The sequence below is a fragment of the Clostridium sardiniense genome (genome assembly GCF_019753795.1).
In the GTDB taxonomy this organism is placed as follows: domain Bacteria; phylum Bacillota; class Clostridia; order Clostridiales; family Clostridiaceae; genus Clostridium; species Clostridium sardiniense.
Map to the genome: position 1 here is coordinate 1 of NZ_JAIKTU010000020.1, position 46,651 is coordinate 46,651.

At 28.1% G+C, this 46,651-nt stretch carries 45 protein-coding genes, 1 pseudogene and 2 riboswitches; of the genes and pseudogenes, 5 read left to right on the forward strand and 41 right to left on the reverse strand.

Translation table 11 applies throughout. The features are described from left to right. Positions 1-166 precede the first annotated feature (166 nt). Entirely contained in the window at positions 167-811 is a 645-nt protein-coding gene (locus K5V21_RS17620) for an NAD(P)H-dependent oxidoreductase (RefSeq protein ID WP_221862370.1), read from the reverse strand. A 54-nt stretch (positions 812-865) separates the two neighbouring features. Next, the gene (locus K5V21_RS17625) at positions 866-1,591 is read right to left on the reverse strand and encodes a peptidoglycan recognition protein family protein (RefSeq protein ID WP_221862371.1); all 726 of its coding nucleotides are present in this window, start codon (positions 1,589-1,591) and stop codon (positions 866-868) included. 191 nt (positions 1,592-1,782) lie between these two features. Between K5V21_RS17625 and K5V21_RS17630 the strand changes: the two genes are divergently transcribed. Then, positions 1,783-2,046, forward strand: a complete 264-nt coding sequence (locus K5V21_RS17630; RefSeq protein ID WP_245000774.1) for a DUF1294 domain-containing protein — start codon at positions 1,783-1,785, stop codon at positions 2,044-2,046. A gap of 183 nt (positions 2,047-2,229) precedes the next feature. Here K5V21_RS17630 and K5V21_RS17635 read toward each other — a convergent pair whose 3' ends face one another. The 14 genes from K5V21_RS17635 to K5V21_RS17700 all read right to left on the reverse strand — a co-directional run bounded on the left by K5V21_RS17635 (position 2,230) and on the right by K5V21_RS17700 (position 17,250). Beyond that, positions 2,230-3,201 (reverse strand): glycosyltransferase family 2 protein, encoded by a 972-nt coding sequence (locus tag K5V21_RS17635; protein WP_221862372.1) that lies wholly within the window; start codon positions 3,199-3,201, stop codon positions 2,230-2,232. Positions 3,202-3,344: 143 nt separating this feature from the next. Continuing rightward, a complete protein-coding gene (locus K5V21_RS17640; protein WP_221862373.1) occupies positions 3,345-4,019 on the reverse strand; it encodes a TrkA C-terminal domain-containing protein in 675 nt (224 codons plus the stop codon). 145 nt (positions 4,020-4,164) lie between these two features. Beyond that, positions 4,165-5,700 carry a cardiolipin synthase gene (cls, locus tag K5V21_RS17645; RefSeq protein WP_221862374.1) on the reverse strand — a complete coding sequence of 512 codons (1,536 nt, stop codon included), beginning with the start codon at positions 5,698-5,700 and terminating at the stop codon, positions 4,165-4,167. A 176-nt stretch (positions 5,701-5,876) separates the two neighbouring features. Further along, on the reverse strand, positions 5,877-6,728 hold the full coding sequence (locus K5V21_RS17650; protein WP_221862375.1) for a MurR/RpiR family transcriptional regulator: 852 nt from the start codon (positions 6,726-6,728) through the stop codon (positions 5,877-5,879). A gap of 26 nt (positions 6,729-6,754) precedes the next feature. After that, positions 6,755-7,639, reverse strand: a complete 885-nt coding sequence (locus K5V21_RS17655; RefSeq protein ID WP_221862376.1) for an ROK family protein — start codon at positions 7,637-7,639, stop codon at positions 6,755-6,757. A gap of 17 nt (positions 7,640-7,656) precedes the next feature. Beyond that, positions 7,657-8,454, reverse strand: coding sequence for a sialate O-acetylesterase (locus K5V21_RS17660; RefSeq protein WP_221862377.1), 798 nt, complete (start codon positions 8,452-8,454; stop codon positions 7,657-7,659). 64 nt (positions 8,455-8,518) lie between these two features. Continuing rightward, a complete protein-coding gene (locus K5V21_RS17665) occupies positions 8,519-8,968 on the reverse strand; it encodes a YhcH/YjgK/YiaL family protein (RefSeq protein ID WP_221862378.1) in 450 nt (149 codons plus the stop codon). A gap of 27 nt (positions 8,969-8,995) precedes the next feature. Further along, positions 8,996-10,471, reverse strand: a complete 1,476-nt coding sequence (locus tag K5V21_RS17670; protein ID WP_221862379.1) for a sodium:solute symporter — start codon at positions 10,469-10,471, stop codon at positions 8,996-8,998. Between the two features lie 29 nt (positions 10,472-10,500). Further along, positions 10,501-11,370 (reverse strand): N-acetylneuraminate lyase, encoded by an 870-nt coding sequence (locus tag K5V21_RS17675; protein WP_221862380.1) that lies wholly within the window; start codon positions 11,368-11,370, stop codon positions 10,501-10,503. A 380-nt stretch (positions 11,371-11,750) separates the two neighbouring features. Then, positions 11,751-12,551: an SDR family NAD(P)-dependent oxidoreductase gene (locus K5V21_RS17680; RefSeq protein WP_221862381.1), complete on the reverse strand. Its 801-nt coding sequence runs from the start codon at positions 12,549-12,551 to the stop codon at positions 11,751-11,753. 167 nt (positions 12,552-12,718) lie between these two features. Further along, positions 12,719-13,729: a sensor histidine kinase gene (locus K5V21_RS17685; protein ID WP_221862382.1), complete on the reverse strand. Its 1,011-nt coding sequence runs from the start codon at positions 13,727-13,729 to the stop codon at positions 12,719-12,721. Continuing rightward, complete coding sequence (locus tag K5V21_RS17690) at positions 13,726-14,397, reverse strand: response regulator transcription factor (protein ID WP_221862383.1); 672 nt, start codon at positions 14,395-14,397, stop codon at positions 13,726-13,728. The genes K5V21_RS17685 and K5V21_RS17690 overlap by 4 nt, the downstream gene beginning before the upstream one ends. A gap of 104 nt (positions 14,398-14,501) precedes the next feature. Beyond that, positions 14,502-16,496, reverse strand: coding sequence for an FtsX-like permease family protein (locus K5V21_RS17695; protein ID WP_221862384.1), 1,995 nt, complete (start codon positions 16,494-16,496; stop codon positions 14,502-14,504). Further along, positions 16,483-17,250 (reverse strand): ABC transporter ATP-binding protein, encoded by a 768-nt coding sequence (locus K5V21_RS17700; RefSeq protein WP_221862385.1) that lies wholly within the window; start codon positions 17,248-17,250, stop codon positions 16,483-16,485. The genes K5V21_RS17695 and K5V21_RS17700 overlap by 14 nt, the downstream gene beginning before the upstream one ends. A 336-nt stretch (positions 17,251-17,586) precedes the next feature. Here K5V21_RS17700 and pyk point away from each other — a divergent pair, with 336 nt between their 5' ends. Then, a complete protein-coding gene (pyk, locus tag K5V21_RS17705; RefSeq protein WP_221862386.1) occupies positions 17,587-18,999 on the forward strand; it encodes a pyruvate kinase in 1,413 nt (470 codons plus the stop codon). 64 nt (positions 19,000-19,063) lie between these two features. Here pyk and K5V21_RS17710 read toward each other — a convergent pair whose 3' ends face one another. From K5V21_RS17710 to K5V21_RS17720, 3 genes are all read right to left on the reverse strand, one after another. Beyond that, positions 19,064-19,480, reverse strand: a complete 417-nt coding sequence (locus K5V21_RS17710) for an acyl-CoA thioesterase (protein ID WP_221862387.1) — start codon at positions 19,478-19,480, stop codon at positions 19,064-19,066. An 86-nt stretch (positions 19,481-19,566) separates the two neighbouring features. After that, on the reverse strand, positions 19,567-20,253 hold the full coding sequence (locus K5V21_RS17715; RefSeq protein WP_204593930.1) for an ABC transporter ATP-binding protein: 687 nt from the start codon (positions 20,251-20,253) through the stop codon (positions 19,567-19,569). 18 nt (positions 20,254-20,271) lie between these two features. Beyond that, on the reverse strand, positions 20,272-22,785 hold the full coding sequence (locus tag K5V21_RS17720; protein WP_221862388.1) for an ABC transporter permease: 2,514 nt from the start codon (positions 22,783-22,785) through the stop codon (positions 20,272-20,274). Between the two features lie 208 nt (positions 22,786-22,993). On the opposite strand from K5V21_RS17720, the gene K5V21_RS17725 reads away from it, so the two are divergent. Continuing rightward, the gene (locus tag K5V21_RS17725) at positions 22,994-23,644 is read left to right on the forward strand and encodes a dUTP diphosphatase (RefSeq protein WP_204593933.1); all 651 of its coding nucleotides are present in this window, start codon (positions 22,994-22,996) and stop codon (positions 23,642-23,644) included. Positions 23,645-23,906: 262 nt separating this feature from the next. Here the strand turns inward: K5V21_RS17725 and K5V21_RS19600 are convergent, their stop codons facing one another. The 14 genes and pseudogenes from K5V21_RS19600 to K5V21_RS17790 form a co-directional block, all read right to left on the reverse strand. Beyond that, positions 23,907-24,029 (reverse strand): hypothetical protein, encoded by a 123-nt coding sequence (locus tag K5V21_RS19600; RefSeq protein WP_279381498.1) that lies wholly within the window; start codon positions 24,027-24,029, stop codon positions 23,907-23,909. 329 nt (positions 24,030-24,358) lie between these two features. Next, positions 24,359-25,156, reverse strand: a complete 798-nt coding sequence (locus tag K5V21_RS17730) for an endonuclease/exonuclease/phosphatase family protein (RefSeq protein WP_221862389.1) — start codon at positions 25,154-25,156, stop codon at positions 24,359-24,361. 7 nt (positions 25,157-25,163) lie between these two features. Next, positions 25,164-26,825, reverse strand: a complete 1,662-nt coding sequence (locus tag K5V21_RS17735) for a PTS transporter subunit IIBC (protein ID WP_221862390.1) — start codon at positions 26,823-26,825, stop codon at positions 25,164-25,166. A gap of 23 nt (positions 26,826-26,848) precedes the next feature. Further along, on the reverse strand, positions 26,849-28,513 hold the full coding sequence (locus tag K5V21_RS17740; RefSeq protein ID WP_221862391.1) for a glycoside hydrolase family 13 protein: 1,665 nt from the start codon (positions 28,511-28,513) through the stop codon (positions 26,849-26,851). 367 nt (positions 28,514-28,880) lie between these two features. After that, positions 28,881-29,873, reverse strand: a pseudogene (locus tag K5V21_RS17745) (LacI family DNA-binding transcriptional regulator). A 160-nt stretch (positions 29,874-30,033) separates the two neighbouring features. Beyond that, entirely contained in the window at positions 30,034-32,379 is a 2,346-nt protein-coding gene (locus tag K5V21_RS17750) for a hypothetical protein (protein WP_221862392.1), read from the reverse strand. 19 nt (positions 32,380-32,398) lie between these two features. Further along, positions 32,399-33,022 (reverse strand): BsaA family SipW-dependent biofilm matrix protein, encoded by a 624-nt coding sequence (locus K5V21_RS17755; protein ID WP_204593943.1) that lies wholly within the window; start codon positions 33,020-33,022, stop codon positions 32,399-32,401. A gap of 28 nt (positions 33,023-33,050) precedes the next feature. Further along, positions 33,051-33,758 (reverse strand): hypothetical protein, encoded by a 708-nt coding sequence (locus K5V21_RS17760; protein WP_204593945.1) that lies wholly within the window; start codon positions 33,756-33,758, stop codon positions 33,051-33,053. Positions 33,759-33,781: 23 nt separating this feature from the next. Then, positions 33,782-34,492 (reverse strand): BsaA family SipW-dependent biofilm matrix protein, encoded by a 711-nt coding sequence (locus K5V21_RS17765; RefSeq protein ID WP_204593946.1) that lies wholly within the window; start codon positions 34,490-34,492, stop codon positions 33,782-33,784. Between the two features lie 87 nt (positions 34,493-34,579). Beyond that, positions 34,580-34,663, reverse strand: a riboswitch (cyclic di-GMP riboswitch). A gap of 45 nt (positions 34,664-34,708) precedes the next feature. Further along, positions 34,709-34,792, reverse strand: a riboswitch (cyclic di-GMP riboswitch). Positions 34,793-34,979: 187 nt separating this feature from the next. Further along, complete coding sequence (locus K5V21_RS17770) at positions 34,980-35,489, reverse strand: signal peptidase I (RefSeq protein ID WP_221862393.1); 510 nt, start codon at positions 35,487-35,489, stop codon at positions 34,980-34,982. 239 nt (positions 35,490-35,728) lie between these two features. Further along, on the reverse strand, positions 35,729-36,133 hold the full coding sequence (locus K5V21_RS17775; protein ID WP_221862394.1) for a gamma-glutamylcyclotransferase family protein: 405 nt from the start codon (positions 36,131-36,133) through the stop codon (positions 35,729-35,731). Then, on the reverse strand, positions 36,127-36,768 hold the full coding sequence (pcp, locus tag K5V21_RS17780) for a pyroglutamyl-peptidase I (protein ID WP_204593949.1): 642 nt from the start codon (positions 36,766-36,768) through the stop codon (positions 36,127-36,129). Before pcp ends, K5V21_RS17775 begins: the two co-directional genes overlap by 7 nt. A 78-nt stretch (positions 36,769-36,846) precedes the next feature. Continuing rightward, positions 36,847-37,779, reverse strand: a complete 933-nt coding sequence (locus tag K5V21_RS17785; protein WP_221862395.1) for a DUF979 domain-containing protein — start codon at positions 37,777-37,779, stop codon at positions 36,847-36,849. 27 nt (positions 37,780-37,806) lie between these two features. Then, positions 37,807-38,469 (reverse strand): DUF969 domain-containing protein, encoded by a 663-nt coding sequence (locus K5V21_RS17790; RefSeq protein WP_341534795.1) that lies wholly within the window; start codon positions 38,467-38,469, stop codon positions 37,807-37,809. A 272-nt stretch (positions 38,470-38,741) separates the two neighbouring features. Here K5V21_RS17790 and K5V21_RS17795 point away from each other — a divergent pair, with 272 nt between their 5' ends. Beyond that, on the forward strand, positions 38,742-39,173 hold the full coding sequence (locus K5V21_RS17795; RefSeq protein ID WP_221862396.1) for a nucleoside 2-deoxyribosyltransferase: 432 nt from the start codon (positions 38,742-38,744) through the stop codon (positions 39,171-39,173). Positions 39,174-39,219: 46 nt separating this feature from the next. Here K5V21_RS17795 and K5V21_RS17800 read toward each other — a convergent pair whose 3' ends face one another. The 4 genes from K5V21_RS17800 to K5V21_RS17815 all read right to left on the reverse strand — a co-directional run bounded on the left by K5V21_RS17800 (position 39,220) and on the right by K5V21_RS17815 (position 43,336). Further along, positions 39,220-39,531 (reverse strand): hypothetical protein, encoded by a 312-nt coding sequence (locus tag K5V21_RS17800; protein WP_221862397.1) that lies wholly within the window; start codon positions 39,529-39,531, stop codon positions 39,220-39,222. A 195-nt stretch (positions 39,532-39,726) separates the two neighbouring features. After that, positions 39,727-41,112 (reverse strand): radical SAM protein, encoded by a 1,386-nt coding sequence (locus K5V21_RS17805; protein WP_204593954.1) that lies wholly within the window; start codon positions 41,110-41,112, stop codon positions 39,727-39,729. 205 nt (positions 41,113-41,317) lie between these two features. Further along, on the reverse strand, positions 41,318-42,622 hold the full coding sequence (locus tag K5V21_RS17810; protein WP_221862398.1) for a PTS sugar transporter subunit IIC: 1,305 nt from the start codon (positions 42,620-42,622) through the stop codon (positions 41,318-41,320). Positions 42,623-42,721: 99 nt separating this feature from the next. Further along, positions 42,722-43,336, reverse strand: a complete 615-nt coding sequence (locus K5V21_RS17815; protein WP_204593956.1) for an AAA family ATPase — start codon at positions 43,334-43,336, stop codon at positions 42,722-42,724. Positions 43,337-43,411: 75 nt separating this feature from the next. Between K5V21_RS17815 and K5V21_RS17820 the strand changes: the two genes are divergently transcribed. Continuing rightward, positions 43,412-44,119, forward strand: a complete 708-nt coding sequence (locus K5V21_RS17820; protein ID WP_221862399.1) for a MurR/RpiR family transcriptional regulator — start codon at positions 43,412-43,414, stop codon at positions 44,117-44,119. 118 nt (positions 44,120-44,237) lie between these two features. Here the strand turns inward: K5V21_RS17820 and K5V21_RS17825 are convergent, their stop codons facing one another. The 4 genes from K5V21_RS17825 to K5V21_RS17840 form a co-directional block, all read right to left on the reverse strand. Continuing rightward, the gene (locus K5V21_RS17825; RefSeq protein WP_221862400.1) at positions 44,238-44,543 is read right to left on the reverse strand and encodes a rhodanese-like domain-containing protein; all 306 of its coding nucleotides are present in this window, start codon (positions 44,541-44,543) and stop codon (positions 44,238-44,240) included. Positions 44,544-44,660: 117 nt separating this feature from the next. Then, positions 44,661-45,299: a 4Fe-4S binding protein gene (locus K5V21_RS17830; protein WP_221862401.1), complete on the reverse strand. Its 639-nt coding sequence runs from the start codon at positions 45,297-45,299 to the stop codon at positions 44,661-44,663. A gap of 154 nt (positions 45,300-45,453) precedes the next feature. Next, complete coding sequence (locus tag K5V21_RS17835; protein ID WP_245000775.1) at positions 45,454-45,900, reverse strand: ATP-binding cassette domain-containing protein; 447 nt, start codon at positions 45,898-45,900, stop codon at positions 45,454-45,456. Between the two features lie 448 nt (positions 45,901-46,348). Next, positions 46,349-46,651 (reverse strand): LPXTG cell wall anchor domain-containing protein (locus tag K5V21_RS17840; protein WP_221862402.1); only part of this gene is annotated, 303 nt, incomplete at its 5' end.

Below are 46,651 nucleotides of genomic sequence, written 5' to 3' on the forward strand. Positions count from 1 at the left end.
CACCTCCTTGTATTATAGTTCTGGTCGGCAAACCTACTATAATTTTACAATGGAGGTTTTTTATTTTCTACTCACCGCTGAAAGCTTTTTAGAACCACCCGCATAGCAGGTGGTATTCTAAATACAATAATAAAAAAATAGGTTAAATTTAACCTATTTTTTATATCTATCCCTCTAAATCATCTATAAGTGCATCTATATGCTTAATCGCTTTATACTCTGCATCAATTTTTGAGTCCCTCTCAAACCCTGTTTCATCAACAAGTAATTCTTTAAACTTTTTAATCCCCAAAACTTTCATTATATCTTCTACATATTCAACACCTTGACTTATTTTCCCCCTTAAAAGCCAAGGTACTGGGCCTCCTGATGATTGAACATAAATCATTTTTCTTTCTTTATCATCCAATGTTCCTTTTACTTTACCATTGCTTATAATCATAGTCTTATTAACTTGTACTATACAATCTATATATTCTTTTAGTGGTGCTGGAAATGATAAACTCCACATCGGTGCTCCAATTACATAAATATCAGCTGACATAAATTGATCACATAACTGATTAATTCTATCTACTTCTTTTTTATCTTGTTCAGGTAATTTATCATACTCTTCCTTATCCACAACACAATTTCTTTGCTTAAAATACCTATATTCTAATCTTGGAATATGTTCATCATATAAATTCAATTCTTCTAACATACAATCTGGATGCACCTCTAACAGTTTATTTACAAGCTTCCTAGATACCCTTCTACTTGATGATTCAGACTCTGGCTTGGAATTTACAATTATGTATAATAACTTCATAAAAAAACACCTCTTTTAATACTTTTTACTTAGTATTGTTTATTTAAGAGATGTTTATTCTAATAGCCCTTCCATATTAGCTATTACTTTAGTTTTAATTTCTTCTATATTTATATTTTTACCTGGGCATAATGTCTGATTACAATCCCTATGTCCCACTATATCTTCCATATTATATTTTATAATTAAACTTGATCCTAATTTAACTAAACTATCTATTTGATTTTTAGGTGGTGTTTCTTTTTCATAATTTCCTTCTAAACATACCCCTATACTTTTACTATTTTCATTAATAGCGTGAGCACCTTGCATCTTTTCATCTCTTCCTTTATATATTGTTCCATCTTTTTTTATATAATAGTGATATCCTATCCCACCAAATCCTTTATCAAGATGCCACTTATGTATTGCTTCTGGAGATGCCTCCTTAGTAGCAGCATGATGCACAACTAATCTTTTAGGTACATTATACTCCGTTAGCTCTCCAGACCATTTATAATCTATTTCTTTAATATCTATATCTTTATTTAATGTATCCAATTTATCTACTAACAATTTATTATTAACTTTTATATTATCGCTACTCTTGGCGAGAAATAAAGAATATTTTTCAACTGAAATATTACTATATACAACATAACTTCCAATGCTTATTAAAACTATTAATAATATAAGCATAAAAGTTCTTCTTCTTCTTCTCATCATAAGTTTCTCATAATTATTTCTCTTCTTATAAAATTTCTCTATGTCTTTAAGTTTATTATAGCTTGTCTTAGTCATAAGTCCGCCTCCTTAAAAATTTCAAAATTCCTTATTAATCTTATTCTAATAATGATTTAATGCAAATTACTGTAAAATTTGCAACTTATATTATGTATGCATTTTACCATATTTTGTAAAAAGATGCAAACTTTTTTGTTTTGTTTTTCTTTCCTATATATAGTAAAATACTTTAAAGGAGTGGTGAAAGTTTGAATACTATCTTTATAACTTATATTTTAATAGTCAATATATTAGGCTATTTTCTTATGTTTTTAGACAAACAAAAAGCTAAAAAGCATAAATGGAGAATACCTGAAAATACATTAATGCTTGTTGCAATTATTGGAGGTAGTATTGGAAGTATCATCAGTATGCAAACATTTAGACATAAAACAAAGCATATTAAATTTAAATTTGGTATTCCAATAATCTTGATACTTCAAGTTATACTACTATTCTTATTCTTTAAATAAATAGGTGTTACTCTTAATCTATTTTTTTAAATAACAAGTAAGTGCAAATAATTAAGCTGAGTTTAATAGCTATAAGCGTTTATAGCTTTGTATAAGAAAAATATACTAAGATTTAAAATTGGTCTAATATTAATATAATAAAAAGAGGTTAAAGTACATTTTTGTACTTTAACCTCTTTTTTATTACATATTTACATCTATTTCTTCTACTAATACATCTTTTTCTTGTGGTCCTGCATATTCATCAATAAAATATAGTGGTCTACTCTTAACTTCTGTAAATATTCTTCCAAGGTATTCTCCAATAATACCTAAAAATATAAGTTGTATACCACCCATCATAAGCATTACACAAATAAGACTTGAATATCCTGGTACATCAGTTCCTAAAATTAAAGTTCTTATAATTATGTATATCATATAAATAAAAGCTAAAAATGCAATTACAACCCCTACTATGGTTGCAAGTCTAAGTGGTGCTGTTGTAAATGATGTAATTCCTTCAATAGCTAAGTCTATAAGTTTTAAATAGTTCCATTTTGTCTCTCCAGCTACTCTTGGGTCTCTATCAAACTCTATAGCCTTCTTTTTAAATCCAATTAAACTAAACATTCCTTTAGTATATCTTTGTTTTTCTGGAAATGCTCGTAGTGCCTCAATAGCCCTTCTACTTAAAAGTCTAAAATCTCCAGTATCTGTTTGTATTGGAACTTTTGATACAGATTGAAGTATTTGATAAAACTTTCTTGAAGTAAATTTCTTAAGCCACGTTTCACCTTTTCTACTTCTTCTTTTGGCATAAACATCATCATATCCATCTTCATAATATTTAAGCATATCTACTATTAATTCTGGTGGATCTTGAAGATCTGCATCAATAATAGCTACAACATCGCCTGTTACGTAATCAAAGGCAGCACCCATTGCAACTTCTTTACCAAAGTTTCTTGAAAGGTTAACATAACACACCCTAGGATCTGTCCTCCTGTACCCCTTTACAATTTCTAAAGAACTATCTTTACTTCCATCATTAATAAATAAAAATTCTAATTCATAATTAGGTATTTTCTTACCAAGGCCAACAAGTCTTTCGTACAAATATGGAAGTGATTCTTCTTCATTATACATTGGTATTATTATAGATAACTTTTCCATTTTTTATCTCCTTTTCTAAAAATACAAAAAGTATTTATGTAATCATAAATACCTAAATTTAACTTTAATGCTATTTAGTTTCCTAATATAAAATTATATGCTACTTATAAACACATTTCAATACATGTATCAATATATTAATATTAATTAGATACATGCTTGAATTCACTTCTTATATTCTTTAAATTTCCATATACAGTTATATTATCATAAACTTCAAATACATAGTCTGGTGTTGGAAACTTTACAAACACATCACCTTTATCAATATTAAGAACTTCTATCTCTAAATCCTTTAAGCCGCTATCAATTATACTCTTTCCTATTAATTTAGACTCTTTAGGTAAGTATATCTCATATATTCCATATCCTCGTGTATTTGTTATTAAAGTTAAATGTTTCTCATTTAATTTTTCCCATATTTTTGATTTTAAAACCTTACTTTCAATTTTTGATTCTATTTTTTCAAGTAATGATGACTTATGTACTACGAATACTACTATTACAAATGATATCGCCACTGCAAAAAAGCCTATACTTGCTACTTTATCAGAAAGCATTCTTACAAAGAATGATATAAATGTTGCAGTGCTTACATAACTAATTACCATCAGCCAACTTGCAAGCCTTCTTCTCACTGGGTTTTGTACAATCATTTCACTTTCTTTTGTTGTAAAGCCTGTACTTGTTAATAATGATATAACTTGAAATCTAGCCTTCCTTATAGGCATTCCAGTTAATCTGAAAAGAATTGAAAAGAAATCTATAACTAAAAGAAAAATAGTCATAAATAATGTAAATGTTAATATTAAGACCATACTCTATTTGCCTCCACTTATATTTGTTGATTTTATTATATAATATGTCTATTTTTTTTATGTGAACTGCTTGTAAATTAAGGGCTCCAAGTGTTTAAATTAAATTAAAAAAGCCTCCTCATTGTTTAAAATGAGAAGGCTATAATTACATAAGTGGTGCAAATACTCTAAGTATTGCAGTTAATATTCTATCATATAATTTAATATGTCTACAATCCTCAAGTGTTATCCTAGTACAAATATCTATCATCTTTATGTAATCATCTTTTATTTGCATTACAGATTTAGTTTTATATAACCACACTCCACATTCAAAGTGAAGATAAAGGCTTCTATAATCAAAGTTTATTGTTCCAACAGTTCCAACTATATCATCTGATACAACTGTTTTTGAATGTATGAATCCTGGGGTATATTCATATATTTTAACTCCAGCTTTAATAAGCTGTGGATAATAAGCTCTAGTAACTATATGTGCATACCATTTATCTTCAATATGAGGAGTTATGATTCTTACATCAACACCACTTTTAGCAGCTAAAGTAAGTGCTGTTACAAGCTCATTATCAATTATTAAATAAGGAGTACTTATATAAACATAATCTTTTGCCTTATTTATAATATTTAAATATACATTTTCTCCAACTATTTCATCATCTAATGGACTATCTGCGTATGGCTGTACATAGCCATCACTTTTTATATCTAATTTATGATCATCTAATACCCTAAATTCATCATAATTTATTTTTTCTCCACTATTGAAACTCCATACTTGAAGAAACATTACAGTAAGATTCCAAACAGCCTCACCTTTTATCATTATAGATGCATCTTTCCAATGTCCGAATCTAACTATTTCATTTATATATTCATCAGCTAAATTTGTCCCCCCTGTAAATCCAGTATGCCCGTCAATAACAGTTATCTTTCTATGATCCCTATTATTTAATATTATAGATAAAAATGGTACAAAAGGATTAAATACTTGACACTTAATACCTCTCTTTTCAATCTGCTCATTATATTTATATGGAAGAGTTGTAAGGCAGCCCATATCATCATATATCATTCTGACATCTACACCCGCTTTAGCTTTCTCTTCTAAAATATCTAAAATGGTATCCCACATTTTTCCTTCATGTACTATAAAATATTCCATAAATATGTATCTCTTTGCTTTTTTTAATTCTTTTATTAGACAATCAAAAAACTCTTCTCCTGGTGAAAGATATTCTGTTGTTGTATTTTTATAAACTGGTGACATAGCGTATTTGCTAGTATACTTAGCTTGATTTGCTACAGATTTATCTATATTTTCTAATTCATTTATTATACCTTCATCTTGAATGAGGGCATCCTTAGACTCATTATATACTTTCTCTACCTTTCTTTTAAATTTATTATTCATCTTTTTTCCACCAAAGATTAAATAAAATAACCCTCCAAAGATAGGAAATAATAATACCGGTATTGTCCATGCTAATTTATATGATGGATTATCTGTTCTACTTACAATATAAATAACTACTAATACACTTATTATGAAAAAGAAAACATATAAATAAACAAAAGATTCAGTAAGCTTCCATATTCCAAATAATAGAACCACTAATTGAAAAAATATTAAAAATCCTACTATGGCTAACCTACTGAATAAAAAATCAAATATTTTTCTCATCTATTCCTCCTTAAAACATATTTATATATATTTTAATACAACTTGTTTTGTATATTCAACTTTATATTTTTATAACTAATCTTTTTAGAAATTTTAAGATTACCGAAAGATTTATTTATTAATCTATAATTACATAATAAAAAAGATTTAGGTATAAATACCCAAATCTAACTTAACTAATATTCCTCACGAATATCTTCTAATGCCGTTGTAGTTCTCATTTTTTTATCTATAGACTCTTCATAGCTCTCTTTAATGACTTCAGCATAAATAAGCTCTATCAAGAATACCTGCACAAGCTTTGATAGGATTGATCCCGTCTCAAATATAGTTTCCATACTTACATAACTTATATTGATATCTGAAATATCCTTTAATGTATTTCCACGACTTTCAGTTAATGATATTATATTAGCTTTATTCTCTTTAGCAAGCTTAACAGCTTCTATAATCTCTTTAGTCTCCCCTGAATGAGATATTGCAAAAATTAAATCTCCCCTACCTACAATTGCAGAGATCATCCTCATTGTATGTGAATCTGATATAGATACAGTATTCATCCCTATTCTCATAAACTTATAATTAGCTTCCATAGAAACTATTCCTGAATTTCCAATTCCAAAAAAGTATATTTTTTTTGCATTTAAGAACATCTCTCTTGCTTTTATAACTTCGCTAAAATCTAAATTCTTTAATGTTTCTTCAATAACTTTTACATGACTCTCAAATAATTTATTTGCAGTTTCTTTAACGGGTTCATCTAATTTCACCACTGCATTAATAACATTTTTTCCACTTTCCCTTGATAACTTTTTAGCTAAAGTTACTTTAAATTCTGGAAAACCTGAAAACCCTAACTTCTTAGAAAACCTAGTTATAGTTGCTTCTCCTAAAGATACCTCTTCTGCAATTTCTGTTATTGATTTATATATGCATTCAGAAGCATTATTGTTTATATATTCAATAAGAATCTTATCACTTTTGCTTTCTCTAAACTCCTCTTTTGCAATCTGCTTTATAATATCCATAATAACACATCCAATTTCTTAATATATTAGTCTCTTTTGTTTATAAAATTATATAATGCCCCTATCATACCTGCTCTATTTCCTAGCTTTGCAAACTCTATCTTTGTGCTTTCAAAGAAAGCTTTCGGTAACTTTGCCTTTAATGAACTATTTATTTTAGGTTCTAAAAATTCTCTTTGTTCCATTATGCCCCCACCTAAAATTATAACCTCTGGATTTAAAAAGTAAATAACGCTAGAAATAAGTTCAGTTAGATTATCTACTAACTTATCTATTTCTTCATAGCATATAGAATCTCCTCTTTTACCTTCTTCAAACACGATTCTTCCGTTAATATCGCTAACTTTAATATTTTTACGTTTTGCAACATTTTCGACTAATATCTTTGTTGATGCAATCTCTTGAATTGGTTTTCCATTTACATTTATATATCCAACTTCTCCAGCACTTTTTGAAGCACCTCTTACTATATCATTATTAAGAATAATTGCACCACCAATTCCTGTTCCAATAGTCATACAAAATATTGATTTATATCCTTTTCCAGAACCTAAAAAAGCTTCTCCAAGTGCAGCAGAATTAACATCATTTTCAACCTCACACTTTAATAAAAATTTTTCTTCTATAAATCCTTTTATATCCGTTCCTATATAACCTGGAATAGTCTTACCAGCATGAATAATAGTTCCACTTTCATCATCTACTACACCTGCTGTTGAGACTCCTACCCCTTCAACTTGGTATTTATTTATAAGATTACAGATTATATTATCTATATCTCCTAATATATCATTTCCATCTTCATATACTGATGTTTTTCTACTACCATCAAATAATACATTACCCTCTTCATTTAAAACTCCATATTTTATATTTGTTCCACCTATATCTATGCAAATATACTTTCTCATAATCTACTCCCTTAATTTTAGTAATTAATTATTTCTTTTAGTTTAAAATATATCTCTTTTGCCTTATTAAGATTAATTTCATCAGGTATCTCTATAGATTTTTCTTCTTTGCAATAATTATATATAGATTTTTCTATATCTCTTCCTAATTCATTCAATGCATTTTGATTGTAGTGTACTTCATCTATAAGCATTTTTCTTTCTTTAAATGTAGGTCCTTTTTTACTACAGAGAATTAAATTAGAACTTTCTCTGCAAGCCTCTTCTTGGGCTACCATTATTACTTCCATTCTTAAAGGATTCGTTCCATCCCAATATCCAGTTTGAGATACAAATGTTTTCTCTATTCCAATTTTATTTAATTTATCTCCAAGGTCTATTAATGCATTTTTATAATAAATAGGGTCTGTGCCATACTTACCATCACTTTCTCCTTGTATCCATATTGCATAAGCTTTATCCACCTCGTATATCTTATCTAACTTTGATACTGCATTTTCATATTTATAAATAGCATCATCTAAATAATTATATCTATCATGTCCCCAATTTTTTATCATAGACCCATCAACAGCTGATTGAATAAAACATAATTTCTTTCCAGTATCCTCTTTCCATGATTTTGAAAAGCTTTGAGCTATAGTTCCATTTCCTCTCGACAACTCTAAAAATTTTCTCATTGGTATTATGTCATCTGTATCTAAATACTCAAATGCTCCTCTTGGTAATATTGAATCCTCTACATTCCCACAGCCAATTGCATTACTTTGTCCGATTAGCAAAAATACATCTATTTTTTCTTTATTAATACTCATAATAATCCTCCTAACTCTGCAAACAACCCCTATGTGAAAAATAAATCCACATAGGGGAATAAGTTTACAACTTAACTTTAAAAATTGCCTTTTTAACCTTCTCTGATTCATTCACCTTTAATGCAGTCATATGAGCATCTTCTGGGTATAATACCGCAAAATCATCTGTACTAAGTATTAATGATTGTTTAGCTTCTCCCTCTAGTGATACAAAATCATCCTTTTTAACATATTCTTTAAAGTTTAAATCTTTTATAAAGTTATAATCTATTTTTTCATTACCTGTAAATATAACATGTACGTCTATATAATCTCTATGAGCTTCCCAGAATCTTTCTGAAACTTCTTTAGTATCATACTCAACTATATTTACAAATAAATCATCTCCATCAATTTCATATGAGCCAGGAGCATAATTTACTAAATCCTTCTCTTTTGAGAATTCTAGTGCCTTCTTTACTTTATCCTCTAACCCCTTAAAATTCTTTAAATACTCTAAATTTCCGTAGATCATATATATCTCTCCTTCACTTTAAGAATATTAAGCTAATTCCTTTGTTTTTCCTTCACTTGGTTGAGTTAAATAACTTACTATAACTCCAACAATAACTGATGAGCTTATTGAAATTACTGAATAAGACCAAGCTGTTACATCAAATCCACCATATTTAAGAACTACAACTATAATAGCTGAAACTATAAATCCAGCATAAGCACCTTGTTTAGTTGCCTTTTTAAAGAATACTCCAAGTACAAATATTCCAGCTAATACTCCAAGAACTAATCCCATAAATCCATTAAACCATTCATAAGCTGAAGTTATTCCGCCACTAGCAAGCACTATTGAAACTCCTATTGATACAATACCAACACCTAAAGAAATGTATTGAGCAATTCTTGTTTTTTGCTTATCTGATAAATTTTTAGATATATATTGTTGAATATCTAAAGTCCAGCTTGTTGCAACTGAATTTAATCCAGTTGAAAGTGTTGATTGTGCTGCTGCATAAATAGCTGCAAGTAAAATCCCTGTAATTCCTACTGGCAATTGATATGCTATAAATGAAGCGAATATTTGGTCTTGTTGTGCAGTTTGTAATAACGCAGGATTTTGATTGTAAAATACAAATAATCCTGTACCTATTAAATAGAATACTGTTGCAAGTGTTAATGACAGTACTAAGTTTCCATAAGTCATCTTCTTAAGTTGTTTCATATCAGTAGTTGTTGTAAATCTTTGAACTATATCTTGACTTGATACGTATGATGAGAATGTATTAAGTCCAGCACCAACAACTATTATGAAAACACTTGATTGTAATATATTAGGATTAAATATTGCATCTCCTTCTCCTAAGAATTTTCCACCTTCTCCTAAAGAAGACATTATAGATCCAAAACCACCATCAATTGTTGAAACTAAGAAGAATAGTGAGAATATAACCCCAACAATTAATACAGCACCTTGTATAAAGTCTGTCCATAAAACTGATTTAAGTCCGCCTGTATATGAGTAAACTATTGCTATAACTCCCATTACGATTATAAGAACGTTTACACTAATTCCAGTTAAATCTGCTAGTACCATTGATGGAAGATACATAATGATAGACATTCTTCCAATTTGGTAAATTATAAACATTATAGCACCAAGTATTCTAAGTCCTTTGTCTTTATATCTTATTTCTAAATAATGATATGCAGTATCTATATCATATTTACTATAGACAGGTAAGAAATATTTTATAGTTATAGGTACTGCTATTAACATACCTAATTGTGCAAACCATAAAATCCATGTTCCTTTATATGAATTTCCTGCTAATGCTAAAAATGAAATTGGACTTAAAAGCGTTGCAAATATTGAAACTGAAGTAACCCACCATGGGATTTTTCCATCTCCTTTAAAGAATTCTTTTCCCTTCATTTCTTTCTTTGAGAAAGCAAGTCCCGCAAAAAGAACTGCTGCTAAATAGACAACTAACACTCCAAAATCTATCGTAGTAAACCCTTGCATTTTATTACACCTACCCCTTTATTTAATTTTTAAGCAAAATATTTATTATATATTTCTTTAGTTTTAATCTTCATTTCTTCTGTTGATTCTTTCATAGGTTGTCTGCAATATCCTGCATCTACACCTGCTTCTTGAAGAAGTCCTTTTAATGTTTGATATAACCCATTGCCTAAAAGATCAGTTATAAAATCATTAGTTAAGTGCTGAATTTCTCTTGCTTTATCTATTTGGTTATCTTTTGTTAAATTAAATATTTCTTTAGCTCTCTTTCCATTCATGTTAAATGTTGATCCAATTGCTCCATCAACTCCAAGGACTGTAGCTGGTAACATCATTTCATCAAAACCTGCATATATAAGCTTATCTGGGAATGTTTTTCTCATTCTCTCTAATAAATAGAAATCTGCTGCTGTAAATTTAACACCTATTATCTTCTCATTTTCAAATAGCTCTGCAAATTGTTCTAATGACATATTAACTCCAGTTAAGAATGGAATTGAATAAATGATCATCTTATTATCCACTGAATTTATTATTGTTTCGTAATAATGCTTTATTTCATTAAAATCAAACTTATAGTAGAATGGTGTAACTGCTGATAATGAATCATATCCAAGCTCCGTTGCAAACTTTGCAAGTTCTACTGCTTCTTTTAAGTTTACTGAACCTACTTGAGCAATTAATTTAACTTGTCCCTTTGCTTCATCCATTGCAATTTCAAATATTCTTTTCTTCTCATCAGTTGAAAGCATGAAGTTTTCACCAGTACTTCCACCAACATAAAGACCATCTACACCACATACATCGATATTATGTCTTACTATTTCCCTTAAACCTTTTTCATTAATATTTCCTTCTTTATCAAATGAAACTAATAATGCTGAATAAATTCCTTTCATTTCTTTTCCTCCTAAAAATATAAATCTTAATATATAAATTTTAAATAATAAACTTTGAATTTTTAATTTTAATAGGTATTAGCTTAGATTTTTTTCATTGGTAGGTTAATTGTAATCGAAATTTTTTATATCAAATTTTATGAAAATTTAATTCAATGTTAACATTTATTTACTTTTATACTTTTATTATACACATTTAAACCTTTACTTCAATAATTATTTTCAAATTTACGAAAATAATTTTTATTTTTGAAAATATTTTTTATATTAAGTAAAAATATTCTATATTATAGTAAAGATATTCTATATATAAAAAAGATAGTAAAAGATACTTATCCTTTTACTACCTAAATTTTCATTTTACTTAGTATTTTTATTTATCATTTACCAAATATTCTCATACTTTGTATTAAAGCACCTTGATATTTTGGTGCTACATATCTATTTTTAGGTTTAACATCCTCTACAGCTTTTATATATTTTTCTATAATCGAATCATAACTTGAAGCCTCCATTAAATTAAATGCTTTTTCTTCACTTGATTTAATTTCTTTAACTTGATTTTTAAAGTATGACTCTTCTCTCATCCAATCATACTTCTTTTCTATATTCCTTTGATTAAAACCAGTTGCATATGCTCCTGGCTCTATAAGTACTATATCTATATTACAATCTTTAAGAACTTTCATTTCTTCTCTAAATGAGTCCACAATGCCCTCTAGTGCAAATTTAGTAGCTGTATATGGTGATAAAAATGGAAATGATACTCTTCCAAATAATGATGATATAAATATAACTCTTCCTTCTCCTTTCGGAATAACTTTACATAAGAATAATTGTGTCAATTCTATTGTAGAAAATACATTTGTCTCAAAAGTTTTTCTATATCTATCTATATCAATTTCGCATACTGCTCCTGAATCTCCTATAGCCGCATTATTTATTAAAACATCCAAATCATATTCTAATATTGTTTTTCGGTCTTCATCTAATAATATATCTAATTTAAATGCTTTCAAATTAACATCCAATCCATTTTCAATAGCATATTTGTTTATACATTTTGCTTCATCTTCATAATGTGTTGTTGCAAGAACAAAATGTCCTCTCTTAGCAAGTTCTATAGACGCCTCTTTTCCAAGTCCTGTCCCGGCTCCTGTAATTAATATTCTTTTACTCATTAAATCACCTTGAATTCATAAAATTATTTATTATTATTCTTTCATTTATAAAAAATAATAATCATCTTTATCCTTTAAATAATTAATAATAAATATATTTATGCTATAAAAAAGCTAACCTTTAGCTTCCTATAGCTTCAGGTTAGCTCCTTATTAATTAATACAAATTATTTAAAACTAATATTCTCTCCTATTGGAAAAATTATATTTACCTTAGTTCCTTTATCCTTTTCTGATTTTAAGGTTAATCCTAGGCCTAACTTATCACACAGCTTTTGACATAGATACAATCCAATTCCAGTTGATTTACCAAATATCCTTCCGTTTTCTCCTGTAAACCCTTTTAAGAATACCTTACAAAGTTCTGCATCTGGTATACCTACACCACTATCCTCTATAGTTAGTATGACTTTATTTTTATAAGCCTCTGAGTAAACTTTAATCATTCCACCGCTATTAGTATATTTCAATGAATTTCCTATAATCTGATTTATTATAAATTCTACCCATTTAATATCACTAAAAACTAATTCATTTATTTCACCCATATCTACAGCAATTCTTTTTCCTATAAAATCTCTTGAGTTCCTTTTTACTACATTCATAACAGCTTTCTTTAGTGGGAATTCTCTTACTATATAGTCTTCATTAGCATCATCACTTTTAGAATAATATAGAACCTGTTCAACCATCTCATCAACCTTTTTAAGTTCTTTATTTATACTATTAGTTACTTCATTTTTATTATTTTCAATAATAAGCTTTGTTGATGCAATAGGTGTCTTTATTTCATGGACCCACATCTCTATGTAGTCTCTATATTCTTTTTGAGCATACTTATAAGAATTTATATGCTCATACATATCTTTATTAGATTCTCTTAATGCATCATGAATTATTTTTCCCTCAAGAAATTCTGGACTTTTTACTATTTCTGTTAGTAAAAATTTTTTATCAAGTTTCTCTGATATTTCACTTATTTCATTGAAAAATTTCCGCTTCCTTAAAAATTCTATTACTATGTAAAATATAAGTGGCCCAAACCATAAGGTAAATACTATAGTAATTACTGCACCACCTATTTTTATTAAAATCATAAATAACGTAAACAAAAGGAATAAGCCTAAGTTTACTATTAAAAATACACTTTTATCTTTAATATAATCTACAAATCTCATGGCATTATATATCCAAGTCCTCTTCTAGTTTCTATTGCATTTTCTATACCTAGTTCTTGAAGCTTCTTTCTTATCCTAGTTACATTAACTGAAAGAGTATTATCATCAACATAGTAATCTGAATTCCATAAATATTCCATTAAGTCTTCCCTACTTACTATCTCACCTTTTCTCTCTATTAAATAAGAAAGAATTCTCATTTCATTTTTAGTTATCTCTAAGGATTTTCCATCACATATAACTACTCCCTTTGATAAATCTAATTCAAAATTTTTATATGTAAGTTTACTTGTACTTTCTTTATTTCCGTAAGTTCTTCTAAGTAATGCCTCTATACGTGCTAATAGAATCTGAGTATTGTATGGTTTAATTACAAAGTCATCTGCACCAATATTCATACTCATAAGTTCATCCATATCACTATCTCTACTAGTTACAATTATTATAGGTACACTAGATTTTTTTCTAATTTCTCTGCAAATATGATAACCATCAAAATAAGGTAAATTTATATCTAACATTATTAAATCTGGTTTTGAATTTATTATCTCTTCAATTATATTTTCAAAATCTGTAGGTGCCTTAATATTATATCCATACTTAGAAAGAAGCTTAGTTAATTCCTCTCTTATAATTTCACTATCTTCAACAATAGTAATATTAAACATAATACCCCTCCTCTTTATCTTCTTATTTTATATTATATACCATATTGCAATTTATATATAACATAAAATAAGCCTAGGTTATTGAGCCTAGGCTTATTTAAAGATTAAGATTTCTTAACTATATTTTTATATCCAATATAAGTAGCTATGAAATACGCTCCATATATTATAACTATTCCACCCATTGTTATAAGCGCTGATTCTAGAATACTACTCTTACCAAATATTGATACAAAATCATCTGCAACACTAATTCCAACTACTGAATGAACTATTGCTAAAACAAGTGGTAACATGAAATATGCTAGAGTTTGAATAAATATTGATTTATTAATCATACTATTTGGTGCTCCAATTCTTCTTAGAGAATTATATCTATCTACACTGTCACTTGCCTCTGATAATTGTTGAAGTGCTAGTATAGCTGCACTTGATATTAAGAATATAACACCTATATATAAAGCTATATATAAAATCATAGTAGTAGTTGCTTGCATTTCTTCTTGTAATAATGTCTTTGTCATAAACATCATATATCCATTTTCCGTATTTGGATTTTTCATATAATTCTTAGTGAAATCAAAATAATATTTCTCTGATGATTCTTTATTATCTTTTCCGTAATTAATATTTAAAGTATATTCACTAGGATCTAATCCTTTCACAACACTATCTGGAACCACTAGATTAAATATCACTTGTGATACCATTGACGTTGAATTTGCTGTAGTTATTATCTCTTTATTTGCTATATTATAATCTTTCTTACCTAGTTTAATCTTATTACCACTCTTTATTAAATCCTCAATTGCAGGCTTTAATTTATCAAAGTTAGATTGAACTAAAACTTCATTATCATTAAGTTTCATAGCATTCTTTCCACTTAACTCCATAAGTTTATTGAAATCTGATATAGACATTACAGATATAGTACTAGCATCGCTTAGATTATTTTTAAATCTTGAATCCATGTATTTGCCTAATACATTATTAATTGTATATTTTGTATTATATGTTGTTACATATGAATACTTATCTCCACTTTGTATCTTAAATCCAACTTTATCTAACATTTGTTCTAAGCTAAGTTTTGAATCTTTATCTACATATGTGCTTACTGATGCATCATATGGTGATAATGAATCCATATTATTTCTTTTAAAACTTACACCAACTGAAAGCATACTTATAGTTAAAAATAGCATTAGACATATAACTGTCATTGATATAAAGTTAGTATTTATCTTACTATTCATTTGTCTTAATGTAAATATATTTAACTTTCTTAAGTATAAATTCTTATTTCTTTGTATTACTATTATTAAGAAACTTGTAAGTCCATAGAAAAATAATGCCGTTCCAATTATTCCAAGTGCAATTGATAACTTAAATTCAATTCTTAGAATATCTAATCCAACTTTCTTTACTAAGTAATATGCAATACCTAATGAAATTAATGATGCTATGAAAATCATTCCTGAAATCACAGGATTTTTTATTTTTATTTCTTGATTTTTCTTGTGTGCATTTAATAAATCTATTAGCTTATATTTTGATATAGCAAATGTATTAAATATCATGACAAGAACAAATATGATTCCAAAGTATATTATAGTTTTAATCATAGCTTCTGATGAGAATACAAATTTATACTTAGATAATCCTATTGAAAATAGCTTTGCTGTTATTATTGATAATCCTTGTGAAGCTACAACTCCAACAACTAACCCTGCAATAAGTGAAAATATCCCAATAATTAATTCTTCACAAACTAATAATTTTGATATTCTCCCTTTTCCCATACCTAGGGACATATATAACCCAAGTTCTTTCTTTCTTCTTTTAATCAAGAAGTTGTTTGCATATATAATAAGTCCACCTAAAATAAATGAAACAAATACTGATATATAGGATATTACTTGTGATATCATTTGTAACGAGTCTTTTTTACTTGAATTAATCTCCATCATTGCACTCTGTGATCCTATGGAGTTAAAAGCATAGAATATGCATACAGCAAATGTTAAAGTTAAAAAGTATATTGTATAATCTTTAAAACTCTTCCTAACATTATTAATTGCTAATTTAGTTTGATTCATTTGCTTCACCTCCAAGAAGCGTAACAACTTCAATTATTCTATCAAAGAATTCTTTTCTAGACATTTTGCCTTTTATTAATTCGTTGAATATCTTACCATCTTTTATAAATAATATTCTCTCAGCATAACTTGCTGTAAATGGATCATGAGTTACCATAAGTATTGTAGCTTGTAGCTCTTTATTCATGTTTTCAAAACTTTCTAGAAGCTGTCTAGCTGACTTTGAATCTAATGCTCCTGTTGGTTCATCAGCTAGAATTATTGAAGGGTCAGTTACTATTGCTCTTGCAGATGCAACTCTTTGTTTTTGTCCACCAGATACTTGATATGGGTACTTATTTAAAAGTTCATCTATCCCTAGTCTTTTAGATATATCTTTAACTAAAGTATCTATTTCTTTTGGTTTTCTATTTTGAATTGTAAGTGCTAATGCTATATTTTCATAAATAGTTAATGTATCTAGAAGATTATAATCCTGGAATATAAACCCTAATTCATCTCTTCTAAACTTCTCTAAACTTTTCCCTTTAAGCTTTGTTATATCTTTTCCTTTTAATAATATCTTTCCTGTTGTTACATTATCTATTGTTGAAATACAATTTAAAAGTGTTGATTTACCACTTCCTGATGCTCCCATTATTCCAACAAATTCACCTTTTTCAACATCAAAGCTTATTCCATCTATAGCTTTTGTTACATTATCTTTATTTCCATAATATTTTTCTATATTTTTAACTTCTAATATATTACTCATTTCATTTCCTCCTCGTTTCCCTACACTATGTCTTTATTTTATAATTTAATTTCTAATATTCATATTGAATTATATTTCAGTAGTCTTTCAATTTTGTAAGATAAAAACATAGGGTATTATAATTTAAAATTTACAATACCCTATAAAACAATATTATTGAGTATATTTTGTTCAAATAGTTAAAATTTACTCTATCTTACAATATTCATTAATATATATAGAGTATTTTACTTGTAAACTTTTAGAAAATAAGTTATTTAATTTATCATTTTATATCTTTACATATGTATAATTTTACTATACATATATAAACATATCTTTAATGAGGTGATAATAATGCAAAAGACAAAAATGATTGTTACTCTTGGATTATCTAGTAACAATAAAGATACTCTACGAGAACTTATTAAGAATGGAATGAATGTAGCTAGAATAAACTTCTTTCATAGCTCATATGAGGAAATAAAATCTCTAGTTAGAATTTTACATGAATTAGATGAAGAGTTAGGTACAACAACAGCAATACTTGGAGATATAAGAGATTCTAAGATAAGAACTAATAAATTTTTAAATAAAAATACAAAACTTAATACCAATGATTATTTTTCATTTCTTTGTGGCAGTGAAATCTTAGGTGATAATACTAGATGTTCAATAAGCAGCTCATATCTTCATGAAAATTTAAATATAGGGGATAAATTATATATAGATAACGGACTTATTTCTTTTGAAGTTGTAGAAATCTTAGGAAGAGAGATCAAATGTTTAATAACAGATGGTGGAGTAATATCAGAAAATAAACAAATAAATATACCTACATTAAAAAATCCTTCAATAATAACAGAGTTGATGGAAAAAGATATTGAATTTGCTTGTAATATTGGAATGAACTTTATATCATGTTCTGCTGTTAGAACAGGTGCTGATTGTTTAAAATATCGTGATATGGTTATTGAATATGGTGGACCAAATATAAAGCTTATTTGCGAAATCGAAAATAGTGATGCTGTAGATAATATAGATGATATTTTAAATTCATGTTATGGAATTATAATATCAAGAGGTGAACTTGGAATAGATATTCCTGTGGAGAAAATTCCATTCATCCAAAAAGACTTAATAAAAAGGTGTAATAAATTAAATAAAATAGTCATTGTATCCACCCAGGTTTTAAGTTCAATGGATACTTTTCCAAGACCTACAAGAGCAGAATCTAGTGATGTTTTCAATGCCGTGTTAGATGGTACTACTGCGTTAATGCTTACACGTACTACAGCTATCGGTAACTATCCATTGGAGACATTAAAAACATTAAAAAGGCTTCTAAAAGATAGTGAAAAACACTTAGATTATAAGAAATATTTCAAAATATTTTCTAATGATATAATACTAGATTATGACAGCTTAATGGCATCTTCAGTTGCTGAGGTATCAAATAAATTTCCAACAAAAGCTATAATAGTTGGAACTTCTAATGGTGTGCTTCCAAGAAGTATATCTAAATATAGGCCTGATGCACCAATTATAGCTATTACAGATAGCCAAGATGTAGCAAAGAGCCTTTCTCTTAACTTTGGGGTAACTCCTTTTATTTATGATAAGTTTGATAGCCCTGAAGAATTCATGGAAGAGGCAAGAAACATAGCTTTAAATAATGGTCTTGCTAAGAAATATGATACTATATTAGTTCTTACAGCTAATAAAACTTTTTCTTGGAAAAATGATAATTTTAAGATTGTAAATCTCTAAAATGTATATAAATATAATTATAACAAACAAAAAGAATCCTAAATTTAGGATTCTTTTTTATTTATTATGCTTTAAATATTTCAGCAAACTTATTCCATATATCTTCATTATTTCTTTTTAAATTTACTATTTTGAATTCATTACTATCTACAAATGTTTGAAGTGTATTACCTGTAGCTAAAATAGTGTTATCATTTTTTCTTCTAACAACATACTCTATTCTAACCTTTACTGGCGTTAACTGACTAATAGAAGATTCAACAACTAAGTCATCATCATATTTAGCAGCTTCTATATACTTGCAGTGAGTTTCTATAAGAGGCATCATAATCCCCTTATCTTCTAAATCTTTATAAGAAATCCCCGATTCTCTTATTAAATCCTCTCTTGCTACTTCAAAATATATATAATAATTAGCATGATGGACTATCGCCATTGCATCTGTCTCGGCATATCTAACTTTAATATCAGTAAAACTCATTCACTATACCTCTTTTCTTAAATGTACTAGATTATGCTTTATTTTAACATAAAATTGACCACTTAAACTTATAATATTATTAATATCTATATAGAGTCCTTAGATATAATTTCTCCATCTTTTAATAATACTATGTGAGTTCCATACTCTGCTGACTCTTTTGAATGAGTAACATTAACTATAGACATTCCTCTTTCTCTATTTATTCTTTGAAATAATTTCATTATTTCTGTTCCAGTCTTTGAATCTAAATTTCCTATCGGTTCATCTGCTAGAATTATTTCTGGCTTGTTTATTAGTGCTCTCGCTATAGCAACCCTTTGTTGCTGCCCTCCTGATAGTTCCCTTGGAGTAACTTTTCTCTTGTGTGAAAGTTCTATTATATCTAGTATTTCTTCTAAATCCTTTTTATGATCTTTTAATCTTCCACCATCTAATGTTATTGGTAATAATATATTATCCTCAACAGAAAGATTCTGAACTAAATTATAAAACTGAAATACAAAGCCTAGCTCTCTTCTTCTAAGCTTACTCATATCTTTATCATTAAGTTTATGGATATTTTTATCATTTAGAAGAACTTCTCCTTTAGTTGGAGCATCTAATCCTCCAATTAAGTATAGTAAAGTACTCTTACCACAACCTGATGGTCCCATTATAGATACAAACTCGCCCTTTTTTATATCTAAAGACACATCTTTTAATATATCCACTTTTTCATTTCCTACTTTAAAACTTTTCCACAAATTTTTAACCTCAATTATATTATCCATATCATCCAAACCCTCTTTTTACTCATATTTTATTTCATCAACAACTGATATTTTAGATGCCTTCAATACGGGTGCAAGTGATGCAACTAACATAAGAACTATTCCAAATATAGTTAGTCCTATTAGCCTTTTTTCCGGAATAGTTATCTTTAAATATGCATCTAAAGATAATGATACCTCAGGTATAAATCTACACACTAAAATCCCAGTAAATACTCCTAAAATACTTCCGAATATTCCAATTGTTGCACCTTCTATAAATATCATTCTGCTCCTTTGTCCCTTACTCATTCCAACTGAAGTTAGTACTGCAAGTTCTTTTCTCCTTTGCATGAAGCTTACCATTAAATTATTTACTATCCCTAAAGCTCCAATAATTAATGCCATTATGGAAAAGCTTTCTAATGAACTCATGAGTCCTGCATTATTTGCAAGTTCACTCTCTTTCATCTCTTCTTTTGTTTTTATAGCTACTCCATATTCATCCAAATCATTATTTAAGTCATTTTTAAGTTCATTTTCTGATATATCTTTCCCTTTAACTAAAATGCTACTTGGAATATTTCTATTAAAATCTTCCTTAAAATTCTTTTCACTTATTAAACAGTTTCTCTTATTTGCACTTATTGGTGATGATAAGAAACCTGCTATTTCATATTCATGTAATTTATCATCAATATTTAATTCTATCTTATCACCAGTTTTTAACTTATATTTTTTCTTATATATATCAGCTAATATAATTTTCTTTCCACTATCTAGTTTATCTAATATCTTCTTATTATTTTCTGATGAGTCATTAAGTATTTCCTCACCTCCAAAATACTCTGAGTATTTTGAAGTATTAATTCCTTGAAGTACTCCTATATTCATATCCTTATCTTTTATCTTTACATTATGTTCTACATAACTATTTGAATAATCATCTATATCTTTACCTTTTAGATCCTTTAAATTTGCAAGAACCTCATCATAATTAAGCTTTGTAATATTTGAAATAGATACCTCATAATTTTCTCCATCATATGAGTTTGTAATTAAGTTTTTTACACTATATGAAGCTACATATATAGCAGTAACAGCCGCAAGTGCAGAACATATTAAAACACCATTATTTATTAAGCTTTTTGATGTGGCCATATTTTCTAAGGCTAGAACCCCAATATTTCCAAATATTAATCTATAAATGCCCCTTAATACTTTTGATAAAATTTTAAATATAAGTGGAATCATCATAACAGAACCAATTAATACAAAAAATGCGCAAGCCATACTAAGTATAAAATTACCTGTATCTTCAAACTTGCTTATATATATGAATGGAGCTATTATTAAAACAATTCCTATTATCCAAAATGATGGGTGTATCTTTCCTCCACTTGAATATTCTCCAAGTATAATTTCTTTTACTGAAAATCTTGATACTCCAAGTATAGGTATTATAGAACTTATTAAACAAAGTATAATAGCAATTATATATGCTATTATTAGATTTTTAATGTCAAAATTTACTGTTGTACTTACTCCATAATCTTTAAACTGATTGGAGCCATCACTTAGAAGATATAGCATTGGAAATCCAAGTCCTGTTCCAACTATACAACCAACTATTCCATAAAATAAACTTTCTAAAAGTATGAGTCCGTCTGTCTCCTTTTTAGTAGCACCAATACTTCTAAAAGTCCCTATTACTGCCATTCTTTCAATTATTATAACTTTAAAAGATGAATATATGATAAATGCTGCCATTAACACCACAATTGCAAGCATTATATAAAATGGTACAGTAAATTGACTAACCATACTATCTAAATCCTCTTTATTTAAAGTTTCTTTTATTGAATAATCTTTTAAGTCTGTTTTCTTTAAAGTCTCAACACTTTTATCTGACTTAACTAATGCTGATGTTATTTCTTCTTTTTTCCCTAAAAGCTTTGATAATCCATTATTGCTCATTATTATCGTCATTTCTCCAGGCTTCTCTGTAAAAAAGCCTGATGGAACTGCAACATCAGAAACTTTAAGAGTTATATTCTTTCCTTCACTTTTTATCTTAAAAGAGTCTCCTACTTTTAAATCTAAATCTTTAGAGACCTGCTCTGAGATTATTACTTCATTTCCATTCAATTCCTTAATCTTATCTTCTTTTCCATCTTTAAATACTATCGGATTTATTTTTTGAAGATTTTCTATATTTTCTCCAGCTATTATCTCTGCTCTTAATGATTTATCTCCCTCTTTAAATAATCCACTTCCATTGAATATATATGCTTTCTCTTCGCCCTCTAAATTTTTATTTAAAATATCTTTATCTAAAAATGGATTATTTGAACTCTCCTTTTGAGCTATTATAATATTTGCATCTCCAAATTCAGCCTTATTTTTCTCTGTAACCATATTTTTAAAGTTATCAGATGTACCAAAAGATGCAAAGGTCATCGCAGTTGTAATTCCTACCGCTAAAATTATAAGTAAGCTCCTAAGCTTCTTTTCCCACATATTTTTAAATAAATACGTGAATAATATTCTCATTAGTTCTCACCCCTCATGTACTAAATTTTAATTTTTTACCATTGTCTTTATTATAACATCATATAAATGAAGAATAATTAATACATTTGTTTTTTTATATATAAATTTCTATTATGTTAATAGTTGTTTAATTTTAAGTGCTTATTAACTACTCCATAAATTAAAATATTATAATTTATCTATAGAATTTTATGGGAGTGATTTAATTATGAAAAGAGATAATAATTTAATTGATGTATATATAGAGTATGATAAAGATGCTACAGTTCCTAAGTATGAAACTTCACTAGCTGCAGGTGCTGATCTTTTCGCTGCTACTGATATGGTTATACTACCATTTGAAAGAGTTGCTATTCCTCTAAATATTAAATTTGCTATTCCAGATGATATGGAAATTCAAATAAGAGCTAGAAGTGGACTTTCACTTAGAACAGATCTTAAAATTTCTAACTCTATAGGTACAATTGACGCAGATTCTATAGATAATATTTCAGTTATACTTGAAAATGAATATAATATATCAAGTTTGCCTTATCAAATAGCAAATGATCCATCAATACTTACTGATTTAAAAGAAAACTATACACAAATTAAACTTAAGGATTACTTAATTTCTAAAGGAGAAAGTGTATTTGCCTTTGAGGAATATGATAAATCTTTTAGGAAACTACTAAAGAACTATATTTATATAGATAAAAACGGTAACCCTTATGGAAGCATCTATATAAAAAAAGGAAATAGAATTGCTCAAATGGTTTTAGCTCATTATTATAAAGCTAATTTTATTAAAACGGATGATGTAAGTAAGATAAAAAAAGGTGTAAATAGAGGTGGTGGCTTTGGTCACACTGGCTTCTAATCATAAATCATTTTATTGGTAAGCACTTGTTACTTTTAGAAACTATATAATAAAATTAAGAGTCTAATATCTATATTCACCACTTTCTATTTTTCACTAAAATTTTTATTGGAATCTTGTGTCAATTAAAAATCATTACATTACATGACATAATTTAAATATAAAAAACTCTAATAAAAAAAGAGCATCTGGCTTAATTAAGATATACTTAAGTAGGCAAGATGTTCTTTTTTATTTATATAAATTTTTTGATTAAGCTAATTTATTTGTTTAACTTTTCATTTTCTTTAACTTTGTTTGCCATTTTTTCTTGTTCTTTTCTTACTTCAGCTAGCTTTTCTTCACCAGTTTTTCTAACTACCTCATCATATCTCTTTTGTCCCATAATTCTCATCCCCTTTATAATAACCTGTCCAAATCTTGTCTTAATATTAACATCTATTTCCTAAAGGGTAAAACAACATATTCTTTATATTCATTCAAATTTATACAAATTAATTCATTTTAATTAATTGAAAGGAAATAATATATACCTTACTTCTATTTTCTATAAAATTCTTTTATTTATTAGTAATTTTTATATCTTTAACACATCGTTTAATTTAGTTACAATTTAAATAATTATTGCATTATTTATAATTTATTACATTAAAATATCCTAGCCAAGAGCTGTTATAGACTTCTCAAAACTAGGATATTCTTATATTTATTGTATTAAGGATTGTCAATTAATACTTCTAATCCATAATGATCAGAAATTATCTTCTTATTTATATCATTAAATATAACCTTACTTTCTAAAACATTCATTGATTTATTAGTAAATATTATATCTACTCTTACTTCATCTGTATTATCATCCCATCCATCTATCTTTCCTTTAACAGTTACTCCTGAATCCTTAAATTTAGCTAAATCATACGTATCTACTAATCCCTTGCTTTTAATAAAGTCATACCCTTCATCTCTTATTAAAGCATTGTTATTAAAATCACCCATTAAAATTGAACTATCATTGCCTTCTTTAATCCTATTATATAATTCATTTACTTGATTCTTAAAATCTTCATCTTCATCATTCCACCAACCTATATGACATGAATAAAAATCTATATTTTTATTGTTAAGTCTTATTACAGCCTTAACTATTTTTCTTGACTTCCAAAAATCTATACACGTATTTTTAGTTATATAAAAACTTTCACTTTTAAGAATCTCATGTCTTGTTAAAATTGCTAACCCCTCTTCGTACTTTCCATATCCAATATGTGAAAAATCCCATACTAAATTATAATTATCTCCTCCAAGTTTATTTATCTCACCTATTAGAATCAAAGCATAGTTATCTTCTCGTATATTATCGTATACTATATTTGAATCTATGCTTTGATTCACTTCTTGAAGTGCTATAACATCATATTTTTTATTCTTTATTACTTTAGCTAAATATTTTATTTTTTCAATTTGGTTCTCTTCTTGCCATGAATGGCAATTTAATGTAAGTAATTTCATATTTTATCTAAACTCCTAAAATATCTTGTACATTAGATTTTAATATATCTGCTTTAGGTCCATATATAGCTTGTACCCCTTTATCTTTTAAAATAAGTCCTATTGCACCATTTGATTTCCATGACTTTTCATCACCAACTAAACTTATATCTTTTACTGTAACACGAAGACGAGTCATGCAAGCATCCACATCTACTATATTATCTTTTCCACCAAGTAATGCAATTGCTTCCCTTGCAATATCATCATTTACTACACCTGAATTACTATTACTACTATCTTTTTCACCTTCTGAATCTTCACTGTCAATATAATTTCCTGCACGTCCTGGAGTAGCTATATTAAATTTCTTTATTAATACATTCATTATTCCAAAATTTGCAAAGAAGAATACTACTGCTACTATTAAGAAGTTTAATAAATCCCCAACTAATCCTGCATTTATCATAAGTGGAGTACGAGTTATTAGTTCTATAAATCCAAAAGCATGCACTCTTAAATTTAGTATATCAGCTAATGCAAATCCTATACCTGTAAGAACTGCATAAACTCCATAAAGAATTGGTGATGCAAACATAAACATAAACTCTAAGGGTTCTGTTACACCTGTTAAAAATACTGCTATTGCAGCAGAGAAAAATACTGTCTTATATTTTTTCTTCTTATCCGGATCAACATTTCTATACATTGCAAATGCTACCCCTATTAGTGAAGCACTTGATAATATTACTTGTCCCGCTTTAAAACGTGCTGGTGTGATACTAGTTAAAAGGCTATTATAAGCCGCCATATCCCCAGCTTGTTTAAAATTATTTAAATCAGTTATCCATGCAAGCCATAATGGATCTTGTCCTGCAACTATGGATCCAGCAGTAGGTCCAGTTAACATATGATATACACCGCCAAGTTCTGTATAATTTATAGGAACCGTTAACATATGATGTAATCCAAATGGTAATAGTAAACGTTCTAACATACCATATAAAAATGGTGCAATTACTGGCGCTGTATCTTTTGATGTTGCAAGCCATTGTCCAAATGAATTTAATCCATATTGTATAAATGGCCATACAAAAGATAATATTAATGCAGTAACTATTGAACCTGCTATAACTGCAAAAGGAACAAAACGTTTACCGTTAAAGAACGCTAAAGAGTTAGGTAATTTGTTGTAATTATAATACTTATTATATAAAACTGCCCCTAAGAAACCTGAAATAATACCAATAAATACTCCCATATTTAGAGCTGGTGCTCCAAGTACTGATATAAAATAATCTTTAGCTAATAATTGCTGTCCTGTAAATGACTGTACTACATCTATTGAAGTCTTAGCTAACATCTCTGTTGTAACTCCAAAGATTACTCCTGTTATTCTATTAGTTAATATGAAAGCTAGCGCCCCTGCAAATGCTCCCCCTGCACGTTCCTTAGCCCATGAACCACCAATAGCCACTGCAAATAATAAATTCATGTTATTGATTATTGCCCAACCTATATCCTCCATGACTTTTGCGCAAGTTTTTATGAAATCTACATCTACATATATTCCTATAACTTTACCTATTGAAATCATAAGTCCAGCTGCAGGCATAACCGCAACCACTACTAGCAATGCCTTACCAAACTTTTGCCAAAAATCAAATGAACCTAATTTAAATTTCTTCATCCCCTTATACCTCCTAAAATTACTTAAATATATTTATATACCCTACATTCATAAGGTCTTAATGTAAACTCTGTTAATTTATTATGTTTTTCAACATTATAATTGTTTAAAACTAAATTTTTATATTTCAGACCATATTTTTCATAATTATATTTGCTTTCATATTTAGATAAATTGCCTATAATAATATACTTCTCATTTCCAAGACTTCTTGTATATGCAAAAATTTTCTCATCATCTTCTAATATCAAATCATAAGTACCATATATTAAGGTATCACTAGATTTTCTAAGTTTTATAAGTCTTTTATAGAAAGATAAAATAGAATCCTCATCCTTTTCCTCATCACTTACATTTATATATTTGTAATTTTCATTAACCTTAATCCATGGCATTCCATCAGTAAACCCTGCATTTCTACTTGAATCCCATTGCATTGGCGTACGTGAATTATCTCTTGAAGTTGCAAAGACCTCATTCATTGCTTCACATTCGGAAATACCATTCTCAATCTTCTCATTATAATTATTTATACATTTTACATCCTTATAATCATCTATACTATTAAATTGTACATTAGTCATTCCTATTTCTTGACCTTGATAAATAAATGGTGTTCCTTGTTGAAGGAAATATGTTGCTGCAAAAGATGTTGCACACTCTTTTAAATACTCTTTATCATTTCCCCAAGTTGAAACAACCCTTGGGATGTCATGATTCTCTATAAATAATGCATTCCATCCTTTACCTTCTAATCCTTTTTGCCATCTCGTTAATACATCTTTATATGCTTTAACATTAAATTCTCTATCACTCTCATAGTCCCAAAGATGTAAATGCTCAAACTGGAATACCATATTAAATTTCCCTTTATCTTCTGATACCCAATCTTCTGCTTCTTTTGCACTTACACCATTTGCTTCACCAACAGTCATTATATTGTATTTTGAAAAAGTCTCTTCTTTTAATTCTTGTAAATATTCATGTATTCCATCTACATTCATGTGCTTATCAAAAGATGTTACGTACTTTAACCCCTTCGGGTTGTCCATATTTTCAAAGCCTTCCTCTTTTTTTATGTGACTTATTGCATCAACTCTAAATCCATCAATACCTTTATCAAGCCACCAATTTATCATTTTGTAGACTTCTTTTCTCATATCTTCATTTTCCCAGTTTAAATCTGGTTGTTTTTTAGTAAATAAATGAAGATAATATTGCTCACGCTCTTCGCTATACTCCCAAGCTGAACCTTTAAATATACTTTCCCAGTTATTTGGCTCTTTTCCATTCTTTGAATCCTTCCAAATATACCAATCTCTCTTCGGATTATCTCTAGATGATTTTGATTCTATAAACCATTCATGTTCATCGCTTGTATGATTAATCACTAGATCAATTATAAGCTTCATACCTCTATCATGTACCTCATTAAGTAACATATCAAAATCTTGCATATTCCCAAATTCATCAAGAATATCTTTATAATCGCTTATATCATAACCATTATCATCATTTGGTGATTTGTACATAGGACATATCCATATAACATCTATTCCTAAATCTTTTATATAATCTAACTTTGATATTATTCCTTGAAGATCCCCTATCCCATCTCCATTTGAATCTTTAAAACTTTTAGGATATATCTGATATCCAACTAGTTCTTTCCACCATACTCTATTCATTACATCAATTTCCTCTCACTATAAACTAATATTTTAGGTTTAGGCAAACGTTTGCCTAAATGTCAAAAATATAAGTGATTTATTAGAAATTAAAATTTTGGATTCTTTTATTTATTTACTAAAATCTTATAATTTATTTCTAAATCCTCACTATTGCTTACAATTTAATCTTTATAAATTTTTTTCTTTAAGTTTTCTAAATTTATAATATCAAACTTTGTAAATGTTATCAAAGGTTATAAGAATAGATTTTCCAATTAAATCTCATCTTATCTCTTCTTCTCTAGCTTATCCTTATTTTCTTGCGCAAACGTTTGCCCACTCTTCTAAAAATTCATTTTATTAAAATACAAATACTATATTTTTTCTATCTTTCTATAAAGTTAGTATCAACAATATAGTGATTTACCTTATTATCATTCTTATTATCTAACGAATTTATAAGTAACTTTGTAGCTTGATATCCAAGTTCTGTTGCGTTTATATCTATTGATGATATTGGTGGAATTTAATATTTTGCCATAGGTGTATTATTAAATCCTATAAGTTTTATTCCATTAATATTATTTTCAATTAAAAACTTATTTGCTCCAAAAGCTAAAAGATCTTCAGTTGTTACAACAATATTAGGCTTACTCTTTGATATTATTTTTTGCATAGCTTCATAACCACATGCCTCATTAAAATCTTCAGTTTCAATTACTTTATCTTTATCATAGCTTATACCATTTATCTTTAACGCCTCTTTAAATCCATTTAATCTATATCTAGATACATTCCAATCCTTCTTAGCACCTATAAATGCAATATTATTTTCTCCGTCTGATATGAATCTATTGACTACACTATACATTGCATTAAAGTTATCATTATCTACCCATAATATATCTTTATCATTATCTGGTCTTCCTACAACTACGAATGGAAATTTGATATCTTTTAGATATTTTATACATCTATCATTTTCTCTTGCTGCAAGTAAGCATATACCATCTAATAGATTACTAGATGCAAACTCTTTAATACTCTTTAGTTCATCTTCCTCATTTTTACTAAAGGCATACATTATATAATAACCGTTTTCTTCTGCTCCCATACTCATCCCCTTCATAGCTTCTACAAAGAATGGATTTTTAAATAAATCTGCAGCTTCACTAGGCAATACAACACCTAGTATTCTAGTCTTATTGCTCACAAGTCCTCTTGCCATTACATTTGGCGTATACCCTAATTTTTTTATTGCCTTATTTACTTTTAATTTAGTTTCTTCACTAATCTTATAGCTATTAGCTATAACTCTTGAAACAGTAGATGGAGCTACATTTGCTTCCTTTGCTACATCTTTTATTGTAACTTTCAAAACCTCAACTCCCCTTTAAACTTTTAGTTAAAATATATCATAATTTCTTTAATTATTCTATCTTCACTTTTCTATATTAATTTATTAATAAAAAATAATAAACAGAGAACTATACTTAAATAGAACTCTGTTTATTGTATTTAAATTTAACTTACTAAAGTTAAATATTTAGGGCTGTCTTTAATTTATTAACTATAGTTTGCCCAAACTCAAACCATCCATCATCTGAATAAGCATTATCTATAGTTATATTAGTGTTATCTATATCTGATCCCATTGTAAAAGTATAACCTTTTACTTCATCACCATTTATTGATTCTAATTTATAATTCATAGGCACACTTTCCTTTACGGTATATACTACACCATACTTAATGTCTTGGAATTGTCCTATTTGTCCATTTTTAAGCGCTATACTTTGAGTACTACCATCATTACCAATCAAATTAATTGTAAATATTTGATTATCTACTGACTTTTTTTCATCATTATTTAGTGAATTATAATTATCTACTACTTTTTTTATATTTATTACTCCAGTTCTCTCTTTAATATTAAAATCTACTCTTGATCCATTTATCTCTTTTCCATCATAGATTATACTAGCATAATTAACACCTTTTCCAATTATTCCGCTTGGAACAATCCAATCTGTATAAACATTTAATATTTTCCCTGGATCTATAGATATATTACTTGAATCTATAGTTGAATTTATATTATCTCTATCAGTTCTAAAGCTCCATTTTCCATTACTATAAGTTACTCTTTTTAAATCATAACAATTTAAATTATCTTGTAACTTTAATCCACTAATACTCAAAGGTGTATCTCCATTTAAAGTATCATTTTTTATAGATACTTTAAATGTAACCTTATCTCCTGCCATTAATGTAAATGGCTTTTTTTCGTAATCAAGTTCTTTTCCGTTTCTTTCAACGTTAACTATACTCTTACTAATATTTACTTTAGGATCTAACTCTGTTTTAAATTTTATAGTGTCAGAATCACTAATACTTAATTGATTTGAAAAATATGTTCCTGTAGCTGTTACTTTATTATTGAATGTATTATTTATATCACTAAGTCTAGTTGATTTATTTATATACTTTAATGTACTTTCATCTTCTAATGTTATGCTATTACCAGGTTTTAATAAATCTAAATTTCCAGAGCTACCATCGCTATTTTTTATTATTACTCCAGACTTAATATTAGTAGAATCATAATTAGAATTTATATCTAAAGTTTTATTATTATCAGCTATCTTTATATTATCAATATCAGTATCTCCAATGTTACTTACTATAAATTTAAAATATAATGTCTTATCTGATGGTACTTTAGGAATATTCCCATTATCAGTATTTAAAATTATTTCATCACCCTCTATTGATTTTATATCACTTTTATCTAATATATTTTTATCTACTTCAGATGATTTTAAATAAGCTATTTTCTTTACTTGTATTTTAGGTTTCTTTACTGCATAAAGAGATAATTTTGTTACTCCACCATAATTACACCATTCACTTGTCAATAAGTCTATTGCATGTTTTGAGTTTCCATATCTATTGCTTTGTATAATTTTAGTTACGTCTCCTAAAATAGTATTACCACTTTTATCTTTTATAGCATCATTTAAATCTACATGCCAACCATCAATTATACTATTGTATTTATCTAGATTTTGAGCAACACAAGTATTATGATCTCTTGTTCCCCAGTATTCTCTCTTAAACTCTAATAAATTATTGGCTCCATTTCCATCAATAAAATTAATTTTCTTATTTGGAGTTGATGAATTCCTATACGTTGCAAAATTAATATCTGTTGTCATTTCATCAACTAAAACGGATATCAAATCATTTGCACCTATAAACATTGCGTGTGATTTAGGCGCAGCTAAATAAAACTCATAATCATTGGTATTAATTCCATTTAAATCAGCTATTCCTCTGAATAAGTTCCAATCTTGCGTTGTATAATCTTCTGTAGTTGACTGATTCCACTTCTGTGCTGTTCCATTTACAGAATTCCAATTTAAGACCTGTGGTAAATTATAAGGCTTAGTGTCGCCTTTATTGCTTCCCTCGAACCACCTCTCTAAGTTTCTGTAATCTATAGTGTAATTATTATTATTTTCCATCATAAATTTTGTCCTTAAAGTTGCTCCAGTATTAGCAGGCTCATTAGTGTAGTACCACCCACCCAAATAATGTTTTCGAACCTCTTTAGCATTTTGTGGACTATTTAATATATTTTGATTGTTAAATATATTCTCAAAATAATCTGCTGATATTCCATATCTATTATAATCATTATAATTCGTTGAATTTACTCTACTCATATCATTCTTCGTCCATCTTAGTGGAATCTCTATAATTCCACTTGTATCATTACTGACTAATTTATTTCTATTTGCATTTGCAGCTTGCGGAACAATATAGTTTATAATCATAAAGACAGAAAGCATTACAACTAAAAGTTTATTAATCTTTTTCATATCTACTCCCTCCCCTTACTTACTTTACGTATCCATCAATTATCTCATCTAATTTATCCATCGTCTTATCTGATATTGTGTTATTTATATTCCACTCTTTTCTTAATGCCTCTTTATTTACTTGTATAGCTTCTGAGCTAACATTTACGGAGAAATTCCTATTTTTAAAACTTTCTATATCTTCTTGTGATATATTATTTTTTAATGATATAGACTTTAACAAATCACTAGTACTCTCTCCAGGATTTAATATTTTATTGTAATAATAATAACCATCGTTATCTTTTATCCAATCTTCTTTCCATGTGTTTGAAAAGTTTAATTGCACCTGATTTGATGCTGATGTTGTAAGTTTAGTTACTTTTCCGTTCTCATCTTTTTCTTCGTCCCATTGAGGATTTATTATAACTCTAACTATTACAGGATTTTTTCCTGTATTTTTTATAGATACAACCTTTTTAATCTCCTCATTACGTGATACATCTTTAGCTGAATCTTTATCGAAGTTTTCATTAATTTCTGTGCTTATACTTCCTATTGTAAATTTATTCTTTTTACTTTCTTTACTTGAAAAGTATGCTAATGAAGCAACTGTAGTTGTAAATAAAAGAATTATCCCTAATGTTAATCCTACTTTTTTCATTTTCTACACTCCATTTAATAGTATTTTACTAATAATTTTTATATTTTTTCTTTTTTATAATTAAAAATATTCCTATTCCAATAAGCACACAAGCAAGTCCATATCCGCATATTCCTACATATCCAGTCCTTGGAAGTATATTCTTTACATTGTTTATAGTATTAGAAATATCATTTCCTAGACCACCTTCGTGGCTTTCCTCCTTGGTACTCATCACTTTATCTGGACTATCTGTCCCAATAGCTGTAAAAATCCAATCTATATCTACCTTTTTGTTCTTATACTTATTATCCGTTGCTTTCCCATCTAGAATAACTTTTGCATTTAAAAGTTTTTTCTCTCCTGGTTTGACAGTACCTAAACTTATATTATTTCTTAATCCATTTTCTCCACTTACAGTGCCATGGTATATGTTCTTACTATCATAATTTATTGAAAGATCTAATACTTGACATAAATCTACTTTTTGTTGTGCTCCTACTCTTTCGGCTTTCATAAACACTTCAAAAGGTTCTTTTAAATTATTTTCTACAGTAAGAGTCCCACTTACTGAATCACCAGGTAACATTCCCTTCTTTTCTAGAAATATATCACTGTTGTCTTTTGTATAGATAAAATGAATTCCAGTTTTATCTATTCTAATATTAGAGGGTGGCAACTCTGCTGCCACCCCATTGGTAGTTATTCCTAAAAGAAGTGAAATAAATAGTATGAAAATCTTTAAAGATTTTTTCATAATATCACTCCTTGATTATTCTATTATTTTGCTAACTTTGCTTTTGGTGCTTCTGCTGTATTGGTATCAGTATTAGCTTGTGTTTTACCTTGAATTTGAAGTGATTTTAATTTTTCTGAAACAGCTGATGGTACATCCCCCCATGCTGATGCAAATGCATCATTTGAAGCTTGAACTGATTCTGCTGTTACATCAACTGTAAATCCATTTCCTAAAGCAGATTTTTCTGTGTCACTTGCTAGAGTTACTGAGTCCAATAATCTTGGAGTACTTGATCCTGATTGTCCTTGTGGTGCTAAAACTCCTATATAATAGAAATATCCATCTCCACCATTAAACCATTGGTTTTCTGTAACACTTTTTGTTAAATTTACTTTATTTAATAATATATCATCTAAATCTGTTGAGTTTAATGCTGTATTTACTTCACCAGTAGAGGTTACCCAATTTGGTGATAACTTAACTCTTACGAATTGTCCATAATTTGCTGTACTATCTACTTGTACATCCTTATTTACAGTATCTCCTGGAATCATATTCTTAGCTTGATTTGGATCGAAGTTCTCGTTTATATCTATTCCAGCATCTCCACCCTTATCTTCTGTTCCATTAGCAATTGTGCTAAATGAGTTCTTTACTGTTTCCTTTGATGTAAAGTATGCTAATGATCCTATCGCTAATGATGCTACTACTACAACTGCTGCAATTACACTCAATATTTTCTTCTTTTTCATTTGTTACTTCCCCCTATATTGGATTTTTTTTAAATATTTAAGAATTTTTGTAAGTAAGAGCCTTAAAAAAGGACTAATACAGTATATTTGTGAATTAGCCGGTTGCACTACTAGCTCCATATATTCCAAGTGCCCAAATATAGAACATACTTCAAAGCATCTATATTAAATTAATTTTAAACATAAAAAAAACTAATCTATATTTTATCCTTAATAATATAAATTAGTCGGTTGCACTACTAGCTCCATATACTCCAAGTGCCCACATACAGAATATATTTCAAAGCTCCTATATTTTTTATTTTAATAATCTTTCGTTAATTTCATTATAGATATTATCATTTGATATAAAAGAGAGTCAATATGTTTTACACAACCTTTACTAAGTATACATATCATTAATATTTGTTTTAATTTATATATATTTATCAAAATAAAAAAGAAATATAGTAAATATATCTATACTTCTTTTAATATTTTTATATAATTATTTTTTTCTTCCAACTAAGAATGATAGTCCAAATAAAGCTAATATCACAACTAATATTAGAACTAAGTTCTTTTGAACAAACTGAGAAACTTTTCCGAGATAAGGTATGTGGAACATAACCTTTCCTATAACTTGATTTTTCTGAACACTTATTGGATCCACTACATTATTAGCATCACCTTTTGTTATAAATTCTTCTCCATTATTTATAACCTGATTAACTCTATGAGTAGTAATTGTATTGCTATTTCTTCCTGTAAAAGTTATTACATCCCCTACATTTATTTCTTGATCCGTTCCATCTTTTACAACTACTAAGCTACCTGGATTTATAGTAGGTTCCATACTCCCTGTTAATATGTAATATGAGCTATATCCTAATATACTTGGATGTTTTCCTTCTTTTGATCCTATTATATTTATTCCAGCTAAAAATATAACAGCTATTATAAATAAATAAAATATACAATTTCCTATGACTGCTAAAGAACTCTTTCTCTTCTTCATATCTTTACCCCTTTTATCTTATGATTTTATCTTAATATTCATTTATTAGTCCTTCTTTAGTCTATATACATTACTATTTATTGTCAATTCTCTTTACAAATTGTTAAACAACCATACCTTGATTACAAGTAGAAGTTAATTATATTATTAAATTTATTTTTCTTTGACCCTTATTCATATTTAATTATGAAAAAGCAGTTTAGTACGACCATCATACTAAACTGCTTCATATATTTATATTATCTATTTACCCAGTCCCCACTGCTAACTTTAAGGAGCTTATCTATTCTGTTCCTATCAGCTTCCTTATTATATCTGTAGAAATATGCTTTTTCTTTAGCACCATTCTCTAAAGAAACATCCACTATTTCTCTTATATATTCTGAATTTTTATCCTCTTCATTATAATTCTCTAGCCCATCTAATTCTCTCAATGTCTTCTTAAAATCTTTAAGTTCCATTAATTCTCCAACAACCTTACTGTCCCCACAGATAGCTGCTGGATATCCCTTATTTTCTATATGAAACAATTCCCCACAAACTGTTCCACTTTCTGACCCTTTAACCTTACCCTTAAGTAACTTCTCATAGTTGAACATCCCACTTCTAAGGCTTCCATACACAAACACTTTTTCTGTTAGCATATTTCTCCACCTATCGCTTTTATATCTTCATTGTATATAGTACATGCTTCTATTGATAATTCTATCCCCTTTATTATCTCCTCTAATGACATAAATGGTGTATTCTTTTTGTCTATTACTTGAGATGTTACATAAGGGATGTGAATAAAACCACCCTTAATATTTGGATACTTCTTATCAATCATATATAAAATCCCATACATTACATGATTACATACAAAAGTTCCTGCTGTATTTGAAAGTGTACTTGGTATTCCATTCTCATTTAAGTGCTTAACCATTCCCTTTACTGGTAAGCTTGAGAAATATGCTGCCTTTCCATCTTCTCTTATTGGTTCATCAACTGGTTGATTACCTTCATTGTCTTTAATTCTAAAATCATTAATATTAATTGCCACTCTCTCTGGAGTTATATCAAATCTTCCTCCAGCCTGACCTATTGATATAACAATATCTGGCTTATGCTCTTCTATTGCTTTTTCTATTGCACTTAGTGATTTTTCATAAACAGTTGGTATTATAAGCTTTATTACTTCTGCACCATTTACATTTTCACTAACTCTCATAACTGCTTCTTGCGCTGGATTTATTTTTTCTCCTCCAAAGGGATCAAATCCTGTTAATAATACTTTCATCAATAACTCCTCCTTTGTTTTTCTAAAATTGTACTCTTAAATTGTTTCATAAAAAATTCTTTTTATTAGAACAATTTATTAAAATGCTAAGAAATACATTGCAAATATGTGTAAAACCAATAACACTATTGCTGCTGGTGCTTGATATTTTATTACTTCATACTGATTCTTACATTCTAATAATGCTGATGGTACTATGTTAAAGTTTGCTGCCATTGGTGTTAAAAGTGTTCCGCAATATCCAGCTGTAAGTGCAAGTGCTCCAACTACTGCTGGATTTCCACCTTGTGCAAGTACAAAAGGTACTCCAATTCCAGCTGTAATTACTGAAAAGGCTGCAAATCCATTACCCATAACCATTGTAAATAGTGCCATTCCTAGTACATATGCTACAACTCCAAAGAATCTATTATCTTGAGGTACCACACCTGATATATATTGTGATATAACTTCGCCAACTCCAGCTTGTGTAAATAATGCACCTAACGCAACTAATAATTGTGGTAACATACTTGTTGGACCCATTTGATGAAGAAGTCTAGCTCCATCATTTACAGCTTCTTTAGGCTTAGCCTTAGTTATTGCAAATGCTGCTATCATAGCTGCTATTGCTCCTACCCCTATAGCAAATTGTGATGAATTTTTAAAATCTGTAAGTATCATTGCAACTGCAACTGCTGCAAATGCTAAAACCAATGACGGAATAAATACCTTGCTCTTTACTCTTTCAGAGGCTCTTTGTCCTTCTTCTTCTGTCGCCATATCATACTTTGCAAAAACAACTTGTTTTGAAAGTGTTAAAAGACTTGATAATACTAATATTCCACCAACTACATTTGCAGGCAACATCTTACCAAATATAAATGGTAATGATATCATAGCCCAAAAGGCTGCTGTAAAATATCTTTTATTTGAATCTATTGTTTTAAATGATTTATATGCTATTACTAACATAAGTAAACCCATTAATACATAGAAAATTTCTAACGCTATATCTATAAATCCTTGCATATCTTATCCTCCCATCCTACGTATAAATTACTTACCGTACTTCTTTTTCATCTTCTTATCATATAAATGATTTTGTAATGCTGAAATTAAGAATGCTACTACTGCCATTATTATACTAGCCTTTGCTATACTTAAAGCTGTAACATTGTATCCAAATTCAGTTAATGTACTTGATATTAAAAGCACGCCTGAACTTCCAGCAAAAAGATTTTGTCCAAAGAAGTTTCCATAATTTTCAGATGCTGCTGATAATGCCTTTATCTTTTCTACATCTTTTTCTTCTATTTCCCCATACTTACTATTTGCAGCTGCTTGAGCCATTGGATTAACTATTGGTCTAACAAATTGGGGATGTCCACTTATTCTTATTGAAAGTGCTCCAGTGATTTCTCTAATTAATGTATAAGCACTTAAAACTCCTCCTGTTGTAAGTTTCCCTAACTTTTTCACTAAATAGATTGCTCTTTGTCTTAATCCATATCTTTCTAATACTCCTATAACAGGTAATGTTAATATAAACAATGAAACTGCTCTATTTGCTACAAAGGATTGTCCAAGTACAGTTAAAATTTCATTTAAATCCATTCCTGCAACTAATCCAGTTGCAAGTCCTGCTACTAAAACTGTAAATAAGGTTTCTACCTTAAACGTAAAACCTAATATTACAATTAAAACTCCAATTAACTTAATCATTAGTTACTCTCACTCCCATCTACTGTTCTACTAATCTACTTTTCTGTTTTTTCAAAAAATTTAATTAATTTATATCTTGTTTAAAATAATATATCATTTTATTTACATTTTCAATATATTTTTAATATTCTATTCATATATTGTCATAATTTATTACACTTAGTGTAAAATCAAATCTATAGTAAAGCATATGTTTATAATTCTAGTATTTTTATTTATAATATAAATTGACTAAAATTAATTAAATAATTTGACTTGGAGGAATATTAATGAAAAAAGTATATTTAGCTAGCCCATTCTTTAACGATGCTGAACTTGATAGAATGAAAAGTGTCCTTAAGGTTTTAAGAGAAGAAAAGGGCTTTGATGTTTTTGCGCCATATGAATTAAAAAGTGATTTAGAATTCGGATCATTAGAATGGAGACATGAAACTTTTAAAGCAGATACTGATAATATAAAAGAGGCTGATGTAGTTGTTGCAATTATAAGTAATGGTAACTATTCTGATAGTGGAACTGCATGGGAATGTGGATATTCATACGCAATCGGTAAGCCTGTTATTATTGTTAACTTAACAGAAAATCCAGTAAACTTAATGATAAGCGATAGTCTACATGCTTATATAGATTCTATAGATGCACTTAGAGCTTATGATTTTGAATCACTAGAAACAAGTACTTATATAGGGAAAGTATTCTAAAAAAATACACCACTTAAATTTAAGTGGTGTATTTTTTACATTTCAACTATTCTTCTTTATTTTTATCTATGTTTCTATATCTCCTTAATCTGTTATTACAAATTTCTCTATCTTCATCATCAAATATATTCTTATACTTCTTATCTAATATTAATCTTTCTAAAGATAATTCTTCCTTATTAGAACTAATTAAAATTTCTAGCCCATTATCATCATCATCTCTAATTAATGATTTAGCTGCATAAAGTGCACCTTTAACATTAATTTTTTGAAGCATATTATCCAATTTATAACCACACTGTAAATCTACTTCCTTATATATCTTTAGCATGTCCCCATATAATTCAAAACTGTTCATAGCTTCCTCCATAATTACTTTAATTTACTATAATATTAAGTATACATTATAACTGAACTTCTTAAAATAATAAAAATTAAGAATTATTTAACAAAGTCTAAGAATTATCTACCAAATATAAAAGAATTATCTAAATGCTATCCCTTTATAACCCTTAGATAATTCTTTATTAAAATATAATTTATTTATTGAATTCTAGCCTTTTGAAAATTCGTAGTTTCCTGTTCCATCAAATTCTTCTTGGAATTCCTTTTCTGCATATCCTTCAAAATCCTCTGCAAGTTTATCTAATTTCTCCATAAATTCAGGATCTTTTACCATTAAATCTGCACTAGGGTGTGTAGGTCTAGCTCCTGTAACTTTTACTATTTCTCTAATTTGGTTAGGATTATCAATCATAGGACAAGGCATTAATAAATTCTTATTATACGGTTGTCTCTTTCTTAATTCTTTAAAGTATGGACTTTGGAATGCTTCTACGAGTGGTCTTCCCTTTACATTATCTGTTGAGAAATGTGAGAAAATACAAGGTTCAACATCTTCTTTTGAATTTATATGGCAGTAATATTTTCCTGCAATACATCCTCCAACATATGGTGCATCATTGAAGAAGTCTATAGGGAATATCTTCTTAGTCATTCTAATTTCTCTAGTTCTCTTTCCAAGTTTTAATCTTTGTTCTGGTGTTAACATAAGATCCATATCTTTAACTGGTTCATCTCCAATTGGCATAAACATGAAGTACCATATCATTCTAGCACCTTTTTCTATTAACATATCAATGTACTTATCTGAGGTAACAACATCTACATTGTTCTTAGCAGTAGCTGAAGAAACTCCAAATGGTATTCCTTTTTCTCTTAAAAGATCCATACCTTTCATTACAGCATCAAATACTCCTTCTCCTCTTCTTGCTTCTGTCTCTTCTTTAAATCCTTCTAAAGAGAACATTGGCATAACATTACCTAGTTCAGCAAGTTTTTCTGCTAATTCTTCATCAAATAAAGTTCCATTAGTAAATGGAGTAAAGAATACATCATTGTATTTTTTATATATGTCTAACATATATTCATTGAAGAAAGGTTCTCCACCTAGTATTACTATGTAGTATATACCTAAGTCTCTAGCTTCTTTTATTAATCTATCTACTTCCTCAAATGGAATATCATCTTTTTTACTGTAATTAGCTGCATAACAGCCTGTACATCTTAAGTTGCATCTCATTGATGGACTAATTAATATTGTATAAGGAATTTTTGTATCATATTTTTCTCCTTGCTGTTCTCTCTTTGGTATTCCATACCATGTAGCATTTCCAACAAAATTAGCAAAGAACTTAGATAAACAATTCTTATTTGTGTTCTTAAGTATATCTTGAATATAATCATGAACAGATGGTATTTCTTCATAGTATCTTTGTACTTCATTTATTGAATTTCTAGTCTCATCATCTCTTATACCTTTTCTTATTATATTGAAAATTTTATCGACATTTTTCTCTGGGTTATTTTCTAATACTTGTATTCCTGCTTTTATAATTGCTTCTTTTGTTCCTTTTTTTATGGTATCTTTAATACCCATAAAATCACCTCTCTAATGAAATATTTCTTTAAAATTGGCACTATAACCTATAAATTCGTCCCAATATATTCCATTGTATTCTTACTAGAAAACAATATCAACTCCTCCCACATAATGTTAATATTAATTTCACTTTATTATTCTTTATTAATTTTTTGTTAGTAAAATGAAAAAAACGATAAGTTTTACTTATCGTTTTTTTTAATTAATCTATTATTTCATTTTCTGATTTCATTAGATTCTTCTCAAAAATCTTAAAAAATGGATAATATATTAATGCACTTAATGGAACCATTAAAAGTACAAATATTACATTCTTAAAATCCATTCCTGATAAATATGCCTGAACAAAAAATGGCGTAAATGAAGGGTCTACAATATATCCTGGTGTTACTATTCCTGTAAGTTGTACCAAATATCCTAAAGTACACGTAACTATAGGCGTAATTATAAATGGAATGCCTAAAATCGGATTAAATACTATTGGACATCCAAAAATTATTGGTTCATTTATACCACATATTCCTGGAACTACAGAAAGTTTACTCAATGTCCTTAAATGGGTAGATTTACTTCTCCACATTAATAATATAAGACCTAGTGTATTTCCGGCTCCTCCAGCAATTGCATATCTAAACATTTGCAGATTCATAATCTGAGTTGGCTGCCCTCCTGAAGCAACTAAATCAGCATTAATACCTGTATTTGCAATACCTAGTGCAAATACAATTGGGAATATTATTGATGTTCCATTAACACCAAATACCCAAAGTATATTACCAAAAGTTATTATAAATAAGAATCCCCAAATATTATCAACAGAGGATAATGCAGGTGTTAATATATTCATAATGTTTTGTGGTAAATTAGCTCCTGTATAATTAATTAATACTATGTTTAATCCATATAAAACTACTATATTTATAAGTAAAGGAAATAATGAGTTTACAAAAGAAGTAACTGCTGGTGGCACCGTATCTGGGAATTTAACTTGCCATCCTCTTTTTTCTATAAATCTTGTAATCTCCACAGATAATAAAGAAATAATAATTGCTACAAATAATCCATTAGCACCTAAAAACTCAGTTGATAACTTTCCGTCTACAACAGGTGCTGAAACCATCAAGAATACAGCGGTAGATATAAGCCCTGACATTGCTGCATTCATCTCATATTCTTTTGCTAGTGAATATGCTATTGCAAAAGCTGTCATCATTCCAACTATCCCCATTGTCAAATCAAATGGCGTTGTTAATATACTATAATTTGCTACAGCGAACTCCTTCCAAGCAAGTAAGAATTTTATAAATATATTTGCAGTATCAGCATTTACTAACTCAAGATTTATTGGTGGATTTGCAATTATTAAAAATATTGATCCTACAACTATTAAAGGTAAAGTCATCATCATTCCTGTTGATACTGACTTTAAATGTATTTCATTTCCTATCTTAGCCCCTATTGGCGATAATATTGAATCTAGTCGCATTAAAAGTTTATTTTCTCTCATATGTATGCCCCTTTAACCTTTTTCTATTTTGTTTTATTTTATATCTTCTATAGCAATTTATCTTATAGAAGATATAAAATATTTAAGTACAAATTAATATTAATATTGCCATCCATTATATTTAAATGTTGATGGAACTACATTTTCTGGGTTATATTCTTCTAATATTTTCTCATAACGTTCTTTATAATCATTATCTACTTTCTTTTGTGGAATAACTAAGCTTGCCTCATTTAAGAAATGGAAAGAATCACGTCCCATCTCTGCCCCTCTTACAGTATGCTTATCTAATGCTATATCAGGTATTTCAGGAACTTGTCCCATAGCAAATCCTTTTATGATTATATTCTTTAATAAATCACTTGAACGATCTTTTTCACATTGACATAAATAACGTATTGCATGTATGAAGTATATTGGACGATCTCCATCTGCATAATCAAACTCTTTTCTCATTTGATTTAAATTATTTATAATAATTGATGCATTATTGTCTCCCATACCTATATCTTCAACTGTAATTGTAAGTAATCTTCTCCAAAGTTTATCTTCCATTTGAGGGGAAGTTATGTACATTTCATAGGCAAACTGACAAGCTTCTTCAACCATTCCTCTTCTAATTGATTTTTGTAGAGCTGAAATAACTTCATCCCCACTTAGCCCATTACGTGTTTTAACTTTTGCCCATGGATCTTGAATAAATTTTTTTGTCATTATAAAAACTCCTTTACTTTAATTTATTTGTTTTGAAAATTTTGTATAGTATAATAACCATAAGGTGGTGATATTATGAACATTGAAAATCTTTGCGATAAATACCAACTAGATACTCTTGAAACAAAAATAGTCTCATATCTTTATAATAATATTGATAATTTAAAGAATATTGGTATTCGTACAGTTGCAAAAGATAATTTTACTTCTACATCAACAATATTTAGACTTTCTAAAAAGTTAGGATTTCAAGGATACTCTGATATGATTAATCAAATATCATCCCAAAATGAAGAAAGCTCTAAAAATAATAAATTTGGCTTCTATATGAATGTAACTAATGAGGCATCTGAGAAATTTGATACCTTTTCTACTCTTATGAAAAAATACTCCAATAAACAATTAATGGTTGTTGGACTCGGATTTTCTCAAATGGTTGCAAATTACATAAATGAAAGACTATTAGTGTCTGGATTTCGTAGTATCTCTACTGTTCATATGCAACTTCTTTCAGAAAGTCATAAAGATGAAGTACTTCTTATAGTAATTTCTGAATCTGGACACACAGCGAGACTTGTAGATATAGTATCTCAAGCTAATAAAAATGGTTTAGATATCATAAGCTTTGTTGGTGATGAAGCATCTAAAATTGCTAAATCTTCAACACTAACATTTCCAGTTGAAGGTTATAATAAATTCAATGCCCTTAATAATATCCCAAATACTTTCTTTGGAGAAACCATTCTACTTTTTGAGTATTTACTAGCTAATTATTATCAATAGATAATATACATTGATTATATTATTTATTGGCTTTTATACAATATTATTGGAATTTTAAAAAACGTGTTTTCTATTTGAAAACACGTTTCTAATTATATTTAACTATATTTATAAATTACTATCCTCTATATGTTGAAGTTCCTCCAGAGATATTTACAACCTTAAAACCGTCTCTAGATAATGCATTACATACTCTACTACTCCTTGCCCCTGATTGGCATATTATGTGATATTCTTTTTCCTTATTTAAATATTTACTTGAATCTGATAATAATTTATTCATTGGTATATTTTTAGCATAAGGTACATGCTTAACTTTATATTCATATGGCTCTCTTACATCAATTAAATTTATCTCTTTTAACTTTCCTCCAATATTGTCTATATTTACTGAATTATATTTTTTATTTAAAAATGAAAACATAGCTTTCTCCTCTTTTAATTATATATAAATATTTATATATTTTAATATCCGTATATCTAAATATTACGATATATATCTCTTAAAAAAATTCTCTTTTTAAGAGATTATAATAAACTTTTATTTAAGTTTCATATTTATAGAATCCTTCGGACATGAGAATGTACATTTTTTACAAGATATACATTGAGTACTATTAATTATTCCTCCTTTAAATTCACTAGGCTTTAGTCCCATAGGACATTTTTTAGCACAAATATTACATGATACACATGTCTCTTTTACTTCAATTCCAGTATTACGTCCTCTTAATTTTGCTATAAAGCCAGCAATTAATCCCATCGGACAAAAATTACACCATATTCTTTCATTAAATATAACTCCTAATACTACTGCTACGATAGATGTTATAAGTATTATTCTATAGAATACAAATCCTATTCCAGACACATCTCCCCAGTTTTTTATAACTCCGCTCGTAAATACCCCTATTACGAATAACACCATAAAGATTCTAAACATAGTACTTCTAAAAAATTTAGGTGACTTCTTTCCTCTTGAAATTTTACTCAATATATTGTCATAAAAATTTCCCCTTGGGCAAAAGTTCCCACACCAGAACCTTCCCTTCCCTAATATTGATAATACTAGTGGTGCTACCATACATATAATAGCCAAAACACCAAATATAAAATTAAATGGTACCAGTACTAGAAAAAGTAAAAAGATTACGTACCCATATTTTTTATATAGATTCATCCTACACCTCCATATACCCCAGTGGGGTATTTATGAATTTATTATATATTCTCTTATACTGTATGTCAAATGCCAAAATAAGTGAGTATATATCCTAAATGTTAAAAAGTCTACCTTGAACTTAGATATTCAAAATAGACTTTTTATATCATATTTAACATATTATAAATGGTCCTACTTCTGTATAAATCACCTCAAGCTTACGCTCATATATATCTTCCATTATTCTTATAAACCTTTTTTCATAATTCTCTTCATTACAATCTATTGAGTCTACTATTTTATTATTATTTAAAATTATTATTCTATCTCCATACCTTAGAGCTAAGTTAATATCATGTAATGTAATTAATGTAGTTAAATTCTTTTTCTTTATTAAATTCTTCATAAATCTAAAGAAATCATGTTGTTTAACATAGTCTAGGAATGTATTTGGCTCATCTAAAAGTAATATGCTGCATTTTTGAATCAATATTCTTCCCAAATACACTAGCCTTCTTTCTCCACCACTTAACTCTCCTATGAACTTATTTTTTAAATGCACTATATTAAGCTCATTTAATATATCTTCCACAAGTTTATAATGATCTTCATTTGGCATTTCAAACACTCCAAGATAGGGAGTTATCCCCATCAATATAATATCTTCCACACTATAAAATTTATCAGTTTATGTTATTGTTTTATCACTTTTATTTACTATATATTTATTCTTTAAAATAATTTCCACTTCTTTGTTAGATAATATCTTTTACTCATATTTTTCACCGCTTAAATTTATTATATAAAAAAATGACCTGCATACATATACTTCCTTTTTGAATTATCTACTATATAACTTAAAGTACTAATGTACTTATGACTCAGGTTATAATAATTCTACTAACTCCCAAGAAATATTTAATACCGTTTTTTCATATTTCTTCGTTTAATTTATAAAAAAATGAAGTATGCTATTTCTTCATACTTCATTTTCAATGAAATTTTAATTAATTCTAAATATCTACACTCTTTAATTTATAGCTACTTAACTAAAATATTAAAGTTTCTTATTTTTTATCATTCTTTTTCTTTGATGTAAAGAGTCCTCCAATTGCTACTAATATACTTCCTACTATAGGTAATGAGCTAGTTGAGCCTGTAGCTGGTAATGTTACCTGTTTATCATCTGAATTATTTGTTGATTCATTTTCTATATATTTATCATTATTTTCTACAGTTATTATTATTGTCTTTATTGTTTTAGCACCTTGACTATCTGTTACTTCATAAACTACTTTGTAAGTGCCTGGCTTGTTTACATTTACTGTGTTTTCTATCACTTTAATCTTATTTGTTATATTTCCGTCTTC

What these genes read in the sequence shown, in the direction of transcription:
- K5V21_RS17620 (WP_221862370.1), bottom strand. Translation starts at nt 811, where the DNA reads ATGAAGTTATTATACATAATTGTAAATTCCAAGCCAGAGTCTGAATCA.
- K5V21_RS17625 (WP_221862371.1), bottom strand. Translation starts at nt 1,591, where the DNA reads ATGACTAAGACAAGCTATAATAAACTTAAAGACATAGAGAAATTTTAT.
- K5V21_RS17635 (WP_221862372.1), bottom strand. Translation starts at nt 3,201, where the DNA reads ATGGAAAAGTTATCTATAATAATACCAATGTATAATGAAGAAGAATCA.
- K5V21_RS17640 (WP_221862373.1), bottom strand. Translation starts at nt 4,019, where the DNA reads ATGGTCTTAATATTAACATTTACATTATTTATGACTATTTTTCTTTTA.
- cls (WP_221862374.1), bottom strand. Translation starts at nt 5,700, where the DNA reads ATGAGAAAAATATTTGATTTTTTATTCAGTAGGTTAGCCATAGTAGGA.
- K5V21_RS17650 (WP_221862375.1), bottom strand. Translation starts at nt 6,728, where the DNA reads ATGGATATTATAAAGCAGATTGCAAAAGAGGAGTTTAGAGAAAGCAAA.
- K5V21_RS17655 (WP_221862376.1), bottom strand. Translation starts at nt 7,639, where the DNA reads ATGAGAAAGTATATTTGCATAGATATAGGTGGAACAAATATAAAATAT.
- K5V21_RS17660 (WP_221862377.1), bottom strand. Translation starts at nt 8,454, where the DNA reads ATGAGTATTAATAAAGAAAAAATAGATGTATTTTTGCTAATCGGACAA.
- K5V21_RS17665 (WP_221862378.1), bottom strand. Translation starts at nt 8,968, where the DNA reads ATGATCTACGGAAATTTAGAGTATTTAAAGAATTTTAAGGGGTTAGAG.
- K5V21_RS17670 (WP_221862379.1), bottom strand. Translation starts at nt 10,471, where the DNA reads ATGCAAGGGTTTACTACGATAGATTTTGGAGTGTTAGTTGTCTATTTA.
- K5V21_RS17675 (WP_221862380.1), bottom strand. Translation starts at nt 11,370, where the DNA reads ATGAAAGGAATTTATTCAGCATTATTAGTTTCATTTGATAAAGAAGGA.
- K5V21_RS17680 (WP_221862381.1), bottom strand. Translation starts at nt 12,551, where the DNA reads ATGAGTAAAAGAATATTAATTACAGGAGCCGGGACAGGACTTGGAAAA.
- K5V21_RS17685 (WP_221862382.1), bottom strand. Translation starts at nt 13,729, where the DNA reads ATGAGATTTGTAGATTATATTAAAGATAAAAGTGTATTTTTAATAGTA.
- K5V21_RS17690 (WP_221862383.1), bottom strand. Translation starts at nt 14,397, where the DNA reads ATGTTTAATATTACTATTGTTGAAGATAGTGAAATTATAAGAGAGGAA.
- K5V21_RS17695 (WP_221862384.1), bottom strand. Translation starts at nt 16,496, where the DNA reads ATGAATCAAACTAAATTAGCAATTAATAATGTTAGGAAGAGTTTTAAA.
- K5V21_RS17700 (WP_221862385.1), bottom strand. Translation starts at nt 17,250, where the DNA reads ATGAGTAATATATTAGAAGTTAAAAATATAGAAAAATATTATGGAAAT.
- pyk (WP_221862386.1), top strand. Translation starts at nt 17,587, where the DNA reads ATGCAAAAGACAAAAATGATTGTTACTCTTGGATTATCTAGTAACAAT.
- K5V21_RS17710 (WP_221862387.1), bottom strand. Translation starts at nt 19,480, where the DNA reads ATGAGTTTTACTGATATTAAAGTTAGATATGCCGAGACAGATGCAATG.
- K5V21_RS17715 (WP_204593930.1), bottom strand. Translation starts at nt 20,253, where the DNA reads ATGGATAATATAATTGAGGTTAAAAATTTGTGGAAAAGTTTTAAAGTA.
- K5V21_RS17720 (WP_221862388.1), bottom strand. Translation starts at nt 22,785, where the DNA reads ATGAGAATATTATTCACGTATTTATTTAAAAATATGTGGGAAAAGAAG.
- K5V21_RS17725 (WP_204593933.1), top strand. Translation starts at nt 22,994, where the DNA reads ATGAAAAGAGATAATAATTTAATTGATGTATATATAGAGTATGATAAA.
- K5V21_RS19600 (WP_279381498.1), bottom strand. Translation starts at nt 24,029, where the DNA reads ATGGGACAAAAGAGATATGATGAGGTAGTTAGAAAAACTGGTGAAGAA.
- K5V21_RS17730 (WP_221862389.1), bottom strand. Translation starts at nt 25,156, where the DNA reads ATGAAATTACTTACATTAAATTGCCATTCATGGCAAGAAGAGAACCAA.
- K5V21_RS17735 (WP_221862390.1), bottom strand. Translation starts at nt 26,825, where the DNA reads ATGAAGAAATTTAAATTAGGTTCATTTGATTTTTGGCAAAAGTTTGGT.
- K5V21_RS17740 (WP_221862391.1), bottom strand. Translation starts at nt 28,513, where the DNA reads ATGAATAGAGTATGGTGGAAAGAACTAGTTGGATATCAGATATATCCT.
- K5V21_RS17750 (WP_221862392.1), bottom strand. Translation starts at nt 32,379, where the DNA reads ATGAAAAAGATTAATAAACTTTTAGTTGTAATGCTTTCTGTCTTTATG.
- K5V21_RS17755 (WP_204593943.1), bottom strand. Translation starts at nt 33,022, where the DNA reads ATGAAAAAAGTAGGATTAACATTAGGGATAATTCTTTTATTTACAACT.
- K5V21_RS17760 (WP_204593945.1), bottom strand. Translation starts at nt 33,758, where the DNA reads ATGAAAAAATCTTTAAAGATTTTCATACTATTTATTTCACTTCTTTTA.
- K5V21_RS17765 (WP_204593946.1), bottom strand. Translation starts at nt 34,492, where the DNA reads ATGAAAAAGAAGAAAATATTGAGTGTAATTGCAGCAGTTGTAGTAGTA.
- K5V21_RS17770 (WP_221862393.1), bottom strand. Translation starts at nt 35,489, where the DNA reads ATGAAGAAGAGAAAGAGTTCTTTAGCAGTCATAGGAAATTGTATATTT.
- K5V21_RS17775 (WP_221862394.1), bottom strand. Translation starts at nt 36,133, where the DNA reads ATGCTAACAGAAAAAGTGTTTGTGTATGGAAGCCTTAGAAGTGGGATG.
- pcp (WP_204593949.1), bottom strand. Translation starts at nt 36,768, where the DNA reads ATGAAAGTATTATTAACAGGATTTGATCCCTTTGGAGGAGAAAAAATA.
- K5V21_RS17785 (WP_221862395.1), bottom strand. Translation starts at nt 37,779, where the DNA reads ATGCAAGGATTTATAGATATAGCGTTAGAAATTTTCTATGTATTAATG.
- K5V21_RS17795 (WP_221862396.1), top strand. Translation starts at nt 38,742, where the DNA reads ATGAAAAAAGTATATTTAGCTAGCCCATTCTTTAACGATGCTGAACTT.
- K5V21_RS17800 (WP_221862397.1), bottom strand. Translation starts at nt 39,531, where the DNA reads ATGAACAGTTTTGAATTATATGGGGACATGCTAAAGATATATAAGGAA.
- K5V21_RS17805 (WP_204593954.1), bottom strand. Translation starts at nt 41,112, where the DNA reads ATGGGTATTAAAGATACCATAAAAAAAGGAACAAAAGAAGCAATTATA.
- K5V21_RS17810 (WP_221862398.1), bottom strand. Translation starts at nt 42,622, where the DNA reads ATGAGAGAAAATAAACTTTTAATGCGACTAGATTCAATATTATCGCCA.
- K5V21_RS17815 (WP_204593956.1), bottom strand. Translation starts at nt 43,336, where the DNA reads ATGACAAAAAAATTTATTCAAGATCCATGGGCAAAAGTTAAAACACGT.
- K5V21_RS17820 (WP_221862399.1), top strand. Translation starts at nt 43,412, where the DNA reads ATGAACATTGAAAATCTTTGCGATAAATACCAACTAGATACTCTTGAA.
- K5V21_RS17825 (WP_221862400.1), bottom strand. Translation starts at nt 44,543, where the DNA reads ATGTTTTCATTTTTAAATAAAAAATATAATTCAGTAAATATAGACAAT.
- K5V21_RS17830 (WP_221862401.1), bottom strand. Translation starts at nt 45,299, where the DNA reads ATGAATCTATATAAAAAATATGGGTACGTAATCTTTTTACTTTTTCTA.
- K5V21_RS17835 (WP_245000775.1), bottom strand. Translation starts at nt 45,900, where the DNA reads ATGCCAAATGAAGATCATTATAAACTTGTGGAAGATATATTAAATGAG.